Genomic DNA, 57,671 nt, shown 5'->3' with positions numbered 1-57,671 from the left:
GTGACTGTGCCTCTTGTGCGCGCCCAGAAGGGGGATTTGTTCCTCCCCGTGCCCAGGCTGCCCACCAAATGGCCTCACGTGCCCTGAGCAATATCATTGCCGGGATGAAAGACAAGCCGTTGAAACCGTATGTTTATAAAGATCATGGATCACTGGTTTCTCTGTCGCGTTTCTCCACAGTCGGTAGTCTGATGGGTAACCTGATGAGTGGCTCGATGATGGTTGAGGGGCGTATTGCTCGTATGGTTTACATCTCTCTGTATCGTATGCACCAGATAGCATTGCATGGTTATATTAAAACCGGGCTGATGATGGTGGTGGGGAGTATTAACCGGGTGATCCGTCCTCGTCTCAAACTGCACTAAGTTTTTACTTCTGCAGTGTTGCCGGCCAGGGATATTTCCCTGAGCCAGCACATTATTACCCCACTTTTCCTGTGACTTCCGCCCGATATCCGGGCGTAAATCTCACTCGAATGCCCGGCTTAAGCCGGGCTGGATGTTTTAACATCACTTTTACCCCGCTGACCATCTGTTTTATTCTCTGTTTTCAGAAAGTTAAGATTTGCTCCGGTGCTCCACTGTGTATCGGGGATAAAGTAATCAATGGCCCCCTCTACCCCGTATACCCGACGCTTACTGTCAATGACACTGATGGTCAAATCGGTGTTTGATTTAACATCTTTATCTGAAATATTATAGTAACCAGCGACTTGCGTGCGCAGGTTATCGCCGGTGTAACGCCAGCCCAGTTTGCAGGAGTCAACCTTGATCCCCTTAAGCTTGGTTCCACCAACAGTAACACTGTCAAGCAGCGGGAGTTCAGGCTTTCAGCAACCGCACGAGATTAATTAGAATCGTTACGATTACAGCGCGTGTTATGCCGCCAGTGACCACAAGAATAATTATCTATGTGAGAATAATTATTCTGCCGATAATGTTTCTCATTATCAATAATGCTTGTTAGAATTGATAACATAAAGTTAATAAATATGTTTATTAGCGGTAATAACTTGACATAGAGCGGGGGTATTTTATTTGGCCCAGTTTTATCCAGGTATTGAGCTGATTAAATTAACGGCATATCCGTAGTGAAAAATAAAAGGTAAGAAATATCATGGCTGGAGTTCAGGGCTATCGCCTGTTTAATGTTCGACTGGCACGTAAGTCAGTAGTTTCCCCTTCGCTGTTAAGTTTAGTCTTCACCGGCCCTGAGGTGCGTCACATGAAATGTGACTCTCCTGACCAGCGTATTAAACTGCTCCTGCCCTCACTGGATGGTACCCCTTCGGCCCTGTCCAATGACGACCAGTGGTACGACAGGTTGCAGTCCATGGATAAAGAGAAACGTCCCATTCTGCGTACCTATACTTTGCGTCAGGTAGACCGCGCCAGACAAGAGTTGACGGTGGAGTTTGTGAGCCATGGTACTGAAGGGCCGGCATCGGCATTTGCTGTGATGGCGGAACCCGGTGCTGCGCTACAGATAGTGGCGCCTGATGCGGAATACCCTGAAGACAGTGGCGGTTATGAGTGGTCTCCTCCGGCAGATTTACGCCATGGACTCATTGTGGCGGATGAGACCGCGTTACCCGCCGCCCGGGGTATTCTGGAATTGCTGGCAAAACGCCAGAATCCACCCCAGATTCAGGCTTTTTTTGAAGTTCCGGAAGCGGGTGACTGTGTTGATTTGGATGCCTTTCATTTTGCCAAAATACACTGGTTACCCCGTGCTCCTGTTGCAGCCAGTCATGGTGACTGTCTGATTAACGCAGTAAAAGAACGAATTTGGTTGCCGGAAGGTTTGCAGAACAATGTGCTTCAGGAAGAGGCGGAAGGCGAGCTGCTATGGGACAAAGCCACCTCGGATAATCGGGAGTTTTATGGCTGGGTCGCTGCCGAGTCTACAGTGGTGAAAATGCTGCGGCGTTATTTGATTGGCGAGCGGGGTGTGGCACAAGAAACGATAAACTTTATGGCTTACTGGGCTCGAGCCAGGGCGCGTAACTAATGGCTTAACACAGTCGTGTTTCGGTGTGGTGGTGGCGGAGTCAGTTATTTTTAATGAGCTGAGGTAACACTCCCATGGTTGTTTTTACCAGACTGAATAATGCGTCATAACTGACGCCATCCCGGGCAGATACGGCCATGCCACAAATAAAACAGTCCAGGTATTTTGCCAGATGGACAGTGTCACAATCAGAGGGGATTTCACCTTGTTGCTGACGTTGTTGCAAAAATGCTGTCAGTGTTTGATCCTGTATTGCATGCTGGTCTTTAAGCACATCGGCAATATGTTGTGAAGATGCCCCAAGTCCTGAAGCCGTGCTCACAATAAAACAACCCGCTGGTGTGTCTTCCCCGGTAAAGCATCGGGCTATGCTGGTCAGAAAGGCTTCCAGTGCTTCTGGAAATGTGGCCGATTTATTCTGCAAACAGGCCTGGTACTGTGCCGTAAAGCGGGCGATATAATGCTCCAGCACCGCACAAAATAGCCCCTCTTTATTGGTGAACTCAGCATAGAGCGTGGGGGCTTTTGCTCCCGTGGCGGCAACCAGGTGGGAAAGGGATGTGCCCTCATACCCATGCTGCCAGAAGAGATTCATCGCTTTTTCCAGCGCGTCTTCCCGATCGAAGACTTTAGGCCGACCGCGAGTTTTCTTCTGGGCACCGATGGCAGTTGTCATATTCCCTTTCACCTTTCCCCACATGGGTAATGAATGACCATTATAAAAATAAAACTTCAGAGTATCCAGTGGCTTGTTATACCAGATAGGGGGTGTTATTCAGCAGGAAGTGGTCTGCGAGGCCCCTGACTCCTGTTCGTGAATAAAAATTGACGGGTAATTTTTGTCGGGATTATAATTAACTTATCGATCGTTAATTTAATTGTTAAAGCGATTCAAATTTTCCTGGAAATACGGTAATGATCCCACTTAAGACGTTTTTAATCCCCATCCTGTTGGGCTATGTCGCCTGCATGAGTATTGCTGAAGCCAGTGCCGTAACCCTGCAAAATCAACAACAAATCGGTATAGTTGGTGCTACGGCAGACCCGGGCCTGTGCGCCCTGGAACCGCGACTTGCAGAAAAAACAAGCCGCCTTGCTGTGAGCTCCCCGCGCATGGCAGCAACCCCCGGAAACGGTCAGTCATCGGGAGTTGCGGTTATCTATCAGTAAGCCGTGACATGGAAGGTAACGCCATGGTGGATTAAATTTGCTCTGGCAGGGGGGCGTGGGTGCTGACATTAACCGGCATACCAGAGCGGTGTCCCATGGCTTGCTCCATGACGTCAGTGTCGGTCTGTGCCCCATTACGGAACTGCTTTATCCCTTCAGTTAAGGGGATCGGAAGACGCTGGGGATCGTCATTGATGGACTCGGATAACGGCTGGTGTACTTCAACCAGACGGGAACCATCCGGTTCAATGGAGGTTTTAATCGGCTCATTGATAATGCGTACGGTTGTCCCCACAGGGACATTCTCGAACAGCGCTTTAATATCCCCGTCCCGCAAGCGAATACACCCCGAGCTGACGCGCATACCAATACCGAAATCGGCATTAGTGCCATGGATCAGATAGACACCGCCATGTGCGGCGAGACGAATAGCATGATGTCCCATTGGATTATTGTCCCCCGCAGGAACCACTGCCGGTAGCTTAATGCCCTGGGCAAGGTATCGGGCACGGATATTGGCCGTAGGGGTCCAGGTGGGGTTAGCCCGTTTGTCGGAAATTTTTGTGACCATTGTTGGGGTGAGGGTATCACCGCCTAATTGACCAATACCGATAGGGTAAACGGTGACACTGTTTTTACCCGCCGGGTAGTAGTACATCCGCAGTTCGGCCAGATTCAGGACAATACCCTCCCGGGGAGCATCTGGCAGTAACATTTCCGTCGGGATCGTCAGGACATTACCTGCACGCGGCACGTAGGGATCGACACCGGGGTTGGCTTGTAACAGTGCGAGGAAACCCACATTATATTTTTTAGCAATGGCTTCCAGTGAGCCCCCGTCATCCTTAACCACATGATACTGATTTTTACCAATAAGCTTGCTGTTTGCCCCTGGTAAAGGGTAATCCTTAGCGGAGGCTGGGGTGATGGCAAAGGCTGTTGCTATCAGCACCGTCAGTGCGGCGAGCTTTCTGGAGTATGGGGCAATACGAGATAAAAGCATAGGCGTTACCCTGTGTCTGATATTAGCGAATGGTAAATTTTCACCCGTTGATTATCAGTGATCCTCTTGTCGTAAAGCGCTGGGGAAATGCAAAGAATATGTAAAGATTAGTGTGTACCCCGTAACCAGACGGTTACGGGGTAGTTACTCAGGCGACGGCGTGTTCTTCAAGCTCATTCATAAACTGACGGACCCAGTCGATACGGACTTTACGATCAGCTAAATCTTGGGTGAATTTAAGCCGGGTTGGGCCATCCAGACGATAATGCTGGGGCCGCTTTTGTAGCAACCCAATAAGCCAGACTGGGTCCACATGGTTTTTCTCAGCAAATTCAATGACTCCCCCTTTTTCATGGGCTTCAATTTTACGAATTCCCAGTTCTTGAGCCTGCTGACGCAGTGCTGCGATATCCAACAAATAACGTGCAGCGTCAGGTAACAGCCCAAAGCGGTCAATCAATTCGACTTTCAATTCTTCCAGCTCGCGGGACTGTTTTGCACTGGCAATCCGTTTGTAAAAAGAGAGGCGGGTATTCACATCCGGGATAAAATCGTCAGGCAGCAGGGCGGGCATCCGTAGCTCTACATCCGTCTGACTATGGGTTAAATCTTCCAGTGAGGGTTCACGCCCCTCTTTCAGAGCATCCACGGCGTTTTCCAGCAGCTCCATATATAAGGAGAAACCGATGGTTTCCATTTGCCCGCTTTGATCATCCCCCAGCAGTTCACCGGCTCCACGGATTTCCAGATCGTGGGTCGCAAGCGCAAAACCGGCACCTAAATCTTCCAGTGAAGCAATGGCTTCCAGTCGCTTCTGTGCATCGGTTGTCATGGCTTTGGGATGCGGTGTTAACAGCCAGGCATAGGCCTGATGATGGGAACGACCTACTCGCCCACGTAACTGATGTAGCTGGGCCAGCCCAAAGTGATCCGCCCGGTCAATAATGATGGTATTGGCAGTGGGGATATCAATCCCGGTCTCAATGATTGTGGTACAGACCAGGACATTAAACCGTTGGTGATGGAAATCATTCATCACACGTTCCAGTTCCCTTTCACGCATTTGACCATGACCAATGGCAATGCGGGCTTCCGGTACCAGTTCCGCCAGCTTGTTGGCTGTTTTCTGGATATTTTCAACATCATTAAAGAGATAATAAACCTGACCGCCACGCAGGATTTCACGCAAAATGGCTTCACGCACCATTAGGCTGTCGTACTCGCGTACAAAGGTTTTCACCGCCAGACGGCGGGCGGGTGGGGTAGCAATAATCGACAAGTCACGCATGCCACTCATGGCCATGTTGAGTGTCCGCGGGATAGGCGTCGCTGTCAGTGTCAGGATGTCCACATCACTGCGCATTGCTTTAATACGTTCTTTATGACGCACGCCAAAACGGTGTTCCTCATCGACAATGAGCAGGCCGAGATCATGCCAGTGCACATCGGCCTGGAGCAGTTTATGTGTGCCAATCAGAATATCAATTTTGCCTTCTCGGGCCTGTTCCAGGATCTGGGTCTGTTCTTTTGCACTGCGAAAACGAGAAAGCATTTCAATACGAACCGGCCAGTTGGCAAAGCGGTCGCGGAAATTATCGAAGTGCTGTTGTGCCAACAACGTTGTGGGGACCAGAACTGCCACCTGTTTGTTGTTTTCAATCGCCAGAAATGCGGCTCGCATCGCCACCTCGGTTTTACCAAAACCGACATCACCACACACCAGCCGGTCCATTGCTAATGGCTGGCACATATCGCTGAGTACGGCGTTAATAGCCTGGGCCTGATCCGGTGTCGTTTCAAACGGGAAACCGTCGCAAAACAGCTGGTACTGCTCTTTATCATGTTTAAACGCAAAGCCTGCTTTAGCCGCACGCATGGCATAAATATCCAGCAACTCTGCCGCCACATCCCGTACTTTTTCAGCCGCTTTTTGGCGTGCACGGGACCAGGCATCGCTACCCAGTTTGTGCAGCGGGGCGTTATCATCAGCACCACCGGCATAGCGGCTAATTAAATGTAAAGAGGACACGGGGACATAGAGACGGGCATCACCCGCATAGGTCAGCATCAGATACTCAGCGGTAATCCCCCCGGCTTCCAGAGTGGTGAGCCCGGCATAGCGTCCGACACCATGCTCGAGATGTACCACTGGCTGGCCCGGGCTCAGTTCGGCCAGGTTACGGATCAAGGTATCAGGGTTAATGGTACGCCGGCTGTCCTGACGGCGGCGGCTAACTCGCTCCCCTAATAGATCGCTTTCGCAGATCAATGCCCGTTGGCGTAAGGTATCAATAAAACCGTGTTCACTGGCCCCCAGCATTAAATAGCTGCCCGGGGTGTCAGCCTCTTCCAGGCGATGAATACGCTTCGGTGCGACTTTAATCCGCCCTAACAGCTCACCAAGGGCCTCCCGGCGACCTTCACTTTCGACAGAAAAAATGACAGGGCAGTTAGTGTTTTCAATAAATTTACGCAGATTATCCAGGGGGGATTTATTCTGCGTTTGAACGGCCAAATCCGGCAGGGCCTGATAGCCGAGGTTGACGTTGGCTGCTTTAGGGGGCAGTTCGCTGGTTTTTAGCTGAACACGTGGCCAGGCTTTCAGTTCCCCCATCAGGGCATCGGGACGTAACCAAAGTTGCTGGGGCTCAAGCAGCGGGCGCATGGGGTCCACACCACGATTATCGAAACGTGCTTCTGCATCTTGCCAGAAACGTTCGGCGCTGCTTTCTATATCACCGGTATTGACCAGTAACGTGTTGGCGGGAAAATAGCTGAACAGCGTTACCAGGGGTTCATTGAAGAACAGGGGTTGCCAGTATTCAATACCGGCCGGTAACGTCCCCTTACTGACCTGCTGATAAATATGTTCAGCATCACGTTTTACCTCGAACTTATCACGCCACTGGCTGCGGAATAGCTCAATGGCATTCTTATCTGTCGGAAATTCATGGGCTGGCAGCAAATTAATGGCTTCGACTTCATCCAGTGTGCGCTGAGAGTCAACATCAAAAATGCGTAAACTGTCGATTTCGTCATCGAAAAAGTCGATACGGTAAGGCTGGTCACTGCCCATCGGGTAGAGGTCTAACAACGCCCCCCGGGTAGCGAATTCACCATGTTCCATCACCTGATCCACGCTTCGGTAACCAGCTTGTTCCAGCTGGCCGCGGAGATTATCTCGCGATAGACGCTGGCCTTTTTTCATAACTAAGGCATGACCACCCAGATAGTTGTGTGGACACACACGCTGCATCAGGGTATTGACCGGCAAAATCAGAACCCCACGTTGCATGCCGGGCAGCTGGTAGAGGGTTGCGAGCCTTGAGGAGATGATCTCCTGGTGGGGGGAGAAGCTATCATAAGGCAGCGTTTCCCAGTCAGCCAGACTGATGACCATTGCGTCGGTAAACTGCGTAATTTCGTCACGCAGCCGTAAGGCGTTTTGCATGTCCTGGGCAATCAGCACCACGGGGCCTGGATGCCGCTCAGTCATTTCTGCTACTTCAGTCGCGCAGGCCGAGCCAACGAGCTCGCCGAGAACACGTTGTTCGGCAGCTTTAGTGGGTAAGGAATAGCGATAATTTTCAGGCATAGAAAGCGTCAGAATCTCGTAAGTTGGTTACCGCGCTGGGGCAGAAAGCCGGGCGGGGATAGGCGTGCCAAAATAAAGTCATGGCATTATTATCTCCCATCGTTGGCTATTAGCAACCCGCAAAACAGCCTCTCTTAGACCTCCAGGGGCATGCTACCCGTCAAAAGCGGTCCTGTTATCCCCGTCCGGACGGGTGTTTGACGAAAATAACCCCAAAATGGTGAGTGCGATGAATAATTTAAGGTATTGAATTCATTTGACCGGATGGCTGTCGTATACTTAACCTCTTTGGCCAAAGCCACCGCAACCAGACGGATTTTATGTATCAACCTGTCGCGTTATTTATAGGCCTGCGTTATATGCGCGGGCGAGCTGCAGACCGCTTCGGTCGCTTCGTCTCCTGGCTTTCTACCATTGGTATTACGCTTGGTGTGATGGCCCTGGTCACCGTGCTATCGGTGATGAATGGGTTTGAGCGTGAACTGCAAAATAATATTCTGGGTTTAATGCCCCAGGCACTGATCACCTCGCCCAGTGGTTCGATTAATCCCCAGCAGCTCCCCGCTGCCAGCCTGAAGTTACAGGGTGTGACCCGGGTCGAGCCACTCACCACGGGGGATGTGGTGCTACAGAGTACACATGGTATTAGTGTGGGTGTTATGCTGGGGGTTGACCCCCATCAATATGAGCCATTGACACCCTATCTTACCGGCGTGACGCTCTCCCAGTTAGTGGCAGGGAAGTATAACGTTATCCTCGGGGAACAGTTAGCGAATACCCTGGGCGTCAAACGCGGGGATACGCTGCGTATTATGGTGCCTTCCGCCAGCCAGTTTACTCCCATGGGGCGGATACCGAGTCAGCGTCTGTTTAATGTGATCGGGACCTTTGCTGCGAACAGTGAGGTGGACGGTACCCAGCTGCTGGTCAACCAGCAAGATGCCTCACGCCTGATGCGCTACCCTGCTGGCAATATCACTGGCTGGCGACTGTGGCTTGATAGCCCACTTAAGGTGGATACACTCAGCCAGCAGTCCTTACCCGCCAACACCGAATGGAAGGACTGGCGTGAGCGTAAAGGGGAACTGTTTCAAGCCGTTGGGATGGAAAAAAATATGATGGGGTTACTACTGAGCCTGATCATCGCTGTCGCGGCGTTTAATATTATTACGTCACTTGGCTTGCTGGTGATGGAAAAACAAGGCGAGGTGGCTATTTTACAAACCCAGGGGCTCACGCGTCAGCAAATTATGGCTGTCTTTATGGTGCAGGGCGCTGGTGCTGGTGTGCTGGGCGCGCTTTTTGGTGCTTTGCTTGGCGTGTTACTGTCCAGCCAGCTGAATACGTTAATGCCAGTATTGGGTATTTTACTCGATGGGGCCGCGTTACCGGTTGCTATTGAACCTTTACAAGTCGTCACTATTGCCTTGGTGGCGATGGGGATTGCGCTATTGTCTACGCTTTATCCTTCCTGGCGTGCCGCCGCCACTCAACCCGCTGAGGCTTTACGTTATGAGTAATTCTATCCTGTTGCAGTGCGACAACTTGTGCAAACGCTATCAGGAAGGCAGTGTGCAGACAGATGTGTTGCACGATGTCAGCTTTAACATGATCCCGGGTGAGCTTATGGCCATTGTTGGCAGCTCTGGTTCAGGTAAAAGTACCCTGCTGCATTTACTGGGGGGGCTTGATACCCCCAGTTCCGGGGATGTTATTTTCAATGGTCAGGCCATGAGCCAACTTTCCTCCTCTGCGAAAGCCGAATTACGCAACCGGGAGCTGGGTTTTATTTATCAGTTTCACCATCTGTTGCCTGACTTCAGTGCGCTGGAAAATGTGGCTATGCCTTTGCTGATCGGCAAGAAAAAACCTGCCGAAGCCCAGCAACGAGCGCTTGAAATGCTGGCCGCTGTAGGGCTGGAAAAACGCAGCCATCATCGGCCATCGGAACTGTCCGGAGGGGAACGTCAGCGGGTTGCGATTGCTCGTTCGCTGGTGAATAACCCACGATTAGTGTTAGCCGATGAACCGACCGGTAATCTGGATGCCCGCAATGCTAACAGTATTTTTGAACTGTTGGGGGAGCTCAACGTACGTCAGGGGACGGCCTTTTTAGTCGTCACGCATGATTTACAGCTGGCAAAACGCATGTCCCGTCAGCTGGAAATGCGCGATGGGCGTCTGACCCAGGATCTGACGTTGATGGGGGCGGAGTAATGGCCTTGCCTTTATCGTTGCAAATCGGCCTGCGTTTTAGCCGTGGCCGGCGGCGCAGTGGCATGGTCTCGCTGATCTCTGTTATCTCTACCTTGGGTATCGCATTGGGTGTGGCGGTATTAATTATTGGCCTGAGTGCCATGAACGGCTTTGAGCGTGAACTCAAAGATCGTATTCTGGCTGTGGTTCCTCATGGGGAAATTGAGCCCGTCAATCAGCCATTTAATGACTGGCAAAGTACCCTGAACCGGATTGAAAAAGTCCCGGGTATCCTGGCCGCTGCGCCTTATATTAATTTTACCGGGTTAATTGAGAGCGCCAACAATTTACGGGCGATACAAATTAAAGGGGTGGAGCCCAGCCAGGAATCCCGCCTCAGTGCTTTACCGAATTTTGTTAAAAACCATGCCTGGTCTCAGTTTGAGGCTGGCAAGCAGCAGATCATCCTTGGACAAGGGGTGGCGGACGCCCTGAAAGTCAAACAAGGTGACTGGGTATCCCTTTCTATCCCCGATAACGATGAAAGTAACCGCCTGTTACAGCCGAAGCGAGTGCGCTTACAAGTGGCTGGCATTCTGGCGCTGAGTGGTCAACTTGACCACAGTTTTGCCATGGTTCCCCTGAGTGATGCCAGTAAATATCTGGATATGGGGAACAGTGTTACGGGGATTGCGATTAAAGTTGACGATGTATTCAACGCACAGCAGCGCGTGCGTGATGCAGGTGAAGTCACTAATGCTTATGTTTATATCAAAAGCTGGATTGGTACATATGGTTATATGTACCGGGATATTCAGATGATCCGCGCCATCATGTACCTTGCCATGGTTCTGGTGATAGGCGTTGCCTGCTTTAATATTGTGTCAACGCTTATCATGGCGGTTAAAGACAAGCGTGGTGATATTGCGGTTTTGCGTACCCTGGGAGCCAAAGATGGTTTGATTCGTGCCATTTTTATCTGGTATGGCCTGCTGGCCGGCCTGCTGGGAAGTGTCAGTGGGGTGATTATTGGTGTTCTGGCTTCCTGGCAGCTGACTCCTATTATGAATGGCATTGAAAAATTAGTGGGGCATCAATTCTTATCCGGTGATATTTATTTCATCGACTTTCTCCCGTCAGAGCTACACTGGCAGGATGTCGTCTATGTATTGATCACGGCGCTGGTACTGAGTTTACTCGCCAGTTGGTATCCTGCCCGTCGTGCCAGTAAAATAGACCCGGCACGGGTATTAAGTGGCCAGTAACCAGGACATATAACGGGGATTTTGCCTGAACCAAGGAGCAGCATTGCCATGTATTACGGCTTTGATATTGGCGGCACTAAGATTGCATTCGGCGTTTATGACCCAGAAAAAGTATTACTATGGGAGACGCGGGTAGCGACGCCTCATACGGACTATCACAGTTTGCTGCATACCATCGCCACACTGGTACATGAAGCGGACTCCCGATTTGGCACTCCGGGACATGTTGGTATCGGCATTCCCGGCATGCCGGAAATCGATGAAGGCAAACTCTATGCCGCCAATCTTCCGGCGGCGTCAGGCCACCCTCTCAGGGCTGACCTTTGTACTCTGTTGCAACGTGACGTGCGTATCGATAACGATGCCAACTGCTTTACCTTGTCAGAAGCCTGGGATGATGAATTTCGTTCCTACCCCGTCGTTATGGGGCTGATCCTCGGGACAGGCGTAGGAGGGGGAATTGTTATTAATGGCCGTCCTGTCACGGGGCACAATTTCATCACGGGGGAGTTCGGACATACCCGTCTCCCGGTCGACGCCTTGCAGATCCTTGGGCGTGATTATCCCTTAATTCCCTGCGGTTGTGGGCAAACAGGCTGTATTGAAAACTACCTTTCTGGTGGTGGTTTTGCCCGTTTATGGCAGCACTTCTACCCAGACTCGCTTGATGCACAACAGATTATTGCACGCTACCGGGCTGGTGACGCACAGGCGCAGCAGCATGTGGCTCGCTTTGTTGAGTTACTGGCGGTTTGTCTGGGCAATTTATTCACGACTCTGGATCCCCATTTACTGGTGATAGGAGGAGGGTTATCCAATTTTACGGAAATCTGTACGCTGTTAACCATGCGTGTGTCGCAATATCTCTTGCCACTCGCCCGTGTACCCCGAATTGAACCTGCGCGTCATGGTGATGCGGGGGGGATGCGGGGCGCTGCATTTCTCCATCTGGTGGAGTAAATTATGTTGTCACGTCGTCAACAACGACTTAGTCGCTTTCGGAAGAAGAAACATTTGTTACGCCATCGTCTGCGTCAGCGTAACTATTTCGGAGAACAGATTATGCAGGCTTTGACCAACCCTCCCAGGGTTGTCGTCCTTACCGGGGCAGGGATTTCTGCTGAGTCAGGGATCAGAACCTTCAGAGCGTCCGATGGATTATGGGAAGAGTGTCGCGTGGAGGATGTGGCGACACCGGAAGGTTTTCAGCGTGACCCACAAGGTGTCCAGCAGTTTTATAACGCCCGTCGTCGTCAGCTACTGCAGCCAGACATTCAGCCCAATGCGGCGCATCGGGCGCTGGCCAGACTCGAATCTGTGCTGGGGGATAATATGCTGTTGGTGACGCAAAATATCGATAATTTGCATGAACGTGCAGGCAACAAGCGGGTGCTGCACATGCATGGTGAACTGTTAAAGGTTCGCTGTGTCCGAAGTGGCCAGGTACTGAGCTGGCATCAGGATGTTATGCCAGAAGACCGTTGCCATTGTTGCCAGATAGGCGAAGTGTTGCGCCCGCATGTGGTGTGGTTTGGCGAGATGCCATTAGGGATGGATGAAATCTATCAGGCACTGAGCGAAGCGGACTATTTTATTGCCATAGGGACGTCAGGCAATGTCTACCCGGCGGCGGGGTTTGTCCATGAGGCCCGGTTGCAGGGGGCGCATACGGTCGAGCTTAATCTGGAACCTAGCCTTGTTGGTAATGAGTTCGAGGAAAAACATTACGGCCTGGCGAGCCAGAAGGTGCCTGAATATGTGGAAAATCTCCTGACAAGCCTTCTCTGATTAAAGCCCCTCAATCTGTGGTGTGTATGGATTGAGGGGCTTTAAATTAACGGCCTGTTTTTAGCTTCTGATAGTAGGACTCATAGATAGCGCTGGCATCACCGACATCATTTTGCCATTCTCCTGCCTGGATTACGGCATCATCAGGGTAAAGCGACTTATCGCCGGATACCTCAGGGGGTAACAGTTTTCGTGCGGCAAGGTTAGGAGTAGGGTAGCCAATAGTCTCTGCAACTTGTTTGGCAACTTCCGGGCGCAGCAGGAAATTGATCAGTTGCAGTGCACCGTCGACATTTTTGGCATTTGCGGGAATCGACAGGTTATCCATCCAGAAAATCCCCCCTTCTTTTGGCCAGACGATCTCCAGCGGTGTTCCTGCTTCACGAGCCACATAGGCCGAACCATTCCACACCATGCCAACATTGACTTCCCCTTCCATATAGGGGTTCGCTGGATTATCTGAGTTGAATGCTGCCACATTAGGCATCAGCTTCTGTAACTCATGATAGGCAGCTTCAATCTCTTTGGGGTCCGTACTGTTACCGGAATACCCCAGTTTACGTAATGCCATCTGGAATACTTCGCGGGCGTCGTCCGTTAATAACAGGCTCTGTTTGTATTCCGGCTTCCAAAAATCTGCCCAACTGGTGATGGTTTTTGGATCGACCTCATCGGCGTTAACTCCAATCGCGGTAGCTCCCCAAATATAGGGGATGGAATAGTCATTGCCAGGGTCAAAAGATTTGTTCAGCATCGCCGGGTCAAGGTTATTGAAATGGGTCAGCTTGCTTTTGTCTATCTTCTGAATCATGCCCTCTTTGCGCATTTTATCAACAAAGTAGGTGGACGGTACGACCAGGTCGTAAGCGCCATCTTTGTAGGTCTTCAGTTTGGCATACATGGTTTCATTCGACTCGTAGGTCGAATAGATAACCTTAATCCCGGTCTCTTTCGTAAACTGTTCCAGCAGACCCGGAGGGACATACTCTGTCCAGTTATAGAAGTAGAGTGTTTTATTATCGTTAGCGTGGGCGCTTCCCATCATTAGCGCCAGAGCGCCGGCGGTAAGCAGGTGGCGTGACCATTTTTTCATTTTAACGTCCCCTGGGTTTTAGTCTTATCACGAAGGATCAATTGGCTGGCTATTACCATTACCAGTGACAGCAACAACAGAATGGTGGCCAGTGCATTCACCTCGGGTGACACACCGACTTTCACCATCGAATAGATTTTTAATGGCAGAATCTCGTAGCTCGGGCCAGTGACAAACGAAGAGACGACCACATCATCCATCGACAAGGTAAAGCTCAGTAGCCAGCCAGCAGCCACTGCCGGCATGGCGAGAGGCAAGATTATTTTGCGCAGGATGACCAGTTCACTGGCCCCTAAATCACGTGCCGCTTCAAGCATTTTTACGTCAAACCCCTTAAGCCTGGAATAGACTGTGATCACCACAAAGGGCAGGCAGAAGGTAATATGTGAAAATAACAGCGACCAGAATCCCAGGGAAACACCCAGCAGCATAAACAGTACCAGCAGGGAAATCGCCATCACGATATCGGGTGACATCATCACCACAAATAGCATTCCCCCCACAAAGGGTTTTCCACGAAAATGATAGCGGTAAAGCGCTACCGCTGTCAGCGAACCAATAACCGTTGCCGCCGTAGCAGAAAAAATGGCAATGGTGAGAGAATGCTGGGCTGACTGTAGCAGGCTGTCATTATTCATTAATAAACCGTACCAGTCGGTGGTAAAACCTTGCCAGTTAATACCAAAACGCGAGCGGTTAAACGAATTGATGATCAGCAGAATAATCGGAATGTAGAGGAAGGCATAGATAACGGACATAAACCCTGCTCTGAGGAGACGGCTTCTCATATCGTCTCCCCCTTTTTATTCAATAAGCGGGAAGTATGCCAGTAAACCAGTAACATTAATCCCATCACCAGGGTTAACATAATGCTGGTCGCAGCACCGAAGGGCCAGTCACGGATGTTAAGGAACTGGCTTTTAATCACATTACCAATGAGCAGGTTCTTCGCGCCTCCCATCAAGTCTGAAATATAAAATAGCCCCATGGCGGGCAACATAACCAGTAAGCAGCCCGCGATAATGCCCGGCATTGTGAGGGGAATGACGATGCGCATGAACGTTTGTAGTTTACTGGCACCAAGGTCACGGGCTGCTTCAAGCAAAGGTTTATCCAGTTTTTCAATGCTGGAATAGAGCGGCATCACCATAAATGGCAACAGAATATAGACGAGACCAATGATCACTGCACTGGGGGTATACATAATACGTATTGGTGTATCAATCACCCCGGACCATAGCAGAAACTCATTGAGGTAACCTTTAGTGCTGAGAAACAGTTTCAGGCCATAGACTCGAATCAATGAATTGGTCCAGAACGGGACTATCAATAAAAATAGCAACAACGGGCGAATCCGGGAGGGCAGGCTGGCGAGAAACCAGGCAAAGGGATAACCCAAAAGCAAGCAGGCGAGGGTGGCAATCAGCGCCATGTTTAAGGAATGGATCAGTACCTCTGCATAGAGAGGATCCACCAGCCTGGCGTAATTGTCCAGGGTGAAGACCATACTGACAAAATTTGCATCATCCCGGGTTAAGAAACTGGTGCCGATGATCATCAAGTTGGGCAAGAAGACAAATACCAACAGCCAGCCCACCGCCAGCGTAATGATGAAATGCTTAAACTTAGGTGAGTTCTTCATCTGTCAGTACGACCTCCCAGCTTTCAACCCACGTCACGGCCATTTTTTGATTTAATGAGTGGTCAAAGTCGGGATCGTCTTCATTGAAGAACTCACTCACCATCACTATTTTGCCATTCTCCAGCTCAACACTGGACTCCAGCGTCATGCCTTTATAGTTACGTTCACGGATATAACCAATCAGGCCATCGGAGTCATGGTGATCGTTTATCTCTTCAACACGTAAATCTTCCGGGCGTAGCAGTACTTTTAATTGTTGCCCCGGTTGCACGGGTTGGCTGGCAAAAATATGACATTCCCGACCTTCTACTCGAGCAAGAACGCGCTGCTCATCCACGCGATTAATGACCTGTGCATCAAAGATATTGATTTCACCGATAAAGCTGGCAACAAAAAGATTTTTTGGCTCTTCGTAAATTTCACGAGGGGTGCCATCTTGCTCAATTTTGCCATCACGCATGACGACAATGCGGTCAGACATGGTCAGGGCTTCTTCCTGATCATGGGTGACAAATACAAAAGTGATGCCGAGTTTACGTTGTAATGCTTTGAGCTCGTTTTGCATCTGCTTGCGGAGCTTATAGTCAAGGGCAGACAACGACTCATCAAGCAGTAACAGGCGGGGTTTATTTACCACGGCACGGGCAATCGCCACGCGTTGTTGCTGGCCCCCGGAAAGCTGGTGAGGTTTACGCTCGGCAAAGTCTTCAAGCTGCACCATTTTTAGTGCTTCAGTGACGCGAGGCTGAATTTCACTGGCGGGTGCTTTTTGCATCCGCAGGCCAAATGCGACGTTTTCAAAAACACTCATATGAGGAAACAAGGCGTAGCTCTGGAAGACGGTATTGACATGGCGATTCTCAGCAGGAATATGCGTGATATCCTGACTGTCCAGGGTTATCACCCCACTGTCGACATTTTCCAGGCCGGCAATTAACCGGAGTACTGTGGTTTTACCACAGCCTGATGGGCCAAGGAGTGTCAAAAATTCACCATGGCCGATGGTGAGTGAGAAGTCAGAAATGACGGTTTTGCTATCAAACTTTTTTGTTAAAGCGGTGAGCTCAACAAGCGGCGATAGCGAACGTTGCTGTTTATCCAATTTTTGCACTGTCCCATAAATAACGTATCTCTCTACACAGATACGGGGTTTGTGATTAACCACCTTGAGGTTTAACACCTGAGTAAGGGCTGGCATTCTACGGTAAACCGCGGGTGTCGCCAATGATTGATCCTGTAAAATCGACCGATGAAATCAGCTGATCACTTCTGGTCATATCACAGAGTATCTGAGTAAGTGATTTCATTGCACCCCCCATAACTATGATATGACGCAATACTTAGCATCCCAAGCTTATCAATAATGACCAAACCGCTAATCATAAGGTGAAAGCAATGGACCAATTACTTGATCGCTTTCTGCAATACATTTCTTTTGATACGCAGTCCCGGGCTAATTCAAAGCAAACACCCAGTAGTCATGGTCAATGGGATTTATTGCAATTATTGCAGCAGCAGCTTACCGATTTGGGTTTGACGGACATAAATTTAAGCGATAAGGGGATTCTGATGGCAACGCTGCCCTCCAGCGTTTCCCATAAAGTACCGGTTGTTGGTTTTATCGCTCATGTGGATACCGCCCCAGATTTCAGTGGCAAGCATGTACAACCTCAAATCATTGAAGGCTATCGCGGTGGCGATATCGCTCTCGGTATCGGGGATGAGATTTTGTCACCCGTAATGTTTCCAGTATTGCACCAGTTAATAGGGCAAACCCTGATCACGACCAACGGTAAAACGTTACTGGGTGCGGATGACAAAGCCGGTATTGCTGAAATTATTACTGCCCTGGCCGTGCTTAAACATGCCAACATTCCACATGGTGATATTAGGGTTGCTTTCACACCGGATGAAGAGATTGGCCGGGGAGCGCTATTTTTTGATGTGGAGCAGTTTGCGGCTGACTGGGCTTATACGGTGGATGGTGGTGGGGTCGGTGAACTTGAGTTTGAGAATTTCAATGCCGCAGAAGTGAAAATTGAGATCGTCGGCAACATGGTACACCCGGGCTCGGCAAAAGGCGTTATGGTCAATGCACTGGCCTTGGGGGCTCGTATACAAGCGCAGCTACCGCCTGAAGAAACCCCTGAATGCACTGAAGGCTATCAGGGTTTTTACCACCTGCAGAGTGTGAAAGGCAATGTAGAACGGGCAGAAATACACTACCTCATCCGGGACTTTGACACTCAGCAATTTCAGCAACGTAAAAAAAGGATGATCCAAATCGCTGAAAACGTTGGTAAAGGATTACCGCCCATGTGTTATATCGAGTTGGTGATCGAGGACCGATATTATAATATGCGTGAAAAAGTACTCGCGCATCCCTATGCCCTGAATATTGCCCGTCAGGCGATAACAGCATGTCAAATTGAACCGATTCTGAAGCCTGTGCGGGGCGGGACGGATGGCGCGCAGTTATCCTATAAAGGTCTGCCTTGCCCCAATCTTTTTACCGGGGGACACAACTATCATGGTAAACATGAGCTGATCACGCTGGAAGGAATGGAAAAGGCCGTGAATGTCATCGTGCAGATAGCCAGGCTGACCAGCGAAGTCACGACAGCACAGTGAGGACATAGCGGTAGCCCCATGAGGCTACCGCTTGCTGACTAGTCTTCGAAATACCAGTAGCCGTTATTCACCAGAGCTGTCAGTAACAAAAGGAATGCCGGATCTTCCAGGGCATCAGCAAAGTGTTCGGCGTGTAATGCCAGATGAGTCGCCAGGGCTTCCAGTGCTTGATGATGCGGGCTATCCAGTTTTTCACCGTTCACGTAGACGTCATTGGCAACGCGCAGTACACGCAGCCCTCCCGCACGTGTCAGAATATCCCCTTGCTGTAAGGCATCAGCGATTTCATCAGCCTGATAGGGCGGTTCGGGTGGGGCGATATCCAGCTCATGGCGAGACTGGCTGATAAATTCACCAAACCAATGATTAAATGTTTCTGGCTGATTAATCAGGCCTGTCATCATGTCGCGCAGTTTATCCAGCTCTTCTGGCAGGATATCCGCAGGATGTTCACGGGCAGGCACCTGAGGATCGCTGTAACGTACACTGCCCAGTTCACGTTGCAGGACATAGTCAGCAAAACCGCTAATCAGCTCTCGTCCGCTAGGTGCCCTGAAGCCTACTGAGTAGTTGAGGGCATTTTCCAGTGCATAGCCCTCGTGCGGGAACCCCGGTGGGATGTAGAGAATATCTCCGGGCTCCATCTCTTCGTCAATAATGGCATCGAAGGGCTCCACCTGTAATAAGTCCGGGTGTGGGCAGTGCTGTTTCAGCACGGCCTTTTCACCAACGCGCCAGCGACGGCGACCGAGCCCTTGAATAATAAAGACGTCATACTGGTCAAAATGAGGGCCGACACCCCCACCAGGAACCGAAAAAGAGATCATTAAATCATCGATGCGCCAGTCAGGTAATGCCCGAAAAGGGGTCATCAGCGCACTGGTAGGCTGATGCCAGTGGTTAACAGCCTGAACCAGTAAAGACCAGTCATGTTCGCCTAAGTGATCATAGGCCTGAAATGGCCCGTGGCTCACTTGCCATTTCCCTTCGTTATGACTGACGAGACGACTGTCTACTTCATTTTCCATTGCCAGACCAGCCAGTTCATCGGGTGAAATGGGGTCAATAAAATTCTTAAAGGCATGCTTCAGAATCACCGGACGTTTTTGCCAGTAACGTTCGATAAAGTCTGGCCAGTTTATATCAAGCTGATAGTCCATAGTGGTTACCTTGGAGGGATGAAACAGAACTGTCAGGGATTGTAACGGATGACGATGCATCTGGGCGCATATTTTTACTCTGTTTCCGGGATGATTCGCTGATGGGCAAAAATAATTTCCATACGGGCTCCCCCGAGTGGGCTCACCCCAATAATGATATTACCGTCATACTGGTCGAGAATATCCCGAACGACGGAGAGGCCAATGCCCTGACCAGGACGTAAGGTATCTGCACGCTGACCACGGTGGAATACGCGTTCCCGCTGGCTTTCCAGAATGCCGGGGCCGTCATCTTCAACAATCATATGCAAGGTGTCATCATTATGTTGTATGGAGACTTCGACAAACTCCAGGCAGTACTTGCAGGCATTATCCAGTACATTTCCCATGACTTCCATAAAGTCATTTTTTTCGCCGACAAAAATGGTTTCCGGAGAGATGTCCAGCGTAATACTGACCCCTTTGCGCTGATACACTTTGTTAAGAGCTGAACATAAACTGTCGAGCAACGGTGCAACTGAGTGAAGCTCCCGGCTGAGTAAATTGCTGTTGCCCCGCATATTGGCACGATGCAGGTAGTAGCCAATTTGCTGGGAAATACGACTAATCTGCTCCAGCATTTCAGGCTCTGCCTGATCAAGGCTTATTTTGTTGCCACGCAGAGATCTGAGTGTCGATTGCAGCACGGCGAGCGGCGTTTTTAAACTGTGGGTCAGGTCTGTCAGTGTTGTGCGGTATTTATCATAACGTTCGCGCTCAATGTGCAACAGACGATTAAGATTTTGTACCAGGTAAGTGAGTTCAGGCGCGGTTTCCGGATTAAGACTGTCGCGGTCACATTGTTCGAGTTCCCGGACTTCTCGTGCCAGTGCCTCAATTGGGCGTAAACTCCACCAGGCAGCCAGTAATAACAAAGGCACAACTAATAACACGTTGGCTAACAGAACATAAATGAACCAGCTCCACACCATATAGGAGCGTTTAAGCTCTATTGGTATCGTATCCACCATAACGATACTGACTTCAGGCATGCGATCCGTAGCAGGATAATGATTAACCGCGACAGAGTGTGTCACCTCATAGTCATCATCCGCTTCGTTGTCGTACATGACTTTGAGCTCATTGATTTTGTCTTTATCATCTCCCAGTAATGCGCTGCTGGTGGCAAAATTGGCCTCCAGCTCATAAAAACCGTTACCATTTAACCATTCTTTACGGATCTGGTTGAAAATAAAAGGAACATCGCGCTGGCTCCATAACAGATTTCCCTTAGAATCATAAATAATAGCCAGGGCCGGACTTTGCATATTTAAGTCGGGGGTTAAGGCAACATCCAGTTTCTGCTCTTTCCAGTTGGCCAGGGTATAAATGAGGTTGCTTTCCCCGCGCAGCAAACGAAAGGTCGTTTTATCAAAACTGACGCTGTAACCCACCAGTGCGACCAGTCCATAGGCCAGTGACAACACCATCACGACGGCAGCTGTCGCTAATAAAAAGCGAATACGCAGCGACAGGGGCAATATAAGGCGAAAGAAAGTTCTCATGACGGGATATCAAACCGATAGCCTTGCCCACGTACCGTAGTTATCACGTCGGGGGCATATTCAGCCTGAATTTTTTTACGCAAACGCCCCATGAGAACGTCAATAGTGTGGCTTTCACGCAGTTCAGCATCGGGGTACAGCTGTAGCATCAGGGAATCTTTGCTGACCACCTTCCCGGCATTACGAATGATGGTTTCCATGATGGTGTATTCAAATGCAGTCAGTTTGATAACCTGGCCATTAATCGACAATTCCCGACGGGACAAATCCACCTGAAACGGTGGCAGTGAAATAAGCTGTGAAGCCAGGCCACTGTTACGACGCATTAATGCCTGCATACGGGCAACGATTTCTTCAAGGTGAAAAGGTTTGGTTACATAGTCATCAGCCCCGGCACCCAGCACTTCTACTTTATCCTGCCAGCCTTCCCGGGCGGTGAGTACCATAATGGGAATGCTCACGTTATGGCTGCGCCAGCGACGAATTAAGCTCATGCCATCTTCATCAGGTAGCCCCAAATCGATAATCGCGATATCGGGGGTATGCTCATTCAAGAAATAGTCTGCCTCTTTGGCATCTTCCGCGGCATCAACTTGATGGCCTCCCTCGCGCAGCTGTACCGCAAGGTGGTGACGGAGCAAAGCATTATCTTCGACAACCAAAACGCGCATAGCTCATCCTCATATAAGAAATAACTTATACAGTCTAACGCGTATTTTGGGGAAGCAGGAGATTGACGACGAATAAATCACGAGAAACCCCCGAAAAACGGGGGCTCTTAGTTGATGATATTACTTCAATTCATCAACCATTTTGATGGCACGACCAAGATAGTTCGCCGGTGTCATCGCTTTCAGGCGAGTTTTTTCGTCTTCAGGCAGATCAAGCCCGTCGATAAACTGCTTTATGCCTTCGGCATCAACACGTTTGCCGCGAGTCAGTTCTTTCAGTTTTTCGTAAGGCTTTTCTATCCCGTAGCGACGCATGACAGTCTGGATCGGCTCCGCGAGCACTTCCCAGTTGCTGTCCAGTTCAGCCAGCAGCTTGTCACGGTTAACTTCAAGCTTGCTTACCCCTTTCAGTGTTGACTGATAAGCAATCAGCGCATAGCCAATACCCACACCGAGGTTACGCAGGACAGTCGAATCCGTTAAGTCACGCTGCCAGCGTGAGACAGGCAGTTTACTGGCCAGATGTTGCAGTAACGCATTCGAGAGACCGAGATTGCCTTCTGAATTTTCAAAGTCAATCGGGTTGACTTTGTGTGGCATGGTGGAAGAACCAATTTCCCCGGCAATGGTTTTTTGTTTGAAATGGTTCAGTGCAATGTAGCCCCAGATGTCACGGTCAAAATCGAGTACAATGGTGTTGAAGCGGGCAATGCAGTCGAACAGTTCAGCAATATAGTCGTGTGGTTCAATCTGGGTGGTGTATGGGTTCCACTGAATTCCCAGAGAGGTAACAAAGCTTTCGCTAAACGCATGCCAGTCCACTTCGGGGTAGGCCGCGATATGCGCGTTATAGTTGCCAACCGCACCGTTAATCTTGCCGAGGATTTCCACTCTTTCCAGTTGACGACGCTGTCTTTCCAGACGGTAGGCCACATTGGCCATCTCTTTGCCCAGGGTTGAAGGCGTTGCTGGCTGGCCATGGGTCCGGGAGAGCAGAGGAATATCACGATACTGCGCTGCCAGCCCTTTAACGGCGTCAATTAACTGCTGCCAGTAAGGCAGGATCACCTCTTGACGGGCAGTTTCCAGCATCAGAGCATGGGACAGGTTATTAATATCTTCAGAAGTACACGCAAAGTGAATAAATTCTGATACTGCATGCAGGGCGGGAATATGGGCCACTTTTTCTTTAAGAAAGTATTCCACCGCTTTGACGTCATGGTTAGTGGTGCGCTCGATAGTTTTAATCCGTGCAGCATCGGCTTCATTAAATTCAGCCACAATCTTATCGAGGTAACCGTTTGCGTCGTCGTCAAAAACCGGAACTTCCGTGATGGTTGCCTGCGAGGCCAATTTCTGCAACCAGCGTACTTCGACCTGTACGCGGAATTTCAGTAAACCGAATTCGCTGAAAATAGCGCGCAGAGCGCTGACTTTATCGCCATAGCGCCCGTCAACGGGGGAAACAGCGGTCAGTGCGGATAATTCCATAACAACTCCTGGGGATTAGCAATGAGCAAGAATTTGTTTGGCCTGTGCAGACAGGCGACCACGAGAAAACATTAACTGTAAACGTCCACCACCGACTTGATGCCACAATACCGCGGCACGAATACCGGCCAGCAGTGTCGCGCGGACTTTACTTTGAATCTGTGAATTTTGCAGAACAGCAGGGGCGCCTGTCACCTGGATACGTGGGCCCAGGGGACTAATGACATCCACATAAATCCCCGCCATGGCATTGAGCAAAGGATCGGACTCAAGACCAAAATGGTCCAGCTGACGCTGCAGGCCCTGGATACTACTACCCAACTGATGCATCGCCTCTTTGTTGGCACTGAGCTTACGCTCAAGCACCATCAAACTGAGGGTATAACGCGTTAGTTCCGCACTTAACCCCTGGCGACTACTGGCGTTGAGCACACTGAGCAGGGTTTCAAGGCCGAGTTTAAGATTCGCTTCTTTACCGCCAAAAACACCTAAAGTCGAACCCGGGTCCTGGTCTATGACGCTATTCAGTGATACGCGAAGGGCATCGTTATCGGCTTGTCCTTGATGCGCGAACTGCTGCACCAGAAGGGCAGACTGGCAAATACCCGCCAGGGCGAGTGTGATGTCGTAGTAGTTTTTAGCCACGCGGCCCTTGTCCTTGTATCGTTTCGTTAGTTAACGAGGGGTATACGTTCTTCAATCACGCCGCCACCTAAACAGACCTCTGCACAATAAAAAACGGCAGACTGGCCAGGTGTAACGGCAGCAACAGGCTCGTCAAAACGGACCTCTACACGCCCATCAGCAAGTGGGGTAACGGTGCAGGGAATATCCGTCTGACGATAACGTGTTTTTACTGTGCAAAGCAGCGGGGCACTGAGTGGTTCACGGCTGACCCAATCCAGCTGCCCGGCAATCAGCCCGGTTGACATTAAACGTGGGTGGTCATGGCCCTGGGCAACAACCAGCAGGTTTTCTTCAACATTTTTGTCAACCACATACCAGGGATCTTCCGAACCTTCTTTGGTGCCGCCGATACCCAGTCCTTTACGCTGCCCCAGGGTATGGTACATCAGCCCCTGATGCTCGCCGATTATTTCATTATCGACGGTAATTATTTTCCCTGGCTGGGCGGGAAGATAGCGCCCGAGGAATTCGCGAAACTTACGTTCGCCAATGAAACAGATCCCCGTGGAGTCTTTTTTCTTTGCCGTTATCAGATCTAACTGCTCGGCAATTCTACGGACTTCAGGCTTTTCCAGCTCGCCAACCGGGAATAAACTCTGTGCAATTTGTTCATGGCTCAGTGTATAGAGGAAGTAGCTCTGATCTTTATTGCTGTCCAGGCCACGCAATAACTGACTTTTCCCATCAATGTCTCTGCGACGGACATAGTGACCTGTGGCAATGTAATCCGCCCCCAAATCTTCAGCGGCAAATTCCAGGAATGCTTTGAATTTGATCTCTTTATTACACAGGATATCAGGGTTAGGCGTTCGCCCGGCTTTATATTCCTGAAGGAAATGCTCAAACACATTATCCCAGTATTCAGCCGCAAAATTGACGGTGTGTAACTCAATGCCGAGTTTATCACAGACAGCCTGAGCATCGGCCAGGTCTGAAGCGGCGGTGCAATAGTCTTCACCATCGTCTTCTTCCCAGTTTTTCATAAACAGGCCTTCCACTTGGTAGCCCTGTTGCTGGAGCAAATAAGCGGAAACGGAAGAATCAACACCACCGGACATACCGATGATGACTTTTTTCTGGCTGTTATCAGACATAGCATACTCACGACATTGAATTTCAAGCGACGTATTCTAACACGCACTCTTTTACTTGACACCCTCTGTAAATGGCCAGTTAAACGCATTGAGCACAGAAAGTGGATATCGGACATTTTTTTGGTAGCAACGCACACTTTCGGCAACCAGTAATGAACGTAAGTTCTTTGCTTCAAGGATTTGTTGGGCTGTAACCCAGTGGCAGCAGTCAATATCGCTGTCATGAGGGTGAGTAGCCACGGTTTTGTCTAAATCAATGGCAAACAAAAAACGCAAAAATGGCGTTTTATCTGGGGCTATCCACTGGTGGAGTCCCAAAAACGCCTGGGGAACGGCCTCGATCCCGGTCTCTTCCCACAGTTCACGGCTTGCTGCCTGAATAAGGGTTTCATCGGCTTCCAGATGCCCGGCTGGCTGATTCCACAGTGCTTGACCCTTAATGGTTTCTTCAACCACTAAAAATTTGTGTTCTGCCTGTACAACACAGGCCACAGTAACATGGGGTTTAAACATGGACACTCCTTATAACGTGGGCGGTGAAACCTCTTGCCAGTCGCCAGGAGCCAGTCCCGCGAGGGTGAAAGGCCCCATGGCATAGCGGATTAAACGCAGGGTAGGGAGCCCCACATGGGCTGTCATCCTCCGTACCTGACGGTTACGTCCCTCATACAAGGTTATCTCTAACCAGGATGTGGGAATGGATTTACGCTCGCGAATCGGGGGATGCCGTGGCCACAACCAGGCAGGTTCTTCAACCAGCCGAACCCCGGCAGGCAAGGTTAAACCATCATTAAGCTCAACTCCCCGACGCAGTGCCTCAATGGCAGAGGCTTCAGGTATTCCTTCTACCTGTGCCAGATAGATTTTGCCAGTACGTTTACCTGGCGCCGTCAGACTTGCTTGCAGCGCCCCGTCATTGGTGAGAATGAGCAGGCCTTCACTATCACGATCAAGACGCCCCGCGGCGTAGATACCCGGCAGCGGGATATAATCTTTGAGCGTTAAACGGCCTGATTCATCAGTAAATTGCGTCAGTACATCGTAAGGTTTATTAAACATTACGATGCGTTTTGGCCCTTTATCATAATTTATTTTCGGCGATCTGTTTGAGCTGAATCGTTTAGTTCTGTGATTTTTGCTGGAAGTCTTGTTCATAGTATTTTCAGAAAGTAGAGATTGGCGCATTATAGCGGAAATCATCAGCGATTGGCGCGGGCGCGATATTGCAGTAGTATGTGCCCGCACATTACAAATGATTAACATAAAATCAGTAGCCACCAGAAGCGCTCGAAGGAGAGGTTAATGGAAAGTAAAGTAGTCGTTCCGACGGAAGGTAAAAAGATCACCCTACAAGATGGCAAACTCACTATCCCTGACAACCCCATCATTCCTTTTATTGAAGGTGATGGTATTGGTGTAGATGTCACGCCAGTGATGATCAAAGTTGTTGATGCCGCCGTTGAAAAAGCCTACAAAGGCGAGCGGAAAATTTCCTGGATGGAAATCTACACCGGTGAAAAATCTACCCAGCTGTATGGGGAAGATGTTTGGTTGCCGGAAGAGACTCTCGACCTGATTCGTGATTACCGTGTGGCTATCAAAGGCCCTCTGACGACGCCAGTCGGTGGTGGTATTCGCTCCCTGAACGTAGCCCTGCGCCAGCAGCTTGATTTGTACATTTGTCTTCGCCCTGTTCGTTACTATGATGGCACCCCAAGCCCAGTCAAGCATCCTGAACTGACCAACATGGTTATCTTCCGTGAAAACTCAGAAGATATTTATGCAGGAATTGAGTGGAAGGCAGACAGCGCTGAAGCGGAAAAAGTGATCAAATTCTTGCGTGACGAAATGAACGTCACCAAAATTCGCTTCCCGGAACATTGCGGCATCGGTATTAAGCCTTGTTCAGAAGAGGGAACCAAACGTTTGGTTCGTGCCGCCATTGAATATGCGATTGCCAACGATCGTGACTCAGTGACGCTGGTACACAAAGGCAATATCATGAAGTTCACCGAAGGGGCCTTTAAAGACTGGGGTTACCAGTTGGCTCGTGAAGAGTTTGGTGGCGAGCTGATTGACGGTGGCCCTTGGGTTAAAATTAAAAACCCGAATAACGGCAAAGATATTGTCGTTAAAGATGTGATTGCCGATGCCTTCCTGCAACAGATCCTGCTGCGCCCGGCTGAGTATGATGTTATTGCCTGTATGAACCTGAACGGTGATTATATTTCTGATGCTCTGGCCGCACAGGTCGGTGGTATCGGTATTGCCCCAGGGGCAAATATCGGTGATGAGTGCGCACTGTTTGAAGCCACCCACGGTACTGCACCAAAATATGCAGGCCAGGATAAAGTGAACCCAGGTTCCATTATCCTGTCTGCTGAAATGATGCTCCGTCATATGGGCTGGACGGAAGCGGCTGATTTGATCGTCAAAGGCATGAGCGGCGCCATCAACGCCAAAACCGTGACTTATGACTTTGAACGTCTGATGGATGGCGCTAAACTGCTGAAATGTAGCGAGTTTGGTGACGCAATCATCGAAAACATGTAATACTGTTTTCTGTTGAAAAATAAGCGGGAGCCTGATGGTTCCCGTTTTTTATTATTAGCATGCGAACGGTTAGCAAAAAGTTTGCAAAATAAGTTAGCAAAACCCCCCTTAAAAACTCCGTTAAAGTGCGACTGTCGTCCAGTCCTTTCCCCGGTCATCGTTGTATCTGTCGGTCTGTTTTTGTGACTTATGGCCAAGCAACTTCCTCGTATCGATTCCTTGTTCCTTATAAAGTCGTTCAGCTAAAGATCGTTGCTCATGAAATGTAGCCGGCGTCCCATCACCCCAGTCGATTTCTGCTTTATTTCTGGCCTTGGTGAAGTTAGTTGTGAGTGTATTGCCGCTGACCTGAGCACCTCTTTCTGCTTGTGATGTTGAACGGAAATAATGAACGAGATACGGACTGATCGCGTAATCTCGACACCGGGATATCACTTCTTTTAAACTCCAATTAATCACATTAAGTCGCAGGGAAAGTGGGATAGCTATTTTACTGCCCGTTTTCTCCTGGATAATATGTAAGTGATCATCCCAAATATCGCTAAATTTCATATTTGAAATATCCCCCAGTCTCTGACCAGTAACGAGTGCCAATAGATGCTTCGGTTTATTGCATCGTTGATATCGACATGCGTATGTTGCAACCCGCTGAACTCTATCGCGCTCAATACGGTACATTCTTAATCGAGACTATCGTGGCGTGAAGTCTGCCAAGGACAAGCTGGTAGCTCGTTGCGTCAATGCGGTACCGGTACCACCACCATTTGCAGAGGTTCTGGTACCGGAAAATTTTCCTGAACTCTGTCAATCGAAAAAAAACTGCAGCATGAAGTACAATTCCATTTCAATCGAGATAGTTCTCTGTTTAAAATTAATACGGGATTAAAACTTACCGAATTACTCGTGTGATTATGAACTATGAGGTTTTTGTTCGATCCACATAAAATTTAGGGATGGTATCTGATGGATTCTGGAGTTGCTTCTGTTATCGCCGCAATCATAGCTGCGGCTGCTGCAGTAGTAGGTTTAGTTATAACAAAAGAAAATAAAACATCTGAATTTCGGCAAAATTGGATAGATGGCCTCAGAGAGGAGCTTGCTGAATTGATGGAATGTTTTTTACGTTTTAGAACTTGCAGTTCAAAAGACCGTCATAGCGTGAGAAGCAGAATCAACTTTCTTTCGGCAAAAATTAGGCTCCGATTATCTAGTGATTCGCCATCAACTGACGAAACCAAGCTTCTTATAATTATAAACAGTAACATTCTTAACCCTGAACTGAATATTGATTGCACGGAAATTGTTAACCAATACTTTATCTCAAGCGCGAGAATTTTGAAGGCTGAGTGGAAGAGAGTGAAACGTGGAGAAATAAAATATAGGATAGCAGTAGCTATTGCATATTTAATTTTATCTATATTTGCGTCTTATTACGTATTTGAAACAATTTATTTTGTAAGTCAAGCTATTGATACTTTATTTTAGGCAAAAATTTATTTTCCATAATCACCTGTTCATAATGCCGTGTCATCCTGAACAACTGTGACACTCGATTCCCGGTGCCATGGAGAACTCTGTGGAGCAGTTGTAACTCATTAAGCATTTTTTAGGGATCCTACCCCCCGAAACTGTGGAGGCCATTGGTTTTCTACAAGCAAAAATTAAGTTCTATGCTGTGTTGATGGAGTGCTTCAAACAAGAACAAAAGTCAATTATTTAACTTTCTTTGAAGAAGAGCTTCAATAAGCGTATTTATCATTTCTTGCTCTTCTCCCGTTAACTCCTCAAAGCGAGGATGAGTATGATTGGTAGAAGTAGACATCTCTGTTGGAACCATTAATTCAAAAGGCCGTCGTTCAAATGCATCAGCAATAGTAGCGAGAGTACCAATTGTGGTACTGGATTCTCGGCTAAGAACACGCTGTACCGTTGCCTGTGCAATGCCAGCTTTCTCACTAACTCGTTGCTGTGAGCTCAGAGAACTATTATTATCCATCCATTGGCGTAGGTTCTCGGCAACAATTCCGCCAATATAACCGCGGATTCCATATTCATGCGATTCTATATCCTTACTGATTGGTATGTAGTGGATTTTGTCTAACCAGAACTCAGGATGATTGGATGCTTTTTCTATCCTACGCGCTGATGCAGTACTGATATTACGATGTCCTTTTATCCATCGACTTACGACGCTTTGTTGTACTTCCATCGCTTCCGCTATATATGTTTGTTTGTTATCGAAGCATCTACGAATGATTTCAATCAAATTATCTCGGCGTATATCAGAAATGCTCTTCATGAGAGAAGCCTTTAAAACAGTTGATCACTTTATTAAATTATAAATAAATTACTGAAATGGCAATGCGGTAAATAGTAAACAGTACGATACCTTTTACCATGGCACTGGTAAGGGCAAATTTACCGGAACTTTTCGGAATGAAGGTATAGCCAGTATGAGCTATCAGGAAAATCGTAACTAGCTGAAAATAAGAATAAACCCCTAAAGGCTCTTCGAAGTCTTTTTGTTTGCATTCCCAAAAGAACCATCAGTGTCAGCATAGTTGTCATCCCCTCTGAAAAATCAATCTGAGGGCATGGAGTGACCGGTAAGTGCCAAGATAGTTGTCACCCCCGGTTAATTTAAGCCGCCTGTTTTTCCCGTTCCGGATTCAGGGTGACTGCCCCTTCAGGCTGCCAGTTTCTCGTTTTACCTGACCACCTTTCAGGATGAACTTGTCTCGCGCTCCGGTACAGTTCATCACGCTGTTTCAGAAGCGCATGATCTTCACCACGATGTCGCTCTGACGGAGTCACATAGCGTATTCCGCTGTGACGGTGCGTTTCGTTATACCACCGGGTAAATTTATCCACCCACTGACGGGCATCCGACAGTGTCCTGAACCCCGATGACGGCCACTGTGGCACATACTTCAGAGTCCGGAGCAGTGACTCTGCATACGTATTATCGTTATTCACCCGCGGACGGCTGTGGGACGCCGTGATATTCAGTCCGTGCAGTTTCATCTGTAACGTCTGTGATTTCATGGCTGCGTCGTTATCTGCGTGTAGTACCAGCGGATGCCGCCAGCAGCCTTCACGCATGACACTGCGCTGCATTAAGGCAGCAGCCTGTTCACCGCTTTCTGTCTGGTAATCCCCCCATTTTTAACGGAGGCGATAAGTAGAATCAGTTCAAGCACTGAATATGCTGCAATACAGGCATTTTGCTGCGGTTTTCCAGGCTGAATAAAATTGAGTCGAATACCTTGCGTTTTAGCCCATGCAATCAGTGTATTACCTGCATACTCCGGACCGTTATCACAACGAATTGAAGACGGTTTACCTTTCCACTCAATGATCTGCTCCAGCGCTATTACAACCCGTAGTGCCGGAAGTGAAAAATCAACCTCAATGGCCAGTGCTTCACGGTTAAAGTCATCGGTCACATTGAGTAAACGGACAGAACGACCATCCGACAGTTGATCGTGCATGAAACCCATAGACCAGCTTACGTTGTGGCTTGCCGGTACAGACAGTGGCTCAGGCTTTTCACGTTTTAATCGTTTTTTAGGCTTTATTCGCATGTTAAGAGACAGTTCGCAATAGATACGATAGATCCTTTTGTGGTTCCACCTGAACCCTTTCACATTGCGTAAATATAGCCCGAATCCCCAATTTTTTGGCTGTCCGTGATCCGAATAAGCCAGTCAGCAATATTACTGATTTTTGATGTGAAGAACTGGGGTATAGCGATAACAACATTCACTAATAGCAAAAATCTGACATGCCTGCTGAATACTGACTCCCTGAAAGGTGACTGCATGCTGCGCCATCTGCTTCCGGTCTGACGGCTTCACCACTTTTTTGCCATCGCTTCCTGAATAATTTCGGACTTCAACCGTTCTTCGGCATACATCTTTTTAAGACGACGGTTTTTCTCTTCCAGCTCTTTTAGCCGGGACATAAGGGCAGTATCCATCCTCCCGAATTTTGAACGTCACTTATAAAAACTGGCGCTACTGATACCGTGCTCCCGGAAACGCTCAGGAACAGGTGTTCCGGCTTCCGCTTGTTTAAGAATGGCGATGATCTGGCTGTCAGTAAAACGTGATCGTTTCATAGAAATCCCGCAAAGGCTATAGCGTGGGTATTACAACAGGCATTCACTGAGAGCCTGTGATAATAGTGTCTCTGAAAATCAAGAAGACACGTACCGCCATTTTATATGATTTAGTATGGTGAAAAGGTTTGTAATTAGAGCACTTATGAGTAAATCTAACGTTTACTTTTTGAAGTTAGATTAGATAAGAAATTTCCAATATGGATATAAAAACAGTTAAATATTTAAGCTCAATATCTGCAAACGACATAGATAGACAGTTCTATGTCGACTCTTGTACAGGTGAAAAAAAGTTATTTATACATATTTTGGAGGAATTATACCCAAAGTTACTTTAACTGGAAAACTGGCTGATAGGGCATCAGCGCTTTCTTTGATTCTTAGGGATCTAGAAAGTGCGCGTAAATGGTATGCGATGGCGATTGAGCTTATTCCTGAAGACATTCTACCAAATGTTGATAGAACAGGTAATCATCACCTAGTAGAAAAAGATATCGCAGATAAAATAAGACCATTAATGATTGCTAGTATCATTTTTTATGGCAAAGCATTTACTACTGCTGATGGCCGAAAATTGAAGGCTGAAAAAAATTGGCTTTCTGATGAATATACAAGCATGCATGATTATATTATGGATGTAAGGAATAATTTTGTAGCTCATGGTGGTGTTGGAGATTATGAAAAATCTGAAACAGTTATTTTATTGGTTCCAAAAAATAAAAAAGAAATTATTTATTTCCCTACTAATACAAGAGGTCAGATGAACATGTTTCTAAGTGCTGATGGAGGTGCCGATGTTTTAAAACACTTTGATCATGCTATTTCTATTGTGAATGATAAATATCATGCGTTATTTCCTCGATTAGTCGAGATTGCAAAGTCTAGGTCTCTAGTTTTTTGGATGAGTGCGGCACAAGCGGGGGAGGCGATACAAATTGATAATTTTAAAAAATAGCTAATAGTGTCTCATTTATATCAGTTTATAGTTTAGTATAAAAAGGAAATACTAAGTTTCTCGTTGTTTGGTACCACCCCGATACCAAATCTAGCCTTGAAATTAGCCGACTTTTTTTTCAAAATAACTACGTGGAGACATGAGGTGATCTAATAACTGTGCACTGATTGCCCTTGTGACTTAACAATGTAGTCAGTTGGCAAAAAAATACGCGATTAAGGTGCTACTTCTGTAGCTAACCTTGCATGTGACCATAACCGATTGGCATAGCCTAAATAATTTCGCCGATCTCGACTAGTTGTATTTGGAATGATCTAATTGCTAATTAAATGCATCAATTGATATCGATTGTCATTTGCAAAGGTACTCCCGGAGGGGGAGGCCTACCACGGGGCAGGTGGCTCGTGGGAAACGGCTCGTTTTTGGATTCTCATGCGGACACCACCAAGTCATGTAACTCATTGACCTAACGATTAAAACAACAAAATGACCTGTCCTTTTTGCAAATAAAGTGGACAGTTGACTATTGGTTAACAATATGTTTTAAATAAAAAATAGGCATTTTAGCTGGTGTGAGGAATCGGCAATGTCAAACATCAGCAATATTGGAGACGTATATAGCTGGAGTATCGCAAAAATAGCCAAAGCATTTGGCATGGATCGCAAAGCCGTTAAACGACAGTTACTGGAGGCCAACATACCCATCGCCGGAACTGTCCGAGGTAATGCTGTCTACGCGAATCAAAGATGTTGGTCCTGCTTTGTTTGGTATCGCCCGTAGTTCTGATCCTGATGAAATTCATAACCCATCTCTGATGAAGCCTAAAGAGCGCAAAGACTGGTTTCAGTCCGAAAATGAGCGGGTAAAACTAGAGCCCTCTCTTAAACAGCTTGTTCCGGCCAGTGATGTACACCGCGAAATGGCGTTGATACTCAAAGTTGTTACCCAAGTCCTGATTTGATAGTCAAAGGCATGAGCGGCGCCATCAACGCCAAAACCGTGACTTATGACTTTGAACGCCTGATGGACGGTGCCAAACTGCTGAAATGTAGCGAGTTTGGTGACGCGATGATCGACAATATGTAATCCATTTTATTGGGTCAGATGATAACGGGAGCCTGATGGTTCCCGTTTTTTTTGGGCCGGGAAGGAGTCAACATGGGAAGGTTTCAGGGGAAACGAGTACTGATCACTGGCGGTACCAGTGGCATGGGGCTGGCGGGTGCTCTGCGCATTGTGGCTGAAGGTGGCCACGTAGCCATTACGGGGCTTAATGATAAAAGGCTCGAACGTGCACGTAGCCTACTACCTGCGACATCGCTTATTTTAAAAAGCGATGCTGCAAGCGAGACTGATATAAATGCGCTCGGGAAAGCGATTGGCGACTGGGGTTCACTTGATGGGCTATGGCTTAATGCCGGTTCCGCAGAGGTAGGCTGCCCGGAGTCTGTAACGGCTGATTCGTTTAATCGCCTGATGAACGCTAATGTGCGTGGCCCGATGCTCCAGCTGGCAGCACTCGCCAAATCACTTAATTCAGGCGCATCCGTGCTGGTCACGTCTTCATCCTCGGTCTATGAAGGTGCGGCGATGACAAGCTTATATGCAGCGACGAAAGGTGCTGTTATCGCTATGGTCAAAAGCTGGGCATCTGCACTGGCCGAACGTGGTATCCGCGCCAACACGTTGGTACCAGGCCCCATTGAAACCAACTTCAGGCACTTTATGCCAGAGGAGTCGCGTCAGCAGTTTGAAGATTTCGTGATAAACCAGGTTCCTTTGGGGCGTGCAGGAACACCAGAAGAGGCCGCTGCGGTTGCACTTTTTCTTCTCTCCGATGACGCTTCCTATGTAACTGGCAGTCAGTATGCTGTGGACGGCGGACTGGTACATTACTGATCGTTTACTAAGGCTCACGAAAGCCATTGCAATTAATCCAGTGAAGCCCGCCTTGTACCAGTGGCGGAAGTTGCTGGATCGTATTAATGACCGGGGGCCAGTTACATGGCTGTTTCTGTCTCGCCGTCACTGCAAATATTCACCAGAATTTATACCAGGGACGCGCTTTTATACTGTTTAGTTGTAATCTTTCAGAACCTGAGGCCAGTGTGTCCTTGCTGTTTTCGATTATGGTTGCACAAAGCTTACCGATGGATTCGGTCAACGCTGTTTCAAATTCTCGGCTTACGTCATCATAACCTGTATCTGCATGAATAAATTCATGGATCAGTACACCAGAGAACTCATCAACAGACGAAAGACACTTTCTGGAAATGATTACACTACGAGTTTGTGGGTCCCAGCAACCCAGTGTTTCTACTGTCGATAAAATATCCGGCCGCAGTGTCTCTGAAATTTTAATATCTAATACACTTGCAGGAATACCACCAAAGAGATCAATTACCTTATCTTTTAATAAAAAAACGTTTCGCTCTCGAGCTGTCAAATTAATTTCATTTACAAATTCAAATCGAAAACTTTCGTTATAATTCTGAACATAGTGTGTAATATCATTGATTGAATTACCTTCATCATCCACCTTGTCGGTCAGTCGCTGACGAAGATTATCTGGTATTGTTATTATTTTTGTACCATTCTTTATTGCATCATCCACAATGTTAGGATGTAAAATACTTTCAGTAGCCGTAATAAATACGACATTACCGTTTTTATTTAATAATGTAATTGCATGCTCCTGGACATCAATCCAGGATAGTTCATCATGCATGGTGCCAGTGCTAAATCCGGACATATCTTCGGCAAGCAAATCTGCAACATATTTATTTGATGAAGATAACAATATTTTCTTCACTGCATCCGTGTAAGCACTTCTGCCAACGTGGGTTCGTTCACGGTTGATCGCTTTCTTCAACTGCGCATTCATTTGGGTAATGTTAAATGAAAACAGAAAATTATCTTCCTGAGCAACGAGAACGCCATTGATGAATATTTTTCCGGCACCCGATGAATGACTGACGATTTGCCCGTACTTGGTTGTGTCTATGATGCTATCGTTGCTGAAAGCAAGAAACATGTCCTTTGCCGCTTGTATTTCATCATCTGAGATGCCTTCTAAATAAATGGCTGTACCTTCAAATGTGGTATCAATCGCATCTTCAATCACGGCATGCAGTGTCGTGACATCACCAAACCCCTGTTTGGACATTTTACTTGTAGTGATTTTCCCGTAACGAGACTGAATCTGGCATTTGACGCCATTCCGCTCAAAGGTTGCTAAAGCATCTTTTAACCCGATGCCGAATCGTCCTATGACTCCGGGTGTTGTAAGTTTTTCCTGATTCTCGTTCTGAGTTAAATGTGCATATCTAAGTCCCCGACCATAATCTCTTATTAGCCAGTGACCATCGACCTTCTGGATGGATACTGCCGCAGTTCCAGTAATAAGTTGCTCATCCAGAGCATTTGCAATAATTTCCCTTACTGCATGCCGAACTTCCCAGTTTTCCAGTATTTTTTCAATGTTGAGATCAAATGCTTTGACTGACATACCTAAACTCCTAATCCATCAATGGATAAACATAGAACAGTCAAGTGGGTATGCTATCAGTCTAGCAAAAAAAGTGGTGGGTAATATTGAGTGGTGGAGAATCCATCGATGATCACTACCGAATAATGGCGAATTAGCAATACTACTGATCTTATGGTCGTCAGCCTTGATCAACAATAGATTAGTCAGACATACCCGAAACGCCTGCAATGCGCGGTCAGTCGACATTGGCCTGTAAATCAGTCTGCTTTGTGTCTGAAGCGGTCCTTCGTAATCATGACGCAGGTGCTATTGTTGTTCACAATACTGTAAACAGAAGTCGCCTGAGCAGCCGGACGAAATTGAGATACAGCGATGGCAACGTGACGGGGTTCAAAGCCTCTTTTATTCCTTCAAGAATGACTCAACAATGCTGGAGAATCGTTCTGGTTGATCAAGCATAATGAAGTGAAAACTGTCATCGACCCGTGTGAAATGGATATCTGGTGCAGAGGCATAGGCTTGATGATACATTGCATCCACGTCGCTTACAGGTATCCCGAATAAGGTGTCATAAGCGTACACGACCTCAATTGGTGCTCTGATGTGGACAAGCTCGGGGCGTAAGTCGGTCATCATCATTTCATACACAGCATTCGCCACGGTTTCGCGATCAGAATGGATTCCTGCAGCCACAAGGGCAGGCCTCACCGCCTCGTTCTTGGCTAAACCGGCGATGGATGTCTTCTGAAACGCGACCCTTTGCTCCGGTGACTGCCCCAGCAACCAGTCCCGCGTCGCAGTAGCATGTTTGGCGGCTGTTTTGCTGGTTGCCGCAGGGTCAATCATCAATGTATAGAACGGCAACGCATCGACAATCATCAGTCTATTGACTTGGTCAGGGTAGCGGGCTCCCAGCATCAATCCAATGACGCCCCCAAGAGAATGGCCAATGATCACCGGTGATTTGATGTGCCGGGTGCGGATATATTCAGCGATGGCATCGGCCGCTGGAGTGATGACCTTTCGCTCTGGTTTGAAAATGGCAGGAGTACTCGCAAAACCCGCAATTTCTACAAGATGAACACGGTGGTTCATACGTAAACCTGAGGCTAAACCGGTCCACACTTCGCGGGACGAGGCCAGACCAGGGATCAATATGACATCTGTTCCTGTGCCCTGTACTTGTACAGAGACTGGCTGCGAGCCCGGGAGTTCTGAAGCTTTTGGCAGCGAGTGAGCTATGGACACCGAAAATAAGGCTGACATGAGTAACAGAATCCCTCCGATTATTATCCGAATATTTACGGTGTTCATCAGCTCTCCCTGTTCAGACTGAGCTGTTTGAGTTCGGCAAGCGCCGCGCCTGGGGCAAGTCGTCATGTTGTTGTTAAGAAAGCGAGTATATCATTAGCACGATCTGATTAACTGACCAATTACAGATACCGTTGAGAGGGTTAACATTGGCAAGACTGTCTGCTTATTACCCTCAGCAGGCATGGCGTCACTCATGAGTATGCGAATGCGGTGCACGCGCTGTGTGGCGTTACCCCTTCAGCCCCTTTCCTAACGACCATGAGCGGAACACCGCAGCCCCTGACGGATGTTCTGCATCACTTGACGACAGGATATACAGTTCATGTGTGTCGGGTTTTATAGCAAGGTTAGCGGTGCGTAAGAACTCGCCTTTATCCCGCCCGGGTATAGTGATCTGGCCGATTGGTATGGCGTTGCCATTCAGTACAATCACCCGGCCCTGGCCATGAAGCGCAATATAGAGATTTCCTTTATCATCGGCCTTCATGGAGTCGGGAGCCGGGCTGTTAAACCGGTAGGCGACTGTCTCGCCAAACGGCTCAATTTCACTGGCATTTTTCATGACCAGTCGGTGCAGAACGCCGGCGGAGAATTCAACCACCCAGAGCGTGCCACCGTCCGGAGACAGGGCGAGCCCGTTAGCCCCTGACAGGTGCGTCAGGACCGGTGAAATCGTTTTTGTACCGGGTGAAATACAGTAAACCCCTCCGCTGAGGTCCCCACTGTTCCCCCGTGCATCGGTAAAGTAAATTTCCCCCTGTTTGCCTAAAACGATATCGTTGGGCTGATAATTTTTGTCTGCGGGGAGAATGACCCGGCGGTTCTGACCCTGTTCGTCAATGCTGAAAATTTCACCACCGCTACCATCCTTGTGCCCTGCGGCAACATAAATACGACCATCCGGTGCGACGGCGGTTGCGCTGGGCGTCAGATTCGCATCTTCAAACAGCACCAGCTGACGGCGTTGTGGATCAATTTTTATTATCTGACCTCTGAACACATCTGTCAGAAGCAGGTTTCCTGCGTGATCGAATGACGGCCCCTCAAGCACAGTTGCTGCGTCAGTCACCTGTAACCATTTCTCAGCATCCACCTTCTGCAGGCCGCGGTCGGCTTCCGGAATCTGATAACGTGGGATATCCTGCAAATGTGCCGGAGGAGCGGGCCAGGCTGAAGCACTTGCCATCAGAAAAGCACCAGTAATAAGACATTTTTTAAAATTCATAACATTACCTTCTTAGAACGTTAGCTGGCATGAGAACGGATTATCATGCTGTTATTTTTCTGGCAGACACTTCCATCCCAGAATTAACCACGCGACGATAAACACCATTGCGATGTAACAGACCACCCTGAGTTCACCAATAAAAACCAGGGAAGTGGCACCTGAAAATATCGCACCGAAAAGCGCAATGCCCACAACGCCACCCATCTGGCGTGAGCAGGAGAAAAATGCTGAAGCGGCTCCCGCATTCTTAGGCGATACTTCCGAGAAAATAAGCCCTGCCAGTCCAGGCACCGCCAGAGACGTTCCGACACCCATTAAAATCATGGGGAGCAGCAGTTGCCAGATTGTCCAGTCAGCACCCACAGCCGACAGCCAGCCAAATCCTGCAAAACAGCAAATGCCCCCGGCGATAACCACGTTCCGGACACCGTAATGTTTTCCGAGACGACTGGCGTTATAAGTGGCCAGCGCCACGCTTAACATCATGGGTAAAAAGGCGAAGCCCGTATCTGATGGCGACATGCGCATTGCTTGCTGAAAGTACAGGCTCAGAATGAACACTGCGCCGTAAAAGACCAGTGTGCAGAGAAAACCGATAACGGCTGAACTGATGATGAAACCATTCGTTCTGATTTGGGTGGGCAGGACAGGCGTGCTGCTGAAACGCTCGCGTAAACAAAAAACCATGAAAGTGAGCCCGCCTGCCAGTAACAAGCAGAGGTTCATAACATCATCCCACCCTCGGCGGCCAGACTCTGTCAGGGTGAACGTGATCAGGCCCAGCGCAAGTATTATCAATAACTGTCCGGGGATATTGAGGGATCGATCCTGCTTCTGACTGGCTGGTGCAAATCGCAAAGCGATAAACAGGCTGATCAGTCCCACAGGGATATTCAGCAAAAAAATACTTCGCCAGCCTAAATACTGAATAAGCAAGCCCCCGATAACGGGCCCCGCGGCCAGTGCCATGCTTCCGGAAGCCGCCCAAAAACTGATGGCACGTGTACGGGCATGGGGTTCAGGATAGTAATGACTTAGCAATGTCAGGGACGTGGGGACGATAAATGCGGCTCCTATACCCTGTATGGTCCTGGCTATTTCCAGAATAATCAGCGTCGGCGAAAGTGCACAGCACAGGGAGCCAGCCATAAAGACGAGCACGCCAAATAAGAAAATATTTTTAGCGCCGAAGCGATCAGAAACCGAACCGGAGGAGAGCAGTAAAGCGGCAAACATCAAAGAGTAACTGTTAATTACCCACTCAAGATCGGCAATGCGGGCGTGATAAGCTGCGCTCAGTGCATTGAGGCCAACATTTACTACGCTGACGTCCAGCTGGACAATGACAAAGCCCAGGCATATGGCAACGTTAAAAAGGATGCCATTGCTATTTTTATGATTGTGCATTTTAAGGTGAAACCGATAATCGCGTTATTAAAAGAAAGATGTTCAGAAACCGGGAACAGAGACGCATTTCCGCAAACAGCCTGATTTAATGCATATCCCTGAGGGTAAACTGCGGGCCAGTCATATCCAGCCTCTGCTGGTGGAGATAATCAGTGACAAGCGTGGCGATTTGCTGATTATTTTTGTCTGTGAATGCAAAGTGCGTGTTTCCATGAATACCGATGTCTGGCAGATTAATCAGTCTGGCATGGCCGCCGTGACGGTTAATCGTGTCAACAAACTGTTGCGCCCGTAGTTTATTCACCCGCCAGAGTTCAACACCAAAAATATTGCTCTCTTTATTCGTGATGTTATCACCAATAATGACCAGGATGGGCACGCGGGTAAGTGCAGCAAACTGGTTGGCGGATACGCCCTAGGGGGTATTGGCCCTGGCCACGAAATCCATCTGCGTGGTAATATCCGCGGGCATATCATCATCCGGGAAAGCAAATTCACCCGGCTCAAAGGCAACAATTGCTTTGACCTGTTCTGGTGCCGCCATAGCCGTTGCCCAGCCGTATTGTCCGCTGAATGAGTGGGTCATCAAGATCGCAGGGCCGGTATCATGCAGCAACTGTGCTCCTGTTTTGCCCATAAAGTCACGGGTGGCCTTATCCGGAAAAGGTTCCTCACCCGTGTTAGGTGTTTGCCAGCGCATGAACTGATCAACTGCAGCAGGCTCCTGAGGAAACTGCGAATTATGGAACACGCTCGGCTTACCTGGAGGGGGCCAGGGGCCAATGCGGAATGTATTCCAGGCCATGGATTCTTTATGGTCTGTCGGCACCGTGGATACAGTGATAACCGAATCGGTTCTGCCAGCACGGCCACGGCGGGGCTGATCGATAATGACAACGGGCCAACGGGCACGGGTGAATATTTGCCAGAAACCATCCCGGCCGTCGGCGGTTGTTTCCCAGCTTTTGCCTGACTCACCGCCACCATGCCACATAATTACCGGGTATCTTCGGCTCTCTGCCGGGATGTAATACTGAGCATAGCCATGATCGCCATGGAAGGTATCCCTCTCAGCGTCAATTTTGGTTGTTCCACCAAACATGAAGCTACCCATATCATTCAGTACTATCGGTGCGTTATGTTTCGCCACAGCCCGGGCCGGTTCTGCTGACCAGCCTAATGACATCGGCAGACTTATCGCGAGCACGCAGAGCAGAAATCGGTCTGTTTTCATCGTAAATCCCAAAGATAATGTTATAGAGATGAATCACTTCAGATATCGAAGCGGATACCTGCAATATTTTTGATGCGTTCAGGATCTGTGTGTGAATGGAAGCAACTCGTGCCTGTATCCAGTGCCTCAATAAGACCAACCTCGGATGCATTTAACTCAAAATCGAAAACATCAATATTCTGTGCCATTCGTGCGGGATTCACGGATTTTGGTATAACGACAACGTTACGTTGTATAAGCCAGCGCAGCACGACCTGAGCAACACTTTTTCCATATTTTTCGCCTATGTGTAGCAGGGAAGGTGTCCGGAACAGGTCGTTTCGCCCTTCCGCGAACGATGCCCATGATTGCGGCTGTATGCCATTCTGCTGCATGAAGGCCACATTCGCATCTTGCTGATAAAAGGGGTTGATCTCGACCTGATTGACAGCAGGAGTCACGTGGCTGAATACCGTCAGATCGGTTAACCTGTCGGGGGAAAAGTTACTGACGCCAATACTGCGCAGGATCTGGCTTTCGTACTTTTCCTCCATTGCGCGCCAGCTGCCAAAAATGTCGGAATAGGGCTGATGAATAAGATACAGATCCAGATAATCAAGCCCGAGGCGTTCAAGAGAACGATCAATCGCCTCCAGGGTCTGGGTGTATCCCATATCCTGCACCCACACTTTTGTTGTAATGAACAGCACCTCACGTGCTACACCACTGCGTTTGATGGCACGCCCGACGGCTTCCTCATTCTGATACGCTGCGGCAGTATCAATAAGGCGATATCCGGCATGAATTGCGGTAAGAACAGCGTCCTCACATTCACGGGCATCATTTATCTGGTAAACGCCAAAACCAAGCTGTGGCATACGCTTACCGGAATTGAGAGTCAGGTAATTCATGGTATGTGATCCTCATCGCTGAGATGGGTGACGGACAGGTGAAATAAACAGGGCATTACCTCTTCAGGCTGCTGGTGCTGTAAAAATCAGCAGAGCACACGGTTGTTCCCCTATGAATAGTTGCTATGGTAAACCTTTAATGGTAGATAATTAATAATCAAAAAACGCATTCACTTTATTGAAAGTCGCATGGACCCTTTATCAGATGTATTAAACCTGCTTTCAGCAAAAAGCTATACGACCTCCGGACTCAGGGCCCCGGCAGGATGGGGGCTGCATTATCCAGGTTTCGATGGCCTTAAGTTTTTTGCGGTTCAGGAAGGTTCTGCTCGTTTTCGGGCTGATGGCAGTGATGAATGGATAGAGCTCCAGAAGGGGGATGGCATTATCCTCACTCGTGCGTGCAGTTTTTCTGTCACGACATCTGACGGAACCGTACAGGCTGAGTCAGAGGATACCCCCTTTGAACTCAAGGAAGGGCTGGCAGATTACGGGGGCGATGCACTCATCATGATTGCCGGGAAAATGGAAATTGATAGAACGTCGGCCAGTTTATTGCTCAGTGAACTACCGGTTGTCATCCGGATATTTTCAGATAATGACAGTACGTCAGTTTTCGCCTGGATAATGAACTATATCAAAACAGAAAAAGCATCACAGCTTCCGGGGGCCGCGATCGTTACCGACTACCTGATGCACCTGATGATGATTGAAGGTATACGGCGTGGTGTGGCGCAGTCCATCGGGACAGGGCAAGGCTGGATGAACGCATTCGGTGATCAGCGAATCGCACGGGTGCTGACCGCGATGCACCAGCAGCCAGGCAACGGCTGGCGTTTGCCTGAGCTTGCCAATATCGCTGGCATGTCCAGGGCCGGTTTTCTACGACGGTTCGCCCAGTTAACGGGTACCACACCGCTAAATTATCTGACTGAATGGCGGATGCACGTTGCCAGTAAAGCTCTCAGAACGACCCACGACGCAATCAAAGTGATAGGTCTGTCCCTCGGGTATGGTTCAGAAAGTGCCTTTAGCACCGCGTTCAAGCGGGTTTACGGATGTTCCCCTATAGAACACCGCAGATTGCATGATGAACGTAAATAAACGTGAGCCTGTAAACCTGCCGTGGCGCTGAGAATCATTCTGGCATGAGCGGCGTTCGGCACTCGTCAACGGGGAATGGCCCAGCCGCAGGCTTCTCGGAATACCCAGAAGCACCGTCATGCTGGCGGTCTGCCAGCTGTTCACCGTCGCTGATTTTCCCGTTCGCAAATCACTGGGCTATGCCTGGGGGGGCCGCAGGCGTTTTAGGCGGAAATGCCATGGAAAATAGCCAGTCTCATGATGGCCGTAATATTCATTGAATGAATGCAGTATGCCGCTGAGGGGAATGTCCTGTTCTGTATACATAGCAGGCCAGTTGCACGTCACCTCGGCCTTAAAAGTCACTTTGATTTTGGGGTGGCAGTGACAGGGTGAGCCCTCAACCCAGCAAGACTGCCCTATCTTTCATGGACGGAGGGCCTGACCAGGCTATGTCGGGCGTTTAGCCAGTTTTTTTTGAAGCACTATGACGATGACAGGAAAGACGACGGCGGTTAATGCACTGACAACCAACAGCCTGTTCAGATTTTGTATGGTTATTCCCTGGTCAGGCAGCAATAAGGAAGAAAGAAAGAAGGCTAACGTTGTTATCAAGGACATTATTGCTGCCTGTAGCGAAGAAAAACTGGCCCGTTGTTCATCCGCCGGGTACTGGATAGCAATCAGCGATGCGCAAACCAGGCGGCTGTATGAGGCGCCAATAAATAATGCCATGAATAGAAAGGCATTATGATAACCCAGTACAGGGATCAGTAAACTTGCGACGAAGCACAGCGTTGACATTGTGGCCAGCATAAGAACAGGCAAGCGTGATGTCAGAGCACCTGTAATTTTTGTTGCCAGGTAGCCGGCGATCCCCCCACCTAAAAATAATAAAGATAGCAGACCTTGCCGGGCACCCAGGTATTGCGTCATTAACGGGATCAGGATGGGAATAATCAGCATCGGGCTAAATTGTACGAGTGCGGAACAAGACGCAAAGAGCAGGGTTTGGCGATCAAAAGGCAGGCTGGTCTTGACGTTTGATGGTGCCGCGTCCTGGGGGAGAGTCACGATTATTAATGGCAGCGATAACAGACACAGTGCACTTATAGCCCATAGCGCAATATGCCAACCATAGTGTGTACATAAAAATAATATGACCGGCATCCCGACAATACTGACCATTGAAAATGAGGCAATCACTGTTGCCAGTACTTTTCCTCGCAGGTTTACCGGGACCGTGTTTATCAAAATACTTGTGCCAACCCCCATTGTTGTTCCCCCAACCAGTCCGGCGCAAAAGCGTAGCGCCAGAAGGGTGCCAAAATGGGTCGTGAGTGTAGAAAAAAAGGTTAACGCCCCCAGCAGTACCATGTTCTTGATTAAGAATTGTTTCTTATTAACTCGTTCGATCCAGTAAAAGGCGGCAATTCCAGAAAGGACCGCCCCCATAGTGTACATGCCAGAGACATAGCCGGAAAATGAAACGGGCACCGAAAAGCTGCCTGCCATAAAAGCAAAAACTGGTGTTAACGCCATGTACTCCAGAGCATTAGTGAACTGAATAAAAGCCATCACAATGGCTATCCGCATGAATATTTTATGATTAAATGTCTGTGTAAACAGTGACATAGCAAGCAACCTGTGGATTAAAGATACCCGAGTTTAACTGCTATCAATGTTGTTTATTATATGGTAAAAATGGCAATTATTATTATCATATGTGGGATAATTCATGCGGTCGGCTCTTGATTTTAATAGCCTGAAAGTGTTCGTGGCGGTGGTTGAAAGGGAAAGCTTTGTCGGGGCGTCGAAAATCCTTGAAATGCCCACATCAAATGTCAGTCGTTGTATTTCCCAGTTAGAAGCAAAACTGAATCTTCAGCTCATTGAGCGCAGTACCCGACATATGAAACTCACCCAGGCCGGGCAACTGCTCTATACCCGAGCAAAGCCATTACTGGATGCGCTTGAGCAAACTGAGACGGAATTAACGTTGCGGCAAGTGCAACTCAAAGGGCCGTTACGTATCTGCATTCCCAATGAGATAGGACCTGCATTGTTAGGATCTGCGATTGCTGATTTCGCCTGTCAGTACCCTGACGTGGAGATTAGCTGCGTGACAAACTTGTCCGGTCTCGAGTCCCTGCGGGATGATCTGGATTTTGCGATCATTATTACCCGTGGTCGGATGGATGACAGTGACTACATCGCCCGTCACCTGATGACTATCCCTTGCACCGTTGTTGCGGCGCCTTCCGTCATTGAGCGTTATGGCATGCCTTCCCATATCCAGCAATTTGAAGAATTACCCTGTATTACAACGGTCAGTGCTTTGAAAGGCGCACCCTGGCAGTTTGTTAATACCAAAGGGGAATTCGAGACGATTAAGGTCAAAGGACATTATCGGGTCAACAGTGGGGAGATGGCAGGGCGGGCTGCCGTGTCTGGTGTTGGTTTTGCCATTCTGTCAAAACAGGCCTGCCAGCCATACATTCATGATGGACGGTTAATCGAGGTTGAGTTTGAGCAGCCAGCTGCCCCATTGCAATTGTTTGCGCTTTATTCCAGCCGGCGTTACTTACCGGCTAAAACGCGCGCGCTTATTGATTTCATTCAGCAGACACTGAGCAATATAGCTTCAGCAACCTGAAACGGTACTGAATCGTTACAAGGCCTTCGTGGACACTGCGCGTTCTGTTTACCCCGGATACCAGTCGTTCGTTCATTGCTGATAATCAGGGCATGTATAGATAGGGCTATCAGACTCCGCATGGATGATGGTTAAGCCCTGGCCTTTGCTACGATGCGCAGGCCGATATCCGGGGTCATTAATCAAACAGGTCGTCTTCTGCGGCCCTGACCAGCGTGTCCACGACGTAGCGGATTTTAGGCAATAACTGGCGATTTTTCGGCCATAGTGCGCTGATGGGCACTTCACCACCAGAATATCCGGCCAGCACTTCCCGTAACGTCCCGGCAGCCAAATCCTTACTGACCAGCCAGAGAGGAAGCTGCGACAATCCGCCTCCCGACAGGGTGGCGGCGAGCATAGCGTCACCATCAGCAAATTCATGTGTCGGTGGCGGGGTAAAACGGCGCATTTGTCCCCCGGGTTCTTTTAACAGCCATGAAACCGGCTGATTTCGTCGGAAACCAACCACGCACCGATGCTGATTCAGCTCCGCTATGCTGACGGGTTCGCCATGGTCCAGCAGATAATCAGGAGAGGCGCAAATCACCAGCTTCTGTGTCGTGAGCTTCCTGGCAACCAGGCCACTGCTGTCTGTCAGTTCACCAATACGGATGGCAAGGTCGATCCCCTCGTCAATCAAGTCAATGAACCGTTCGCTGAATGTTACGGTGAGTGCCAGTTCAGGATAGCGACGGGTAATATCAAGCAGAATGGGGAGAACCCGTTGCCGTCCGAAGGCCGCAGGTAAATCTATCCTCAGGCGTCCGGCCGGTTGGCTGGTGTATGATGTCAGTTCGGCCTCAGCCTGTTCCAGAATATCTATGGCGTTCTGACAGCTAGTGAGAAAACGCTCCCCATCCGGCGTCAGGCTGAGTCGTCGGGTAGACCGCTGAAACAGTTTTATTCCGAGGCGGCTCTCCAGGCGGCTGACACTTTTGCCGATGGCCGACTTTGTCAGGCCCAGTTTTTCAGCAGCAGCGGTGAAACTCCCACGCTGGGCTGTGGTAACAAAAGCAGTAATACCGCCCAAATGATCAGTGGTTCGCATAATTATCCATCAAGTATTTCCCGACGTAATACCCTTTGCCTTCCGCAGCGTGAAGCAAAATTCAGTGAGGCTGATAGCGAATTTGTGGCACTGGCCGTGGTGGTCATGACGTATTTCCTGACCAGACCGTGCAGGCGACCCCGACGAAAACGGAATTTCCGGCGGTCACTTTCCAGAATAACTTAAAACAGTCCCTTCATTGTTGAATCTATGTCCATATAGAGTCAAATGAAATGGTATTTATCATGTATAAAAAAACAATCATAGTCATCTCATCAATTATCGTTCATCTGCCCGTACCGAGAAATGACTATGAATACCACGAACATCCCCTTGTCATTGCTGGATTTAGCTCCCGTCACTGAAGGCCATTCATTGACCGATGCTATTACCAACAGTGTGCGTTTGGCACAAGCGGCGGAAGCCGCCGGTTATCAGCGATTCTGGATGGCAGAACATCATAATATGGTTGATATCGCCAGTGCGGCGACAGCTGTTCTGTTAAGTCATATTGGCGCTAAAACACGAAAAATTCGTATTGGTGCAGGGGGGATTATGCTGCCCAATCATGCCCCGTTGGTGGTCGCAGAGCAGTTTGGCACACTTGAAACACTTTATCCGGGGCGTGTGGATTTAGGCCTTGGCAGAGCGCCGGGCACGGATTATGAGACGCTGCAGGCGCTACGTCGTGAAAGCCGCGCGAAAGGGCTGGCGTTTCCTGAGATGCTCAATGAACTTCAGTACTATCTGTCTGTACCTCGCCCCGGGCAACGAATCATGGCTGTTCCCGGGGCGGGACTCCATATTCCATTATGGCTGCTGGGTTCCAGTACCTTCAGCGCACAGCTTGCCGCCGAGAAAGGCTTGCCCCTGGTGTTTGCTTCCCACTTTGCTCCTGACGCGATGCTGGCGGCTGTCGATACTTACCGGTCAGGTTTCATGCCTTCAGAAACCCTGGAACAGCCTTACGTTATGATCTGTGTAAATGTTGTTGCCGCTGAGACCCAGCAACAGGCGGACCATCTTGCCACAACCGAATTACAAAAATTCCTCAACCTCGGGCGTGGGATTGAGAAAAAACTGCCCAAACCGACCAGTGCGATGGATTCCTTATGGCATCCGGCTGAAGCCCGGCGTGTACTTAATCAGCTCAGAGAGTCTGTGTGGGGCAACGCTGAGGTCGTCCGTGCCGGGCTTAACGATCTCGTTCGTCGGACCGGCGCTGATGAAATCATGGTGAATTCCTGGATCCATGATGCAGAGGCACGTATCCGCTCGCATCAGATTATTGCCGACTGCTGGTACAACTAAGGTGGATGGTGTGAACAAATGTTTTACCCGTTACCGCCAGAACGTCACTGTTCGTCGTTTTATTCGGAGTGACGCAGCATAAACGGAGATTACCATGCAGCACGTTGCCGTGGGATTCATTGTGCCGAAGAAGCCCAGTGGAAGCGTGCCTCATATTCAATTCCTGCCTGACAACATGCGGGACACGCAGGCAGAAAGACGTATTGGTGATGGGCTGGTTTATCTCGCACGATACCGGGTTGGGCAGGCCCTTATTACCCGTACGTTTAAACACAAAAATAATGCAGAGGAGAAGAGGATGACATCCATTAACGGTTTTAAACATGTGGGATTTCTTACGCGTAAAAAAGGCCAGAGCTTTGATGATTTTGTTAAACACTGGGATGAAGTGCATACTGCCATCGCGCTCAGGCTTCCTGGGTTAAGGGGCTATGTGCTTAATCCTGTCGACCGGGAAAAATACCCGGAGTCACCTGTTGATGGTTTCTCTGAGTTGTGGTTCGATTCCATTGAGGACGCCATTGCAGCGTTTAACTCACCTGTAGGTAAAGAGGCCTTTGATGATGTGCCCAATTTCGTTGAACACGCGGCAATCACTTACATTACTGAAATCAGAAAACGCTGACGCTTTAATCGCCTGAAGCCAGCGTAGTCAATGGCTTCAGCTCGTCTCTTTTGGCCGCCGGATGGCGGCTCAGTGCGAGGGGACAGGCAATAAATCATGAACCTGTACTTATGGACGAGGTATTATTCCTCAGTTTCAAATACCGCATATTCCCGGGTGATGGCACGGGTTTTATTTCCCCATTCTGATGCCTTGGTCCTGTCCTGGTGGGCATCAAAGGTAGCCTGGTCGTGAAATAACTCTTCAACGGTCCAGATCAAAGGGTCTGCTGTTTCAGTGACGTCAAAAGAAAGGCACCCGGGTTCCTCTGCTGTCAGCCTTTTATGTTCAGGAAGATACCGGCGGACAAGCTCTGCCTCATCGTCACTGGCGCACACCAAACGGCCGGTTAATTTAATCACGCTTATTCCTTACTCTGGTTGGTATTCTATCGCTTTCCCGGGCAGCAAAACGCCAGCTATAGCGCTAAAAGCAGCGGTTTACACCCCAAGATATACAGGATATCAGTGATTATGGTCTCTCAGGAAAACGGTCAGTACATCTTTTGGAGGGACAGCACCACATTCAGAAATTAACCAGCCGATGGCCCCACGATGATAGGCTCCGTGAAAAAGCACATGGTTCAGCATATCAATGGCTGTCATCTCACCATTGCCACCATCAACAAAAGTAAACGTAATGGTTTTTTCTAAATCAGCGGGTGCCATTGTGTTCACGTGCTGAATGTACCAGTCGGTACTGGCGGCCACGTTAACGGCAAGATCATCCACCGAGGGGGTTTCTGGTGTGTTCAGCGCGGTATAGCCATGCGGCTGTCCCAGAATATTTGCTTTGAAAATCATATCAACAACATAAATATGATTCATTAGCCTTAACATGAGGTGACGTTTTTCTGCACAGGAGGGGGCACTGATCCCTTTGATTGTTTCTAGCGTTGCGGAGTCGATCCAGCGCTTGTACTTCAACAGAGTAACTAGCGTGTCTTTGTTCATCATATTCTCCTGACGGGGGATGCCCTCAATCCAACACGGGCAGAACAGCATGCAGACCAGAAAACCGGAGCCGTTAATGGGTGATTAATACGTTAATTTTCTTCCGGGTTAACCCGGGTATTCATCAGAATGTATTCAGCCTCCTTACGTTTATATTGATCAATCAAGGGGACAAGCCGTCTGAAATGCTCACTCGCACAATGCGCGTCAAGTGCCGCCTGGTCCGGCCATTCTTCTATAAAAATAAAGTGCCCCGGGTCTTTCTCATCAATGTATAAATTATAATCGATACACAGGGGCTCTTTTTTGGTTGCGGATACGAGTGCGAGGTAAAAGGGCATAACGGTATCAATATGCTCAGGTTTGATAAAATCTTCGGCAATGACTTTTAGCATTCCAGTTTTCCCAGGAAAAAGAAACATTCACCAGATGAATTGTCCGGGTGCCTGTTGTTATTGAACTCAGACAACAAAAACCAGGGCGGCCTTCATCAACAATCCATCAAGTCAATTTGAGCTGGGTGGTATTCTTGCCAGTGAGTATAAAACGTCAGTGTTCCCGCATTTTGACTCAAGGCCCGCCCCAGAGCAGCCTTTTTTCAGCAGCGTGGCAGTAAGCGATTTTCAGCATGAGGATACGCACTTTTGAGACACTAACATAAACCAGAAAAATAAAATGATCTCGAATGCAGCTATTTATCAACTTGCGAAATATACTTAAAAATTAGTCAGTAATCTATATAGCCTTACTTTCACATAACGAAGAAAGGCAAGTGATGAAGGTAGGGGACGTTAGTTGTGTAGAAATGCTTAATACTAACCACTAAAAAGGCCGCCCATGTTAACGACGTTGATTTACCAGAGCCAGTCAGAGGCCGAGTTTTCAGACCTTGATTTAATCAACCTGACCATCGCCGCATGTAAAAAAAATAAAGCGATTCAGGTCACGGGCATACTGTTATTCAATGGTTCGGAGTTTTTTCAGGTTCTGGAAGGGGAAGAGGAGGTTATTGACTTACTCTTTTGCCATATCAGTGAGGATCAGCGCCATACGGATGTTGTTGAGTTAATGCGTGATTACTCGGCATACCGACGATTCAGTGACATTGGCATGACGTTCTTTGACTTACGCATAGCAGACAAAAACACACTGGTTGATGAGATCCACCAACTGGATCACGTTCAAAACCACCACTTACACGACGATAAGATCTTTCGGTTAATAAAACGATTTATTGCCCAGGGCGCATGGCACAGGCCCTCTTGTGGCTTGAAGTCTGCTCAATGGGAAATGGTCAGTAAGAAAGAGTCACGGCAGGATAGACTATGGCAAACAGAAAAAGGGGTTCTTTATACCTTTGCCCTGCAGCCGATAGTGGAGCCGATGAGTGGCCGAATAGCTTCATTTGAGGCACTGATCCGTGATGCAAAAGGGCGGTCACCAGGGGCGATATTTTCCGCTATTCCGTCGGATTCACTGTATGCTTTCGACCTGCAAACCAAGGCTATTGCGCTTGAACTTGCGGGCAAGATACTGCGTGATGATGAAAAAATTGCCATCAATCTGTTGCCTGGGTCGCTGCATACTATCCCTAATGCAGTTGCACAGCTTACAGCCCAGATAAGCCAGGCAAATTTGCGACCAGAACAGGTGATCATTGAGCTGCTCGAAACTGAAGTGATTACCAATACGGTGGATTTTCATAAAATTCTGAAAGATATTCGGGCCGCAGGCATCGGGTTAGCGGTAGATGATTTTGGCTCAGGATATTCCAGAATGTCATTCCTTTCTAAAATTCAGCCTGACGAGATTAAAATCGATCGTTCACTGATACAGGACATTCATAAAATGGGCGGGCAGCAGTCGGTGGTGGTTGCCATTGTCAGATATTGCCAGGATATGGGTATCAATCTTGTTGCTGAAGGGGTTGAAAAGCTCGAAGAGTGGTGCTGGCTCCAGTCCATTGGGGTAAACCTCTATCAGGGATTTCTCTTTGCGAGGCCCTGCGTTGACGGTATCGGTGAAATACAATGGCCGGTAAAAAAGCATCATATTTGAAGCCGTTAGTACATCACTTCACCCATGCTGGATACCAGGACGGCTACGATTATATTAGCCGCGTAGCGCCATGGGTAAACAAGATAAATACCACCGGCACCACGATTTGAAAACACTGTGCTTATTTATCGTATTAAGAAAAGCCTGTTTTGTAAATATGAGCCTCCATTAATACAGCCAGGCATGCGACTGAATCACTTTATCGTGTTTTCAGCCCGGACAGTGCAGCCTGAATGGGCCTGTTTCGGGTGTTTAATCAATAATCATTATTAATATTTTTGTTATTACTGCGAGTGACCCTGAGGTAATGAAGATCCTGATTATGCATAGCGACAGGGTGTCTCCCCTGACCACCTTCCAGCATCATTGTTGATGATGCTGGCAATCTAATGAATGAACGGAGCCGCTCGACTCGCCCTTATGATTAATCCCCTCCTTACGGGAAGTTACTTTGTGCCGCTTCGTCGGGCTGGTATACGCCCGGGCTGTTCTGTGAACAGACATTCGCTGTCAGGCAGGGGATGGATACATTGAGTTTGTATATCTATGAGGTGATAAATCAAAGAATAAATTTGTTATTCAAATTTATTTAATAGCAATATTTCTGTGAATGAAAATCAAATAAGATATAACTTATTATAAAACGGGTTGAATAAACGGGAAGAGAACCCGACAAACGTCGGGTCACCACAAGGCTATCATCATTAATATTATAGGGTGCACAACCGAATCATTTTATAGTGGTTTCGGTGCCTCCAGAGGAGGAATAAATCGGCATATACGGAAAATGGAATAAGGGAGACTCCATGTTACCGCAGACATGAAATTATCCTTACTTACGTTTATTAGCAAGTGACAAATGATGATTTTTTTAAAATTATTTTGAGATATGGTGCTGATAAGGAAACAATCTATTTTTAAAATTTATTATTATTTTTAATTTCCAGATATTTCATCTTATTTTCATTTGTAATTCAGAATGTTTCAGTTTTACAATCCGGAAGACAGTTAAAACACAGCACTTATCCCTGCTGGTCGCACGCTTTTATCCCAATGCACATTGATCGCCCAGGACGCCCCGAAAAGGTGCGTCCTGCCGTTTTGACTTCATCACGAGGATCAGTGTGCCAATGAACGCAGGTAGTCGGCCAGCACCAAAGCATGGTTTTGCTGCGTATCCCGGTCAGCGTAGAGTAATGTGACGGTTTGAGTTTTGCTCAAACTGGCCAGCGCCTGGGCTGTGGGTTGCTGGCAAGCCAGTTCAGCCAAATAGCGGTGAGTAAACTCAGTAAAGTCGATAACGTCACTATGGAGTTCCGTGCGCAATTCCCGGGAGGGGGTTAACGTTTTTGCCCATTCATCATACGGCAAGTCGGCTTTTTTTATCCCGCGTGGCCAGAGCCTGTCAACCAGGACCCGATAGCCATCATTTGAATCAGGGGTGTCGTAAACACGTTTGCAGCGGATCATTGTCGCTTCCTTGATAGTATTTAACCTGAAAAAAATGCGTCAGGTGTCTGTCTGTCAATAGGTGAGTGTTACCTGTCCTGTTATGTGAGTATAGCAGAGCCTGCCTGGCGCGCTGATGATTAAGGCAACAGAAATTGACTTGCAGGGGATAACGAAGTCCCTTAATCTACTATTCCTTATGTTGTTCTGTTAACCATGCACATAAGGAGCATTCATCTCATGACGCCCTCTTTACAGCCCTCTTTTCGTATCGCTCTTGTGGGTGACTACAACTCAGCGGCGATTGCCCATCAGGCGATCCCCCTGGCATTAGCTCAGAGCGCCGCAGCACTGGATCTCGCTATCACCTGGCACTGGGTATCGACCACGGCGATCCATCATTCTGATGATCTTGCCGGTTATGATGGTATCTGGTGCGTGCCCGCCAGCCCTTATAAGAGTGAGCAAGGCGCGTTGTCGGCGATTCGCTATGCCCGTGAAAACCAGCGACCTTTTTTAGGCACTTGTGGTGGCTTCCAGCACGCAATTATTGAGTATGCCCGTCAGGTACTGGGCTGGCAGGATGCAGGCCACGGGGAAACAACCCAGGAAGGGCGCTTAGTGATCGTGCCACTGGTATGCTCCCTGGTGGAAAAATCAGATGCTATTAAGCTAAAACAGGATTCACTGGCGGGAAAAGCTTATGGCTCAGGGGAGATTTGCGAAGGGTATCACTGTAATTATGGGATTGATCCGGTGTTTGCTGCCGAGCTTAATGATGGCCCACTGACGGTAGTCGGGTGGGATGGTCAGGGCGAAGTTCGGGCGATTGAACTCCAGGGGCATCCCTTCTTTGTGGCCACATTATTTCAGCATGAGCGCCGGGCGCTGAGTCATCAGGCCACGCCCTTGGTCATGGCCTTTCTGGCTGCGGTTAAACAACAAACAAAACGATAAAGCCCGCTGGTTCAGTGGACGGCGAACACCAGGCGTCAGACACATGACGCCTGTGTTGTGTTATTGGATTTGAATTTGACGGGCAGCGAAAGTACCGATTATCGCCATGATAACAGCCAGTGCGGCACACAGGGCTAAAGGCCCAGACCAGCTGCCTGAAAGGTCATGAATTTTACCCATCAATGGCGGGCCTGCAGCGGCAAACAAGTACCCCACAGACTGCGCCATTCCTGAAAGGGCGGCGGCCTGATGTGCGGAGCCCGTGCGCAAAGCAACAAAAGATAACCCCAGAATCATTGCCGCGCCGGAACCAAACCCACCCATGGCTATCCACAACATTGCCAGTTTGGGGAACCACACCATGCCTGAGAGCGAAACAGACCAGAATAGAGCCATCAGAATGGTGATACCCCGATGATCCTTCAGACGACTAAGGATAAGCCCCACCACCAGACCCGGGAGAGCCGTTGCCAGTTGCAGTGCGCCATGCAGTGAGCCTGCCTGCTGTTCACTGTATCCAAAGCCAGTCAAAATAGAGGGCAGCCAGCCAATAATAACGTAATAAATAAACGAGTTAATCCCCAAGTATAACGTTACCTGCCATGCCAGGGGGGAAGACCATATCCCCCGATTTTTTAAGGCGGGGTTACCAGACAGCGGCGCGTGTGTCGCACGACGTAAATGTGGAAGCCAAAAGATCGCTGCCAGTAGTGGAAAAATCATTAACGAAAGTAAGGCGCCAGACCAGCCAAAACCCGCCAGTGCTACCGGCACGACCATGGCCGAACCGACTGCGGCCGCGATACCCATAGTCAGGCTATAAGCGCCAGTTAATTTAGCAATATCATCAGGATAGTCACGTTTTACCATACCTGGTAGCAGTACGTTCCCCATGGCGATACCACAACCAATAAGGGCGGTGCCAAGATATAACAAGGGGGCGCTCCCGCCTGAACGGATGGCAATACCGCAACAGATGATCACCATTGCCACCAATAAACTGCGTTCAATACCAAAGCGCCCGGCAATACTGGCTACGAAGGGAGATACAGTAGCAAAAGCCAGGAGGGGGATGGTGGTCAGTAGCCCGATTTGCGCGGTCGTCAAAACGAAGCTGTCTTTCACCATATCCAGCAACGGGGCGATACCCGTAAAAGGCACCCGTAAGGTACCGGCTATCATCAATATACCAATTAACAAAAGAGCACGATTTTTTTTACGCGTCGAAATGGTCGTGTTCATGTTCTTCATCCAAAATGCTGAAATACCAGAATACAGGTTTCAGCCCGGCAATAAATCAAGATAAAATGACAAATTATCTCTAAATTCGGACAAGTTATGGAACGAGACTTAACTCTCGGTGGCTTTGATCCTGATAGCTGTACTGCACTGGCACAGGCTTTCAGAGTCAGGGCCGCGGAGAATGACCAGGAGATTCCGTTTCACTCCCACCGTAAAGGGCAGCTGATCCTTGCATTACATGGTGGTATCACCAGTGAAGTTCAGCAAGCTATGTGGATGGTTCCGACACATTATGCGGTCTGGATACCCAGTAACATGCAGCACAGTAATCGTGTCACTCACAATGCCCGGCTCTGTTTTCTGTTTATTGAGCCGGGGAGTATGGCGATGCCGGACACGTGCTGCACGCTGAAAGTTTCGCCGCTGGTCAGGGCACTCGTCCTGCACCTGGCGGATGTTCCTTATGCTGATATTAACCAGCCTGCTGTGCAACGTCTTATTCAGGTTCTGTTTGATGAACTCCCTAAACAACCGGTTAAGCAGCTGGATGTGCCTATTTCTGAAAATGCGAAAATCCGGGTGATGGCGGACGGAATGATCCGTAATCTGCAGGGCAGACGCCCACTTTCCGCCTGGGCTGATACTTTTGCCATGAGCGAACGTAATTTAGCCCGTCTGATTGTCAAAGAGACCGGGCTAAACTTTCGACGCTGGCGTCAGCAGATGCAGCTCATTATTGCTTTACGGCTGCTCGTCGGGGCCAGAATGTACAGCAGGTATCAGCGTCACTCGGTTATGACTCTACGACTGCATTTATTACAATGTTTAAAAAAGCGTTAGGCACAACTCCGGGGCGTTATCTTAAGAATCTGGCTGATGATATGACGCAGCCCACGATGACTAACCCTGACGATGAAATGTCACCAACGTGGGCCGGGCAATGCGCAAATAGTCTTCGCTACGAAGAATAATCGAGCTTTCCAGTGAACCTGCGTTAAACGCAATTTCATCGTAATTTTCAAATAGATAAGGGTCTGCAATGAGTTTGAGTTCGGGATGAAAACTAAAGGGGGGGATGGCACCAAACACGCAGCGCGTTAGCGTGTCTACTTCCAGGGGGCTGGCCAGGGATGCTTTGCTGGCAGAAAAATAGTGGGCAACCTGGGTCAAATCGGCTTGTTTCTCGGCAGAAAGTACCGCCAGTACATGCTGTTTCACGCCTTGTCCCTTAATTTTGCAGACCAGGGCTTTAGCGCCTTGACCTAACGCCGTGCCACGAAGCAGAGAAACGTCCTCACACTTGCCTGCGGTAGGGTGCTGCATCAGGCGATAGCTGGCACCTTCCTGATTCAATAACGCCACCAGCTGCTGGTGGATGGAAATAGGTTGATTATCAGTGGTCATCATCTTTTCTTATGTTGTCGTTCATTATCTGGGGAGCTTGCCCCAGATACCTGAGTCGTCTATGGAAATATTTCCCTTCGGTACAGGCAAGGGGGCAGGGTTAATCGGGAACATCATGCAATTGCTTACGGAAAAGCTCACGGAAGACTGGGTAAATATCATTCTGATCACGAACAGTCTGTATCGCAAAATTATCGTAGATGGTCTGTAATTTTTCATACTCTTGCCAGAGGCTCTGGTGAGTTCGGCGTGTTATCTCGATGTAACTGTAATACCGTACCGCGGGCAGGAGTTTTTCCATTAAGATCTTTCGGCACAGGGGGGAGTCATCAGCCCAGTTATCCCCGTCAGAGGCTTGGGCCCCATAGATGTTCCACTGGGTAGGGTCATAGTGTTTTTCAACCATCTCAGCCATGAGTTTCAAGGCACTGGACACAATCGTGCCGCCGGTCTCTTGTGAGTAAAAAAACGTCTGTTCATCCACCGCTTTTGCCTGGGTATGATGGCGAATATAGACGACCTCTACATTTTTATAACTGCGGCTGAGGAACAAGTAGAGTAAAATATAGAAA

At 48.6% G+C, this 57,671-nt stretch carries 53 protein-coding genes and 7 pseudogenes (2 of these 60 cut by a window edge); 24 read left to right on the top strand and 36 right to left on the bottom strand.

The features are described 5' to 3' along the window. On the top strand, positions 1-365 hold the final stretch of the coding sequence (locus JK154_RS04420; protein ID WP_211991279.1) for an NAD(P)/FAD-dependent oxidoreductase. Its footprint begins 940 nt before the window's first position; the window shows 365 of its 1,305 coding nt (coding positions 941-1,305); its start codon lies off the left edge, out of view; the stop codon is at positions 363-365. Between the two features lie 125 nt (positions 366-490). Here JK154_RS04420 and JK154_RS04415 read toward each other — a convergent pair. Next, positions 491-820 (bottom strand): annotated as a pseudogene (locus tag JK154_RS04415) (TonB-dependent receptor); the annotation flags it as partial. A gap of 296 nt (positions 821-1,116) precedes the next feature. On the opposite strand from JK154_RS04415, the gene JK154_RS04410 reads away from it, so the two are divergent. Continuing rightward, the gene (locus JK154_RS04410; RefSeq protein ID WP_211991278.1) at positions 1,117-2,010 is read left to right on the top strand and encodes a siderophore-interacting protein; all 894 of its coding nucleotides are present in this window, start codon (positions 1,117-1,119) and stop codon (positions 2,008-2,010) included. A 40-nt stretch (positions 2,011-2,050) separates the two neighbouring features. Here the strand turns inward: JK154_RS04410 and JK154_RS04405 are convergent, their stop codons facing one another. Beyond that, entirely contained in the window at positions 2,051-2,686 is a 636-nt protein-coding gene (locus JK154_RS04405) for a TetR/AcrR family transcriptional regulator (protein WP_211991277.1), read from the bottom strand. Positions 2,687-2,925: 239 nt separating this feature from the next. Between JK154_RS04405 and JK154_RS04400 the strand changes: the two genes are divergently transcribed. Continuing rightward, positions 2,926-3,180 carry a hypothetical protein gene (locus JK154_RS04400; RefSeq protein WP_211991276.1) on the top strand — a complete coding sequence of 85 codons (255 nt, stop codon included), beginning with the start codon at positions 2,926-2,928 and terminating at the stop codon, positions 3,178-3,180. Between the two features lie 31 nt (positions 3,181-3,211). Here the strand turns inward: JK154_RS04400 and JK154_RS04395 are convergent, their stop codons facing one another. Then, the gene (locus JK154_RS04395; protein ID WP_211991275.1) at positions 3,212-4,183 is read right to left on the bottom strand and encodes a L,D-transpeptidase family protein; all 972 of its coding nucleotides are present in this window, start codon (positions 4,181-4,183) and stop codon (positions 3,212-3,214) included. A 148-nt stretch (positions 4,184-4,331) separates the two neighbouring features. Next, positions 4,332-7,778, bottom strand: a complete 3,447-nt coding sequence (gene mfd, locus JK154_RS04390) for a transcription-repair coupling factor (RefSeq protein WP_211991274.1) — start codon at positions 7,776-7,778, stop codon at positions 4,332-4,334. A 320-nt stretch (positions 7,779-8,098) separates the two neighbouring features. Here mfd and lolC point away from each other — a divergent pair, with 320 nt between their 5' ends. Genes lolC through cobB form a run of 5 tightly spaced genes read left to right on the top strand, consistent with a single transcriptional unit; the run spans position 8,099 to position 13,027 of the window. Continuing rightward, positions 8,099-9,298, top strand: a complete 1,200-nt coding sequence (lolC, locus tag JK154_RS04385) for a lipoprotein-releasing ABC transporter permease subunit LolC (protein WP_211991273.1) — start codon at positions 8,099-8,101, stop codon at positions 9,296-9,298. Continuing rightward, a complete protein-coding gene (gene lolD / locus JK154_RS04380) occupies positions 9,291-9,995 on the top strand; it encodes a lipoprotein-releasing ABC transporter ATP-binding protein LolD (protein ID WP_211991272.1) in 705 nt (234 codons plus the stop codon). Before lolC ends, lolD begins: the two co-directional genes overlap by 8 nt. After that, positions 9,995-11,239: a lipoprotein-releasing ABC transporter permease subunit LolE gene (gene lolE / locus JK154_RS04375; RefSeq protein ID WP_211991271.1), complete on the top strand. Its 1,245-nt coding sequence runs from the start codon at positions 9,995-9,997 to the stop codon at positions 11,237-11,239. Before lolD ends, lolE begins: the two co-directional genes overlap by 1 nt. A 48-nt stretch (positions 11,240-11,287) precedes the next feature. Beyond that, positions 11,288-12,199 carry an N-acetylglucosamine kinase gene (gene nagK / locus JK154_RS04370; RefSeq protein WP_211991270.1) on the top strand — a complete coding sequence of 304 codons (912 nt, stop codon included), beginning with the start codon at positions 11,288-11,290 and terminating at the stop codon, positions 12,197-12,199. 3 nt (positions 12,200-12,202) lie between these two features. After that, positions 12,203-13,027: a Sir2 family NAD+-dependent deacetylase gene (gene cobB, locus JK154_RS04365; RefSeq protein WP_211991269.1), complete on the top strand. Its 825-nt coding sequence runs from the start codon at positions 12,203-12,205 to the stop codon at positions 13,025-13,027. A gap of 46 nt (positions 13,028-13,073) precedes the next feature. Here cobB and potD read toward each other — a convergent pair whose 3' ends face one another. From potD to potA, 4 genes are read right to left on the bottom strand one after another with little or no spacing between them, the layout of a single operon-like run. Next, positions 13,074-14,120, bottom strand: a complete 1,047-nt coding sequence (gene potD / locus JK154_RS04360) for a spermidine/putrescine ABC transporter substrate-binding protein PotD (RefSeq protein WP_211991268.1) — start codon at positions 14,118-14,120, stop codon at positions 13,074-13,076. After that, entirely contained in the window at positions 14,117-14,908 is a 792-nt protein-coding gene (gene potC / locus JK154_RS04355) for a spermidine/putrescine ABC transporter permease PotC (protein ID WP_211991267.1), read from the bottom strand. The genes potD and potC overlap by 4 nt, the downstream gene beginning before the upstream one ends. Continuing rightward, positions 14,905-15,762 (bottom strand): spermidine/putrescine ABC transporter permease PotB, encoded by an 858-nt coding sequence (gene potB / locus JK154_RS04350; protein ID WP_211991266.1) that lies wholly within the window; start codon positions 15,760-15,762, stop codon positions 14,905-14,907. The genes potC and potB overlap by 4 nt, the downstream gene beginning before the upstream one ends. Further along, positions 15,746-16,873 carry a spermidine/putrescine ABC transporter ATP-binding protein PotA gene (gene potA / locus JK154_RS04345; protein ID WP_349291091.1) on the bottom strand — a complete coding sequence of 376 codons (1,128 nt, stop codon included), beginning with the start codon at positions 16,871-16,873 and terminating at the stop codon, positions 15,746-15,748. Before potA ends, potB begins: the two co-directional genes overlap by 17 nt. A 284-nt stretch (positions 16,874-17,157) precedes the next feature. On the opposite strand from potA, the gene pepT reads away from it, so the two are divergent. Continuing rightward, positions 17,158-18,393: a peptidase T gene (gene pepT, locus JK154_RS04340; protein ID WP_211991265.1), complete on the top strand. Its 1,236-nt coding sequence runs from the start codon at positions 17,158-17,160 to the stop codon at positions 18,391-18,393. Positions 18,394-18,431: 38 nt separating this feature from the next. On the opposite strand, the gene JK154_RS04335 is transcribed toward pepT, so the two are convergent. The 8 genes from JK154_RS04335 to rluE all read right to left on the bottom strand — a co-directional run bounded on the left by JK154_RS04335 (position 18,432) and on the right by rluE (position 26,225). Next, positions 18,432-19,553: a cupin domain-containing protein gene (locus JK154_RS04335; RefSeq protein WP_211991264.1), complete on the bottom strand. Its 1,122-nt coding sequence runs from the start codon at positions 19,551-19,553 to the stop codon at positions 18,432-18,434. Between the two features lie 74 nt (positions 19,554-19,627). Then, positions 19,628-21,097, bottom strand: a complete 1,470-nt coding sequence (phoQ, locus tag JK154_RS04330) for a two-component system sensor histidine kinase PhoQ (RefSeq protein WP_211991263.1) — start codon at positions 21,095-21,097, stop codon at positions 19,628-19,630. Continuing rightward, positions 21,094-21,768 (bottom strand): two-component system response regulator PhoP, encoded by a 675-nt coding sequence (phoP, locus tag JK154_RS04325; RefSeq protein ID WP_211991262.1) that lies wholly within the window; start codon positions 21,766-21,768, stop codon positions 21,094-21,096. Before phoP ends, phoQ begins: the two co-directional genes overlap by 4 nt. 120 nt (positions 21,769-21,888) lie before the next feature. After that, a complete protein-coding gene (purB, locus tag JK154_RS04320; protein WP_211991261.1) occupies positions 21,889-23,259 on the bottom strand; it encodes an adenylosuccinate lyase in 1,371 nt (456 codons plus the stop codon). A gap of 15 nt (positions 23,260-23,274) precedes the next feature. Next, entirely contained in the window at positions 23,275-23,904 is a 630-nt protein-coding gene (gene hflD, locus JK154_RS04315; RefSeq protein WP_211991260.1) for a high frequency lysogenization protein HflD, read from the bottom strand. Positions 23,905-23,930: 26 nt separating this feature from the next. Beyond that, a complete protein-coding gene (gene mnmA, locus JK154_RS04310; RefSeq protein WP_211991259.1) occupies positions 23,931-25,040 on the bottom strand; it encodes a tRNA 2-thiouridine(34) synthase MnmA in 1,110 nt (369 codons plus the stop codon). A 51-nt stretch (positions 25,041-25,091) separates the two neighbouring features. Further along, a complete protein-coding gene (locus JK154_RS04305; protein ID WP_211991258.1) occupies positions 25,092-25,553 on the bottom strand; it encodes an NUDIX hydrolase in 462 nt (153 codons plus the stop codon). Positions 25,554-25,562: 9 nt separating this feature from the next. Continuing rightward, positions 25,563-26,225: a 23S rRNA pseudouridine(2457) synthase RluE gene (gene rluE, locus JK154_RS04300; protein ID WP_211991257.1), complete on the bottom strand. Its 663-nt coding sequence runs from the start codon at positions 26,223-26,225 to the stop codon at positions 25,563-25,565. Positions 26,226-26,342: 117 nt separating this feature from the next. Here rluE and icd point away from each other — a divergent pair, with 117 nt between their 5' ends. After that, a complete protein-coding gene (icd, locus tag JK154_RS04295; RefSeq protein WP_211991256.1) occupies positions 26,343-27,593 on the top strand; it encodes an NADP-dependent isocitrate dehydrogenase in 1,251 nt (416 codons plus the stop codon). 120 nt (positions 27,594-27,713) lie between these two features. Here icd and JK154_RS04290 read toward each other — a convergent pair. Further along, positions 27,714-28,190 (bottom strand): annotated as a pseudogene (locus JK154_RS04290) (tyrosine-type recombinase/integrase); the annotation flags it as partial. A gap of 11 nt (positions 28,191-28,201) precedes the next feature. Here JK154_RS04290 and JK154_RS17840 point away from each other — a divergent pair. Next, a pseudogene (locus JK154_RS17840) lies at positions 28,202-28,479 on the top strand (hypothetical protein); the annotation flags it as partial. A gap of 77 nt (positions 28,480-28,556) precedes the next feature. Beyond that, on the top strand, positions 28,557-29,078 hold the full coding sequence (locus JK154_RS04285; RefSeq protein ID WP_211991255.1) for a hypothetical protein: 522 nt from the start codon (positions 28,557-28,559) through the stop codon (positions 29,076-29,078). A gap of 223 nt (positions 29,079-29,301) precedes the next feature. Here JK154_RS04285 and JK154_RS04280 read toward each other — a convergent pair whose 3' ends face one another. The 3 genes and pseudogenes from JK154_RS04280 to JK154_RS04270 all read right to left on the bottom strand — a co-directional run. Next, positions 29,302-29,892 carry a helix-turn-helix transcriptional regulator gene (locus tag JK154_RS04280; protein ID WP_211991254.1) on the bottom strand — a complete coding sequence of 197 codons (591 nt, stop codon included), beginning with the start codon at positions 29,890-29,892 and terminating at the stop codon, positions 29,302-29,304. 341 nt (positions 29,893-30,233) lie between these two features. Continuing rightward, positions 30,234-30,746, bottom strand: a pseudogene (locus tag JK154_RS04275) (integrase core domain-containing protein); the annotation flags it as partial. Between the two features lie 47 nt (positions 30,747-30,793). Further along, positions 30,794-31,713 (bottom strand): annotated as a pseudogene (locus JK154_RS04270) (IS3 family transposase); the annotation flags it as partial. A gap of 415 nt (positions 31,714-32,128) precedes the next feature. On the opposite strand from JK154_RS04270, the gene JK154_RS04265 reads away from it, so the two are divergent. The 4 genes and pseudogenes from JK154_RS04265 (at position 32,129) to JK154_RS04250 (ending at position 34,568) form a co-directional block, all read left to right on the top strand. Next, the gene (locus tag JK154_RS04265) at positions 32,129-32,668 is read left to right on the top strand and encodes a hypothetical protein (protein ID WP_211991252.1); all 540 of its coding nucleotides are present in this window, start codon (positions 32,129-32,131) and stop codon (positions 32,666-32,668) included. A gap of 725 nt (positions 32,669-33,393) precedes the next feature. Then, positions 33,394-33,630, top strand: a complete 237-nt coding sequence (locus tag JK154_RS17705) for a DUF1441 family protein (protein WP_249215764.1) — start codon at positions 33,394-33,396, stop codon at positions 33,628-33,630. Continuing rightward, a pseudogene (locus JK154_RS04255) lies at positions 33,624-33,755 on the top strand (NADP-dependent isocitrate dehydrogenase); the annotation flags it as partial. The gene JK154_RS17705 and the pseudogene JK154_RS04255, both read left to right, overlap by 7 nt. A gap of 72 nt (positions 33,756-33,827) precedes the next feature. Continuing rightward, complete coding sequence (locus tag JK154_RS04250) at positions 33,828-34,568, top strand: SDR family oxidoreductase (RefSeq protein ID WP_211991251.1); 741 nt, start codon at positions 33,828-33,830, stop codon at positions 34,566-34,568. 139 nt (positions 34,569-34,707) lie between these two features. On the opposite strand, the gene JK154_RS04245 is transcribed toward JK154_RS04250, so the two are convergent. The 7 genes from JK154_RS04245 to JK154_RS04215 form a co-directional block, all read right to left on the bottom strand. Further along, positions 34,708-36,177: an ATP-binding protein gene (locus JK154_RS04245; protein ID WP_211991250.1), complete on the bottom strand. Its 1,470-nt coding sequence runs from the start codon at positions 36,175-36,177 to the stop codon at positions 34,708-34,710. A 384-nt stretch (positions 36,178-36,561) separates the two neighbouring features. Further along, entirely contained in the window at positions 36,562-37,473 is a 912-nt protein-coding gene (locus tag JK154_RS04240) for an alpha/beta hydrolase (RefSeq protein WP_211991249.1), read from the bottom strand. Between the two features lie 229 nt (positions 37,474-37,702). Continuing rightward, positions 37,703-38,698, bottom strand: a complete 996-nt coding sequence (locus tag JK154_RS04235) for an SMP-30/gluconolactonase/LRE family protein (protein WP_249215763.1) — start codon at positions 38,696-38,698, stop codon at positions 37,703-37,705. A gap of 51 nt (positions 38,699-38,749) precedes the next feature. Then, positions 38,750-40,108: an MFS transporter gene (locus JK154_RS04230; RefSeq protein ID WP_211991248.1), complete on the bottom strand. Its 1,359-nt coding sequence runs from the start codon at positions 40,106-40,108 to the stop codon at positions 38,750-38,752. 85 nt (positions 40,109-40,193) lie between these two features. Beyond that, positions 40,194-40,487 (bottom strand): hypothetical protein, encoded by a 294-nt coding sequence (locus JK154_RS04225; protein WP_211991247.1) that lies wholly within the window; start codon positions 40,485-40,487, stop codon positions 40,194-40,196. 36 nt (positions 40,488-40,523) lie between these two features. After that, positions 40,524-41,342, bottom strand: coding sequence for an alpha/beta fold hydrolase (locus tag JK154_RS04220; protein WP_211991246.1), 819 nt, complete (start codon positions 41,340-41,342; stop codon positions 40,524-40,526). Positions 41,343-41,380: 38 nt separating this feature from the next. After that, positions 41,381-42,232 carry an aldo/keto reductase gene (locus tag JK154_RS04215; protein WP_211991245.1) on the bottom strand — a complete coding sequence of 284 codons (852 nt, stop codon included), beginning with the start codon at positions 42,230-42,232 and terminating at the stop codon, positions 41,381-41,383. A 189-nt stretch (positions 42,233-42,421) separates the two neighbouring features. Here JK154_RS04215 and JK154_RS04210 point away from each other — a divergent pair, with 189 nt between their 5' ends. Together JK154_RS04210 and JK154_RS04205 are read left to right on the top strand one after the other, a co-directional pair. Continuing rightward, positions 42,422-43,336 carry an AraC family transcriptional regulator gene (locus JK154_RS04210; protein ID WP_211991244.1) on the top strand — a complete coding sequence of 305 codons (915 nt, stop codon included), beginning with the start codon at positions 42,422-42,424 and terminating at the stop codon, positions 43,334-43,336. A gap of 44 nt (positions 43,337-43,380) precedes the next feature. Continuing rightward, positions 43,381-43,596 (top strand): hypothetical protein, encoded by a 216-nt coding sequence (locus JK154_RS04205; RefSeq protein WP_211991243.1) that lies wholly within the window; start codon positions 43,381-43,383, stop codon positions 43,594-43,596. 169 nt (positions 43,597-43,765) lie between these two features. On the opposite strand, the gene JK154_RS04200 is transcribed toward JK154_RS04205, so the two are convergent. Next, on the bottom strand, positions 43,766-44,950 hold the full coding sequence (locus JK154_RS04200) for an MFS transporter (protein ID WP_211991242.1): 1,185 nt from the start codon (positions 44,948-44,950) through the stop codon (positions 43,766-43,768). Between the two features lie 103 nt (positions 44,951-45,053). Between JK154_RS04200 and JK154_RS04195 the strand changes: the two genes are divergently transcribed. After that, positions 45,054-45,971, top strand: coding sequence for a LysR family transcriptional regulator (locus JK154_RS04195; RefSeq protein ID WP_211991241.1), 918 nt, complete (start codon positions 45,054-45,056; stop codon positions 45,969-45,971). A 178-nt stretch (positions 45,972-46,149) separates the two neighbouring features. Here the strand turns inward: JK154_RS04195 and JK154_RS04190 are convergent, their stop codons facing one another. Next, the gene (locus JK154_RS04190; RefSeq protein WP_211991240.1) at positions 46,150-47,061 is read right to left on the bottom strand and encodes a LysR substrate-binding domain-containing protein; all 912 of its coding nucleotides are present in this window, start codon (positions 47,059-47,061) and stop codon (positions 46,150-46,152) included. A gap of 312 nt (positions 47,062-47,373) precedes the next feature. On the opposite strand from JK154_RS04190, the gene JK154_RS04185 reads away from it, so the two are divergent. Together JK154_RS04185 and JK154_RS04180 are read left to right on the top strand one after the other, a co-directional pair. Continuing rightward, the gene (locus tag JK154_RS04185) at positions 47,374-48,372 is read left to right on the top strand and encodes an LLM class flavin-dependent oxidoreductase (protein ID WP_211991239.1); all 999 of its coding nucleotides are present in this window, start codon (positions 47,374-47,376) and stop codon (positions 48,370-48,372) included. Positions 48,373-48,670: 298 nt separating this feature from the next. Further along, positions 48,671-48,997: an EthD family reductase gene (locus tag JK154_RS04180; RefSeq protein ID WP_211991364.1), complete on the top strand. Its 327-nt coding sequence runs from the start codon at positions 48,671-48,673 to the stop codon at positions 48,995-48,997. Between the two features lie 122 nt (positions 48,998-49,119). Here the strand turns inward: JK154_RS04180 and JK154_RS04175 are convergent, their stop codons facing one another. From JK154_RS04175 to JK154_RS04165, 3 genes are all read right to left on the bottom strand, one after another. Beyond that, positions 49,120-49,398, bottom strand: a complete 279-nt coding sequence (locus tag JK154_RS04175; protein ID WP_211991238.1) for an antibiotic biosynthesis monooxygenase — start codon at positions 49,396-49,398, stop codon at positions 49,120-49,122. Between the two features lie 102 nt (positions 49,399-49,500). Next, complete coding sequence (locus tag JK154_RS04170) at positions 49,501-49,989, bottom strand: DinB family protein (RefSeq protein ID WP_211991363.1); 489 nt, start codon at positions 49,987-49,989, stop codon at positions 49,501-49,503. A gap of 92 nt (positions 49,990-50,081) precedes the next feature. Next, a complete protein-coding gene (locus JK154_RS04165) occupies positions 50,082-50,384 on the bottom strand; it encodes a putative quinol monooxygenase (RefSeq protein WP_211991237.1) in 303 nt (100 codons plus the stop codon). Positions 50,385-50,826: 442 nt separating this feature from the next. Here JK154_RS04165 and JK154_RS04160 point away from each other — a divergent pair, with 442 nt between their 5' ends. Beyond that, positions 50,827-52,047, top strand: coding sequence for a diguanylate phosphodiesterase (locus JK154_RS04160; protein ID WP_211991236.1), 1,221 nt, complete (start codon positions 50,827-50,829; stop codon positions 52,045-52,047). 1,119 nt (positions 52,048-53,166) lie between these two features. Here the strand turns inward: JK154_RS04160 and JK154_RS04155 are convergent. Further along, complete coding sequence (locus tag JK154_RS04155; RefSeq protein ID WP_211991235.1) at positions 53,167-53,517, bottom strand: DUF488 family protein; 351 nt, start codon at positions 53,515-53,517, stop codon at positions 53,167-53,169. A 219-nt stretch (positions 53,518-53,736) separates the two neighbouring features. Between JK154_RS04155 and JK154_RS04150 the strand changes: the two genes are divergently transcribed. Next, entirely contained in the window at positions 53,737-54,453 is a 717-nt protein-coding gene (locus JK154_RS04150; RefSeq protein WP_211991234.1) for a CTP synthase, read from the top strand. A gap of 60 nt (positions 54,454-54,513) precedes the next feature. Here JK154_RS04150 and JK154_RS04145 read toward each other — a convergent pair whose 3' ends face one another. Beyond that, positions 54,514-55,695: an MFS transporter gene (locus tag JK154_RS04145; protein WP_211991233.1), complete on the bottom strand. Its 1,182-nt coding sequence runs from the start codon at positions 55,693-55,695 to the stop codon at positions 54,514-54,516. Between the two features lie 96 nt (positions 55,696-55,791). On the opposite strand from JK154_RS04145, the pseudogene JK154_RS04140 reads away from it, so the two are divergent. Beyond that, positions 55,792-56,666, top strand: a pseudogene (locus JK154_RS04140) (helix-turn-helix transcriptional regulator). Here the strand turns inward: JK154_RS04140 and JK154_RS04135 are convergent. Further along, positions 56,596-57,099, bottom strand: coding sequence for a YbaK/prolyl-tRNA synthetase associated domain-containing protein (locus JK154_RS04135; protein ID WP_211991362.1), 504 nt, complete (start codon positions 57,097-57,099; stop codon positions 56,596-56,598). The pseudogene JK154_RS04140 and the gene JK154_RS04135 sit on opposite strands and share 71 nt — an antisense overlap. Before the next feature lie 100 nt (positions 57,100-57,199). Beyond that, positions 57,200-57,671, bottom strand: the final stretch of a protein-coding gene (locus JK154_RS04130; RefSeq protein ID WP_211991232.1) for a YeaH/YhbH family protein. 815 nt of this gene lie beyond the right edge of the window; only the last 472 of its 1,287 coding nucleotides appear in the window; its start codon lies beyond the right edge, outside the window; it ends in the stop codon at positions 57,200-57,202.

It is taken from the genome of Citrobacter sp. JGM124 (genome assembly GCF_018257795.1).
In the GTDB taxonomy this organism is placed as follows: Bacteria; Pseudomonadota; Gammaproteobacteria; order Enterobacterales; family Enterobacteriaceae; genus JGM124.
This window is presented reverse-complemented; position numbering and strand designations above follow the sequence as displayed.

Excerpts from the sequence above, each read along its gene's own strand:
- JK154_RS04410 (WP_211991278.1), top strand. The coding sequence starts at position 1,117 with ATGGCTGGAGTTCAGGGCTATCGCCTGTTTAATGTTCGACTGGCACGT.
- JK154_RS04405 (WP_211991277.1), bottom strand. The coding sequence starts at position 2,686 with ATGACAACTGCCATCGGTGCCCAGAAGAAAACTCGCGGTCGGCCTAAA.
- JK154_RS04400 (WP_211991276.1), top strand. The coding sequence starts at position 2,926 with ATGATCCCACTTAAGACGTTTTTAATCCCCATCCTGTTGGGCTATGTC.
- JK154_RS04395 (WP_211991275.1), bottom strand. The coding sequence starts at position 4,183 with ATGCTTTTATCTCGTATTGCCCCATACTCCAGAAAGCTCGCCGCACTG.
- mfd (WP_211991274.1), bottom strand. The coding sequence starts at position 7,778 with ATGCCTGAAAATTATCGCTATTCCTTACCCACTAAAGCTGCCGAACAA.
- lolC (WP_211991273.1), top strand. The coding sequence starts at position 8,099 with ATGTATCAACCTGTCGCGTTATTTATAGGCCTGCGTTATATGCGCGGG.
- lolD (WP_211991272.1), top strand. The coding sequence starts at position 9,291 with ATGAGTAATTCTATCCTGTTGCAGTGCGACAACTTGTGCAAACGCTAT.
- lolE (WP_211991271.1), top strand. The coding sequence starts at position 9,995 with ATGGCCTTGCCTTTATCGTTGCAAATCGGCCTGCGTTTTAGCCGTGGC.
- nagK (WP_211991270.1), top strand. The coding sequence starts at position 11,288 with ATGTATTACGGCTTTGATATTGGCGGCACTAAGATTGCATTCGGCGTT.
- cobB (WP_211991269.1), top strand. The coding sequence starts at position 12,203 with ATGTTGTCACGTCGTCAACAACGACTTAGTCGCTTTCGGAAGAAGAAA.
- potD (WP_211991268.1), bottom strand. The coding sequence starts at position 14,120 with ATGAAAAAATGGTCACGCCACCTGCTTACCGCCGGCGCTCTGGCGCTA.
- potC (WP_211991267.1), bottom strand. The coding sequence starts at position 14,908 with ATGAGAAGCCGTCTCCTCAGAGCAGGGTTTATGTCCGTTATCTATGCC.
- potB (WP_211991266.1), bottom strand. The coding sequence starts at position 15,762 with ATGAAGAACTCACCTAAGTTTAAGCATTTCATCATTACGCTGGCGGTG.
- pepT (WP_211991265.1), top strand. The coding sequence starts at position 17,158 with ATGGACCAATTACTTGATCGCTTTCTGCAATACATTTCTTTTGATACG.
- JK154_RS04335 (WP_211991264.1), bottom strand. The coding sequence starts at position 19,553 with ATGGACTATCAGCTTGATATAAACTGGCCAGACTTTATCGAACGTTAC.
- phoQ (WP_211991263.1), bottom strand. The coding sequence starts at position 21,097 with ATGAGAACTTTCTTTCGCCTTATATTGCCCCTGTCGCTGCGTATTCGC.
- phoP (WP_211991262.1), bottom strand. The coding sequence starts at position 21,768 with ATGCGCGTTTTGGTTGTCGAAGATAATGCTTTGCTCCGTCACCACCTT.
- purB (WP_211991261.1), bottom strand. The coding sequence starts at position 23,259 with ATGGAATTATCCGCACTGACCGCTGTTTCCCCCGTTGACGGGCGCTAT.
- mnmA (WP_211991259.1), bottom strand. The coding sequence starts at position 25,040 with ATGTCTGATAACAGCCAGAAAAAAGTCATCATCGGTATGTCCGGTGGT.
- JK154_RS04305 (WP_211991258.1), bottom strand. The coding sequence starts at position 25,553 with ATGTTTAAACCCCATGTTACTGTGGCCTGTGTTGTACAGGCAGAACAC.
- rluE (WP_211991257.1), bottom strand. The coding sequence starts at position 26,225 with ATGCGCCAATCTCTACTTTCTGAAAATACTATGAACAAGACTTCCAGC.
- icd (WP_211991256.1), top strand. The coding sequence starts at position 26,343 with ATGGAAAGTAAAGTAGTCGTTCCGACGGAAGGTAAAAAGATCACCCTA.
- JK154_RS04285 (WP_211991255.1), top strand. The coding sequence starts at position 28,557 with ATGGATTCTGGAGTTGCTTCTGTTATCGCCGCAATCATAGCTGCGGCT.
- JK154_RS04280 (WP_211991254.1), bottom strand. The coding sequence starts at position 29,892 with ATGAAGAGCATTTCTGATATACGCCGAGATAATTTGATTGAAATCATT.
- JK154_RS04265 (WP_211991252.1), top strand. The coding sequence starts at position 32,129 with ATGGCGATTGAGCTTATTCCTGAAGACATTCTACCAAATGTTGATAGA.
- JK154_RS17705 (WP_249215764.1), top strand. The coding sequence starts at position 33,394 with ATGCTGTCTACGCGAATCAAAGATGTTGGTCCTGCTTTGTTTGGTATC.
- JK154_RS04250 (WP_211991251.1), top strand. The coding sequence starts at position 33,828 with ATGGGAAGGTTTCAGGGGAAACGAGTACTGATCACTGGCGGTACCAGT.
- JK154_RS04245 (WP_211991250.1), bottom strand. The coding sequence starts at position 36,177 with ATGTCAGTCAAAGCATTTGATCTCAACATTGAAAAAATACTGGAAAAC.
- JK154_RS04240 (WP_211991249.1), bottom strand. The coding sequence starts at position 37,473 with ATGAACACCGTAAATATTCGGATAATAATCGGAGGGATTCTGTTACTC.
- JK154_RS04235 (WP_249215763.1), bottom strand. The coding sequence starts at position 38,698 with ATGAATTTTAAAAAATGTCTTATTACTGGTGCTTTTCTGATGGCAAGT.
- JK154_RS04230 (WP_211991248.1), bottom strand. The coding sequence starts at position 40,108 with ATGCACAATCATAAAAATAGCAATGGCATCCTTTTTAACGTTGCCATA.
- JK154_RS04220 (WP_211991246.1), bottom strand. The coding sequence starts at position 41,342 with ATGAAAACAGACCGATTTCTGCTCTGCGTGCTCGCGATAAGTCTGCCG.
- JK154_RS04215 (WP_211991245.1), bottom strand. The coding sequence starts at position 42,232 with ATGAATTACCTGACTCTCAATTCCGGTAAGCGTATGCCACAGCTTGGT.
- JK154_RS04210 (WP_211991244.1), top strand. The coding sequence starts at position 42,422 with ATGGACCCTTTATCAGATGTATTAAACCTGCTTTCAGCAAAAAGCTAT.
- JK154_RS04205 (WP_211991243.1), top strand. The coding sequence starts at position 43,381 with ATGAGCGGCGTTCGGCACTCGTCAACGGGGAATGGCCCAGCCGCAGGC.
- JK154_RS04200 (WP_211991242.1), bottom strand. The coding sequence starts at position 44,950 with ATGTCACTGTTTACACAGACATTTAATCATAAAATATTCATGCGGATA.
- JK154_RS04195 (WP_211991241.1), top strand. The coding sequence starts at position 45,054 with ATGCGGTCGGCTCTTGATTTTAATAGCCTGAAAGTGTTCGTGGCGGTG.
- JK154_RS04190 (WP_211991240.1), bottom strand. The coding sequence starts at position 47,061 with ATGCGAACCACTGATCATTTGGGCGGTATTACTGCTTTTGTTACCACA.
- JK154_RS04185 (WP_211991239.1), top strand. The coding sequence starts at position 47,374 with ATGAATACCACGAACATCCCCTTGTCATTGCTGGATTTAGCTCCCGTC.
- JK154_RS04180 (WP_211991364.1), top strand. The coding sequence starts at position 48,671 with ATGACATCCATTAACGGTTTTAAACATGTGGGATTTCTTACGCGTAAA.
- JK154_RS04170 (WP_211991363.1), bottom strand. The coding sequence starts at position 49,989 with ATGAACAAAGACACGCTAGTTACTCTGTTGAAGTACAAGCGCTGGATC.
- JK154_RS04165 (WP_211991237.1), bottom strand. The coding sequence starts at position 50,384 with ATGCTAAAAGTCATTGCCGAAGATTTTATCAAACCTGAGCATATTGAT.
- JK154_RS04160 (WP_211991236.1), top strand. The coding sequence starts at position 50,827 with ATGTTAACGACGTTGATTTACCAGAGCCAGTCAGAGGCCGAGTTTTCA.
- JK154_RS04155 (WP_211991235.1), bottom strand. The coding sequence starts at position 53,517 with ATGATCCGCTGCAAACGTGTTTACGACACCCCTGATTCAAATGATGGC.
- JK154_RS04150 (WP_211991234.1), top strand. The coding sequence starts at position 53,737 with ATGACGCCCTCTTTACAGCCCTCTTTTCGTATCGCTCTTGTGGGTGAC.
- JK154_RS04145 (WP_211991233.1), bottom strand. The coding sequence starts at position 55,695 with ATGAACACGACCATTTCGACGCGTAAAAAAAATCGTGCTCTTTTGTTA.
- JK154_RS04135 (WP_211991362.1), bottom strand. The coding sequence starts at position 57,099 with ATGACCACTGATAATCAACCTATTTCCATCCACCAGCAGCTGGTGGCG.